Origin of the sequence: Haloarcula sebkhae (assembly GCF_014647415.1) — an archaeon.
GTDB classification, from domain to species: Archaea; Halobacteriota; Halobacteria; order Halobacteriales; family Haloarculaceae; genus Haloarcula; species Haloarcula sebkhae.
Window position 1 is genome coordinate 111,758 of sequence record NZ_BMPD01000003.1, and the last position, 54,004, is coordinate 165,761.

The window sequence follows — 54,004 nt, forward strand, 5'->3', positions numbered from 1 at the left end:
TCAGAGTCGGACTCGGATACGGATCTGGCGACCATCGCGTGCTGCTCCCGATAGGTCTCCAGTAGGTAGTTGTCCCAGACGAGATCGGCGAGAACGTGGGCATACAGCACGACAGCGGTAAACAGGGCCAGCGGCTCGGAGACGAGCTAGAGGCCGAACACGACTACACCGCCGATGAGATGGTGACTGAGGAGCCGCTGGAGCGGCCAGAGGTCTTGCGGGCCGAAGATTTCGTCTTGGTCGAGCACCGCGATCTTCGGATTGCGGAGGCAGCGGCGGAGCGCGGTCCAGTCGCCGGTTTCCAGTCGAGCCACTGCGAAGTGGTCGAAATCGATGACGATACCGACGACGACTGCGTAGCCGACGGCGGCCCACCAGGGAAGCGGGATCGGCAGAACGGCGACGCCGGCGGCCCCGACGGCAGCGGAGACGATAGCGTGGTCTCGAGAATACATATGTGTCACTCTCGACGGGCGTGTGCAAAGACTGTCGAGGTCGGGCGTGCGATGGCGACCGCAGTTACATCCAGAGCAGTTGCGCGTGGCGCGTCTCGCCCAGATCGAGGACGTTCTCCTCGTCGACGAAGCCGTGCTCGACGGCGACGCTGACGGCGTCGTCGCCGACGATGTTGGCGACCGAACACCGGGAAAGACTGTCGACGATTTCGTCTTCGGTAGCCGCCTCGCCGCCGTAGAACTCCTCGTTGACGGTGAGCGAGACGGGTCCGTTCTCGAACGTTTCGCCCATGATGTCGTGGTCACAGACGGAGACGAGCAACCCCTCGTCGGTGTCGCGTTCGTTGAGTATCATTCAAGCAGTTGCTGCTCGGCCTCCTCGCGCATCTCGTCGACTTCCTCGGCCAACTCCTCGGCGCGGTCGAACTCGCCGACCTCCTCGAGAGCGCGGGCCTTCTCTTCGAGCACATCGGCGTTGCGGAAACCGAGGCGGACCGCGTTGTCGAACGCGTCGATAGCTTCGTCAGCTAGCCCGCGTTCGAGTAGGAAGAAGCCGCGGTTGTACCAGCCCTCGCCGAAGCGAGGGTCGATTTCGACGGCGCGCTCGGCGTGTTCGAGCGCCTGTTCGGAGCGGCCGGATTTCCACAGCGCGTATGCGAGGTTCGTCTCGGCCGTAGCGGCGTGGTCGGACTCCTCGTCGAAATTGAGGGCTTCCTTGTACGCGCCGATGGCGGCGTCCCACTCCTCGAGTTCCGCGTGGGCCGCACCCTTGTTTGTCCATGCCTCTTGGAGCAGACGCTCCTCCTCTGTGTGCTGGGCAACGCGCTCGAAGGTTTCGGCGGCCTGTTCGTGGCGGTTGATGTGCATATACTCTAGGCCGACATCGAGTAGCTTCTCCGGTTCCACAGAGTCAGCGGAGATGTTCCGCTGGTCAAGCAGGTCGGTGACGACACGCGAGTCGACGGGGTCGACCTTGTCCGGATCGACTTCGAACTCTGGCGGTTCGAGGTCGAACCCCTCGTAGGGGTCGTCGAACCCCTGCCCTTCCGAAAAGGCGTGATCGTCGTCGTTGTCTGTCATACTACCTGATTGACGGCCAATCCGGTTAAGGGCTACGTCCACGGCTCGCCAGGATTTAGGTGTCCTGCGCCCGGATTTCCGGCCGCTCGGAGCCCGTTATACCGGACGGCCCTCGTCTCCACGGTGTCGCTTGCGGTCGTCCTGAGGAGTTCTGGCTGCGGTGCCCGGTGCTTTCTTGCGAACCGGCCCGCAACCCTCAGCTATGACAAAGCGCCTGTTCGTCAGCGTTGACCTTGACGGGCTGGCCGACGCCGTGGCAGCCGTCCAGAACCGGTTCGACGGGGTGTCGGGCCTTCGACTCACTGACCCCGAGCAAGCTCATGTCACGCTGAAGTTCCTCGGCGACACTGACCCTGACCGGGTTGCCGACATAGTTAGCGCCCTCGAAACCGCGGTCGAAGACAGCGGCGTCGATCCGTTCGAAGCTGAGTTCGGCGGGCTCGGCGTCTTTCCGTCGCTGTCCTACGTCAGCGTCGTCTGGATTGGCGTCCAGGACGGCCAGGGTGATGCGGAACTGACCGTGCTGCACGAAGCCATCGAAGACCGGACCGTCGCGATGGGGTTCGACCCGGAGGACCACGGGTTCACGCCGCACGCGACCATCGCCAGAATGGACCACGCCGGCGGCAAGGAGACTGTACAGCACGTCGTCGAGAACGACGATCCTGGCGTGGGGCGCCTACGGGTCGCGGAAATCAGGCTGAAAGAGAGCGAACTGGGTCCCGACGGACCGACATACCGGACCGTCGACTCGGTGTCGCTGTGAGTGTGTACCGTTACAGCCAGGCGGTTGCTGTCGGTGCGAGTTCTATGCGAACGATGCTGACGGCCATTTAGTGATAGAATTTTGTTAGAAACTGTTTGGTGGTGTCGGGAGTGTCGTAGTTTTGGCTGGGATTCGCACTGAGGGCATGAATTAGGCACCTGTATAACTCCGTGCGGCGTACTGGCAGTCCGTTTAGGCCGACCAAAACAAATCAGGTTAGTGACAATTTTTATCGGTCCGAGCAGCGTAGGACCGATATGGTCGCCGTTGAGAACGTTGCTTTCGTGTTCGTCGCGGGGTTGCTCACGGCACTCGCCACCGGCCTCGGTGCGATACCGTTCTTTCTGGTCGACGAGTTCTCCGACCGATGGAACGTCCTGCTGTGGGGGCTCGCCTCGGGGATCATGGTCGCCGCCTCGTTGTTCGGACTCGTCCGGGAGGGGCTGGCCTACGGATCGCCAGTGCTCATGGTTCCCGGTATTCTGGCTGGGGTCGCGCTCGTCGCTGTAGCACACGAACTGTTAGACGATTTCGACCAGTCGCCCAAGCAGTTCGAACAGGCGGATTTCACCAAGCTGCTGCTGATTCTGGGCATTCTGACTGTCCATAGCTTCCCGGAGGGCGTCGCCGTCGGCGTCTCCTTCGCTGAACTCGGGTTGGAGTCGGCCACGCCCGAATCCGCTGTCGGTATCCTTGGTGTCTCCGTCCCGCTGCTGGCGGTGTTCATGACCATCGCCATCTCCATCCACAACGTCCCTGAGGGGACTGCTATCGCCATCCCGCTTCGCTCGCTGGGTGTCAGCGAGTGGAAGATGGTCTGGTGGGCGGTGTTCTCCTCGCTACCCCAGCCGGTCGGGGCCGTTATCGCGTATTACTTCGTCACGCTGGCGAAGGCGTTTCTCCCGTTCGGCTTTGGCTTTGCCGCCGGGGCGATGGTGTATCTCGTACTCACGGAGTTCGTTCCCGAGGCCTTGGAGTACGGGGACGGCTTGCCGGGTGGAGGCAAACGTGAACTACTCGCAGGGGTCGCTGTCGGCGTGTTGGCGATGGTGCCGCTGGCGTTCGTTTAGAACGGGAGCTTGTTCCGGATGACGGTGAGGTCGACAAAGGCCTTCAGCGGGTCGCCGTAGTCATCAACACGGGTCTCCATCCGGTAGTTCGAGTGGTCGACGGCGAAGAAGTACGGCCCGGGTTCGTTAAGTGACTCTCGCGCGCCGCCGTCGTCCGTCGACGCTTTGTAAATATCTGACCCCTCCGGCTGGACCGCTGTCTGGCTGAACTCGGGGTTCCCCGGCGGTGTCTCGTCGGGCTTCCGACCCTTGATGAACGTGTCGTACTGCTCGAACCGCTCGCGATCAGTGAAAAAGTACGCGCTGAACGGGATGTCCGCTTTGACGATATACCGTAGTTCACCGCCGGGGTCGGATACATCCGGAATTTCCTCCTTGATCCACGCTTCGTGTGGGTTGACTCTGACGTCCTGTTGCACGCTGACGACGACCTCACCGCCCCCACCCATGCAACCGGAGCCGACAGCTGTTGCACCGACACCCATTGTCTGGAGGAATCTCCGGCGCTTCATCCATTGATAATCAGGGCCACAGACTACTTAGTTCTACGTCCGCAGTTATAGCCGCTGATAACGGGCCGTGACCGGCTCGAAAAGGAAGGAATTTAAACCACGGCCCGGAACAAGCACCATACCATGGGTAAGAAATCGAAGGCTACGAAGAAGCGACTGGCCAAACTCGACAACCAGAACAGTCGAGTCCCGGCCTGGGTCATGCTCAAGACGGACCGCGAAGTCCAGCGCAACCACAAACGACGCCACTGGCGGCGCAACGACACTGACGAATAATGAGCGCCAGTGACTTCGAGGAGCGTGTCGTCACCGTCCCGCTCCGAGACGCGCGAGCCGAACCGAACCACAAGCGCGCAGACAAGGCGATGATCCTCATCCGCGAGCACCTCGCCAAACACTTCTCTGTCGACGAGGACGCCGTCCGCCTCGACCCCTCGATCAACGAGGCGGCCTGGGCCCGCGGTCGCGCCAACACGCCGAGCAAGATCCGTGTTCGCGCCGCCCGCTTCGAGGAAGAGGGCGAAGCCATCGTCGAAGCAGAGACCGCAGAGTAACGTTGCTCCGCGCGGCTTTCTCCGGGTCGTCGTACGTGGGTGTGTTCGCCCGTGCGACCGACGACTGCGTGCTGGTTCGCCCAGACTTAGACGAATCGCTGCTCGACGACCTGAGCGACGAACTCGACGTTCCAGCCGTGCCGACCACCGTCGGCCGCTCCGGGACCGTCGGCGCGCTCGCGACCGGCAACGAGAACGGACTGGTCGTCTCCGAACGCGTCCGCGAGACCGAAATCGAACGGATTCAGGATGTCGTCGACGTGCCCGTGACGCGGCTCCCCGGCCGAATCAACGCCGCCGGCAACGTCGTCTGCTGTAACGACTACGGCGCGTACGTCCACCCTGACCTCTCCAGAGACGCCGTGCAGGCCGTCAAAGACGGGCTGGAGGTCCCGGTCGAACGTGGCGTCATCGCCGGTGTCACAACCGTCGGGACCGCCGCCGTCGCCACCAACAAGGGTGTGCTCTGCCATCCGAAGGCCACGGACGGCGAGCTTGACGCACTTGAGGACATCCTCGACGTGCCGGCTGACATCGGGACCATCAACTACGGTGGTCCGCTTGTCGGCTCCGGGCTGGTCGCGAACGACCACGGCTACGTCTGTGGCTCGGACACCTCCGGCCCCGAACTGGGCCGTATCGACCAGGCACTCGGCTACATCGACTGACGCGATTTCTCTTTCACCGCTCAGGATGGATGCTGGTGGCTGAGTTTTTCTGCCACCACGCCCGGAACGGGTAGTCCGCAGTCTCCACACGCCCAAGACCGGCTGGTCCCACCGCGGTCCAGCGTCAGATCCTGCCTGAACCGCAGCGTCGCACCGCACTCACACCGGTAGGTCGTCTCGCTCATGTCTCGACGTACGTGGTGCCCCGGCAAATCTGCCGGGGTGAGTGACCATGACAACTCGTGTCAAAGAATAATATGGTGTGTTCCCAAATATCACACATGGTCCAGCGAACACCGCCCGCGGAAGACCAGAACAGTCTCGTCTGCCGGAAGTGTGACTACTCGACAGGTGTACTCCGCCCGTCCTGCCCGGAGTGTGGCGGCGATATGGTGTACGCACCAGATCCCGGCGAATAGGGGCTGAAGATCTGTTTCTGGGTGGCTCGGATGCCACTGGATCGGTCCGAATAGCGGTGAGTATTGCCCGACTCTGTCGTGGATCGCTGTGTCTCTGGAAAAAGGCCGAAGGGGAAGATACTTCCCTGCCCTGCCCGCACCTGCGTATATGAGCACGTACACTGTTCGCGGTAGTTTCCCGGCCCGAGACGGCCCACAACAGTTCGAGAAGGAGGTCGACGCGCCAAACGAGAACGTCGCTGAGGAGCGCGTTTACAGCGACTTCGGCTCCCAGCACAACCTCAAGCGCACGCAGATCACGATCGAGGAGGTGGCAGCATGATGGGCGGTGGCGGCGGTGGCGGCGGCGGTCAGATGCAGCAAGTCGCACAGGAGATCGAGCAGATGGAGCAGGAAGTCGAGGCCATCGACGAGGAGATCGAACGCCTCCGTGAGAAGCAGACTGACATCGACGAGGCCATCGAGGCCATCGAGACACTCGATTCCGGTTCCACAGTGCAGGTTCCGCTCGGCGGCGACGCCTACATCCGCGCAACGATCGAGGATATCGACGAAGTCGTCGTCTCCCTCGGTGGCGGCTACTCCGCAGAACGCGAGCAGGATGGCGCTGTCAGCACGCTGGAAACCAAGAAGGAGACACTGGACGACCACATTAGCGACCTGCAGGAAGAGAAGGCCGAAGTCGAGACCGAGATGGAGGAGCTCGAACAGCAGGCCCAGCAGATGCAACAGCAGCAGATGCAGCAGATGATGCAACAGCAAGAGCAGGAAGACGAGTAAGGCCGCATGTTCGACGGACTGAAGGACAAACTCAGCGGGTTCACGAGCGACGTCGAAGAGGACGTCGACGAAGAGGCACTCGAAGCGGAGGAAGAACCGGACGCCGACGAGGCGGACGGGGAAGTGCCGGCTGATCAGGCGACTGATTCCGAGCCCGCAACGGACGCGCAGCCGTCCGAAGGCGATACGCAGGCGGCGACGCCAGCAGCTACGGACGATCAGTCCGGGACTGGCTCTGAACCGTCAGCCGCCGACTCCGGGGCGCTAGATGAGTCAGCCACAGCGTCGTCTACGGCAGTCGAAGACGGGGAGGCAGTCCCCGACGCAGATTCACAGTCGGACGATGCTCCGAAGACCGAGGCGGACTCGGCGTCCGAAGCCGATTCGGCGTCCGAAGAGGACGACGGCGGCCGCGGCCTCGCCGCGAAGGCGAAGCTCATGGCCACCGGAAAGACGGTTATCGAGGAAGAGGACCTGCAGAGTCACCTCGATGACCTCGAACTGGCGCTGCTGTCGAGCGACGTGGAGATGAGCGTCGCCAACGAGATTCTTGATGGCGTCAAGGAGAACCTCACGGGCCAGACCCGCCGGCGGCTCTCCAGCACGGGGAACCTCGTCCGGGACGCGCTCCGCGAGTCGCTGTACGACGTCATCAACGTCGGCCAGTTCGACTTCGACGATCGGATCCAGCAGGCGGACAAGCCGGTCACCATCGTATTCACCGGCGTCAACGGCGTCGGGAAGACGACCTCGATTGCGAAACTCGCCCGGTACTTCGAAGAGCGCGGACTCTCGACGGTGCTCGCCAACGGCGACACCTATCGCGCCGGCGCGAACGAGCAATTGGAGAAACACGCCGAGAACCTCGACAAGAAGATCATCACCCACGAGCAAGGATCGGACCCGACGGCGGTCGTCTACGACGCCGTCGAGTACGCCAAGGCCAACGACATCGACGTGGTACTGGGCGATACGGCCGGCCGACTCCACACCTCGGATGACTTGATGGCCCAACTGGAGAAGATCGACCGCAACATCGATCCGGACATGACGCTGTTCGTGGACGAGGCGGTCGCGGGTCAGGACGCCGTCAACCGGGCGCGCGAGTTCAACGACGCCGCCGAGATAGACGGTGCGATCCTGACGAAGGCCGACGCCGATCCGCAGGGCGGCGCGGCGATCTCCGTTGCTCACGTCACGGGGAAGCCGATTCTCTTCCTGGGGACCGGCCAGGACTACGACGACCTCGAACCGTTCGACCCCGAGGAAATCGTCGACAGCCTCATCGGCGAATAAGGCTCGGACTTCGAGGTTATTATTGCCGCAATATCTGGGCTATGAGCAGCTATTGCTGGCCCTTATTGTGGAAAACCCGGCGCAGTCGCGCGCTCTCGACGGGACTGCACTGCGTACGATGCAGCAAATATCACCACATCGGCGGAGGTGTGGTCGTTTTCGCCGACAGGAGCGCGTTGAAGTCGATCGCTGCTCATCACTGATTTACGCAATATTGTAGCGTGACACCAATGCAGACAATTGAACGATGTGACGTTTCCGGCGATATCGTGAACGGGGGAGACAGCGATGCCTGACCGACGCTACCGTCGGCAAGCCGTGCCGGCTGATGTCGCACCTGAACTCCTCGGGCCATCTTCGGATGACCGCCGTCTCCCTACCGACGAGTACAGTTCGTAACTGACGGGAGCGAGTCGATGCCCGGTGTTCTAGGCGACGGTGACGACAGCCGCGGCTGCGGGAGTTCCTGAAGGTATGGAGACTGATGCAGGCACTGACCGTTCACGGGTTATTACGTTGCTAAACTGAGATTGAGCGGGTTTTGACCCCGGAGCGGGTGTCTGACTCACGGCGCAGGGCAGGCTAGTGCAACCTGGGACGCACATACCTATGTACTCGATAACCGCTCGGGAACAGTGTGCATAATTATAACCCGAGTATCGAACCACACCGCGGCACGTCGAAGTTCGGGCGATCGAAGCGTAGAACTACTTGTGAACCGGTCGAAATACTGGATTCGAACTAATCAGGGTCTGAAACCGATTGTTTTGCGAACTAGCACACCTTCGGGTGTGGCTAATCCGCTCTGTCAGACACTTAGCAGGTCATTCATAAATTGCCTTGGTAGTCTTCGGGCAAACGCTATGGGACGACTGACATCTCGACGAAACGTTATCAAGATCGCAGGCGGCGCACTCGTGGCGCTCGCTGGCTGTAGTGACACTGGCGGTAGCGGCGGGAACAGCACTGTGGAGACCGACGGCGGCGGTGCGGAAGCCCCGGACACGCCGACGGCTGAAGAGACTGACGCGATGACGGCCGACGATACAGAACCGGCGATGGAGACTGAGACTGCCTCCGAAACTGAGGCCGAAACCGGAATGGATACCGAGACGGAACTCGGCGAGAACGAAACTGATGCTCCCGGGAACGAGACCGAGATGCCGGATACTGAAACAGATCTACCAGGCAATGAGACTGAAGTACCGGGCAACGAAACTGAAACGCCTGGCAACGAGACAGATACTCCGGGCAACGAAACGGACATATCCAGTAACGAAACCGAAGTACCTAGCAACGAAACTGAACTACCCGGCAATGAGACCGATACGGCCGGGACCGAGACAGGCAACGAAACGACCGCGAACGAAACCGAAGTGTAACCCGCCCGCACCGTACCAGAGCCGTTCCCCACCGATCAGGTGAGATTGTTGCTACTCTCGGGCGGCCTCGACGGCGTCGACGAACGCCGCGGCCTGTTCGCGGACGCCGTCCATGTCGTCGTTCTCGATTGCTTCGTAGTTGACCAGCGCCGAGCCCGCGCCGACGGCGACCGCACCGGCGTCGAAGAACTCGTCGACGTTGTCGGTCGAGACGCCACCAGTCGGCATAATCGGGACGTCGCCGAGCGGACCCTGCAGCGCGCCGATGTGGGCCGGGCCGACCGTTTTCGCTGGGAACATCTTCAGGATGTCCGCGCCCGCTTCCATCGCGTCGGCGGCCTCCGTCGGCGTCATGACGCCCGGGATAGCGAGGACGCCCTCGCGGTTACACACGTCGATGACCTCTTCGTTGAGGTTCGGCGCGAGAACGAACTCCGCGCCAGCCTCGATGACGTTGCGGGCGGCGGCGGCGTCCATGACTGTCCCGGCCCCGATGATGGCGTCTGTGTCGTCGAGCGCTTTGTCGACGGCGGCGATCATGTCCGAGCAGCGCTTCGCGTCGGCCGTCAGCTCCAGCGCCGTGACGCCGCCCTCGTGGACGGCTGTCGCCACGTCGACCATCTTTTCCTCGGGAATCCCGCGCAAGACTGCCGTGACTCCGCTGTCGACCAGTTCCTGTTGTACCGCCTGTTTACTCGTCATAGGCGCAACTGTGACGGGGTGGCTGAAAAGCGTGTCTGAACCTCCGGCCCACTCGCTACGCGTCCGGGTCGTACGGGCGCGCGATGTCGGTCGGCGGCGCGCCGACGCCCAGCACAGTAACCGATTCGTCGGCGTCAGCCGGGTTGTGCGCGCGCTGCGGGCTCTCCGGCTCGGCGACGAACGCCTCGTCGGCCGAGACGACGTACTCCTCGTCGGGCGTTTCGACGTGAAGCGTGCCGTCGAGTACGTAGAATAGTTCCTCGCGCGTCTCGTGGTAGTGATAGGCCCGCGAGAGGTCCTCTCCGGGCGCCATCTTGTAGGTGGCCGCGTGGAGCGCATGGAGTTCGGCGGCGTCGGAGATGCCGCGCCGGTCACAGGGGTAGTCCTCGGTTTCCGACAGGTCCTGCGGATCGATCTGGTGATAGCCCATACCGTCGGTGGGGGCGTCGGCGGGCAAAAGCGTGACCACGGCGGGGCGTCAGGTGAACAGCCAGACGAGGAGCGACAGCGTTCCGATGGAGACCACCGTCGACGTGAAGACATTCAGCGAAGCGAACGCCGCGTCGCCGCCGAGTTCCGTCGTGTAGACGTACGTCGACACCGCCGTTGGCGTGCCGAGCATCACGACTGCCGCACCCAGCGCTGTCGCGTCCATCGACAACGAGGAGTACACCAGCCACGCCAGCGCCGGCATCCACAGTACCTTCAGCCCGACGATGCTGACGGTTTTTTGCAGATCCGACACCGGAAGGTCCGTGTCGAGCGTCGCACCGATACACAGCAGGGCGACCGGCAACGCCAGTTCAGCCGGCGGGCCGAGCGCACCGATGAGTAACTCCGGAACGGACAGCGACAGGACCGAGGCTGTGATGCCAGCCACCAGCGCGATGAGTACCGGGTTCGTCACGAGTTTCTTGCACTCGGTCAGCAGCGAGGCGTCGCTGCCGTTGATACGGACCAGCAGGAACACCGTCACCGGGACGTGGGTCACCGCGCCGATACCGAGGATGACGCTGGCGACGGCTGTCGCTTCGCTGCCCATCGTCGCCGCCACGAGCGGCAGCCCGAGAAACCCCATGTTGCTGTGATACGACTGGACGACGGAGACGCTGCGGCGGTCGGCGGAATCCAGCCGTCGATGGACGAGCCAGCCCAGCGCTATCGTCAGCGCGATGACGGCCCAGAACCCCCCGAGTAGCGCCGGTGAGACGATCTCCTGTAACGGGCGGTCGTACGTGGACCGGAATATGAGCGCCGGCAGCGCGACGGTAAAGACGAGTGTGGTGAGGCTATCCGTCCGCCGCTCGGTCAACAGCCCGAAATGGCCGGCGGCGACGCCGGCCGAGAGAAACGCGACCATGAATCCGAGCTGCCCGAGAACGGCCATGTTGGTCCCCAATCGGTTCGTCTTTTTGACCCTTTCGCCACGGGCAGAAACAGTATCAGTGGAGAAGCTGGAGAGAGTTCACAGAGAATTGGGACTGAATTTGAAGGATCTTTGAAAAATATTCTCAATATCCCTCTCCGTGGTGAACCGTGGAGGCGGAGAAAGCCTCCGAAGCACAATGACTGGAAGCGAACAACCGACACGGCGACAGGTTCTCCGGTCAACAGCAGCCCTCGGCGTCGCAGGTGTTGGGCTGTCTGTGACTGGAGCAACTGCAGCGAACCCTGGAAACGGTGATGAGCGCGGTACGGGGAAAGAGTTCGGTCGTGTCTATGCGAACGACGTACTCTGGCGGACAAACGTTGTGAACGTCCTCGACGAGCGTCCCGACCCGGAGGACAAAATCTACTTCCTCCATGACGGACATAAACCGATCGTGGCTAACGAGAAGGTGAGTGCCGACCAACGCTCACCGTTCGTCTCCGAGTCAGCACCCGGTGACCGGGACTGGAACGGTGGGCAGTGGACGCATTTCTCGGCAGCGGTGACTGACATCCAGGCGTTCAATGACGATGCACCGCTGACAAGCGATAGCGATATCTTAGACAAAGACTACATCAACGTCACTCTCGGTCGTCCCGGCTTCGGCCCACCCGACTTCTTCGTCTGCCCGCTGAACGGTCGCGCATAGCGGCTTCCCTACAACCACTTTCTCTGACTGCTGTCAGCCCGCGGCTCCGGACTTGCAGGGGAGTCGGGCGCATGACAACAAGCCTTTACCCGCACCGTCGCGTATCTCGCGCTAACAATGGTACTCGACGATCTTGGGAGTTCACTCCGGGGGACACTCGACGACCTCCGGGGGAAGTCCCGGCTCTCTGAGGAAGACATCGAGGATATCGTCAAGGAGATTCAGCGGTCGCTGTTGCAGGCTGACGTGGATGTCGGGCTCGTACAGGACCTCTCGGATAGTATTGAGACGCGTGCGCTGGAAGAGGAGCCGCCGGCAGGGACAACTCCGCGGGACTGGGTCCTGCGGATTGTCTACGAGGAACTGGTCGACCTCGTCGGCGAGTCGACCGAACTCCCGCTGGAGGAGCAGACCATCATGCTCGCCGGCCTGTACGGGTCGGGGAAGACGACGACGGCAGCGAAGATGGCGTGGTGGTTCTCGACGAAAGGGCTCCGGCCGGCAATCATCCAGACTGACACGGACCGGCCCGGTGCGTACGACCAGTCCAAGGAGATGGCCGAGCGCGCCGAGGTGGACTTCTACGGCGACCCCGACGAGGACGACCCGGTGAAGATCGCCCGCGACGGGCTGGAAGCGACGGAGAGCGCGGACGTTCGCATCGTCGACACGGCAGGCCGTGACGGCCTGAACGAGGAGCTAATCGAGCAGATCGAACGCATCGAGCAGGAGGTCCAGCCCGACCGGGACCTGCTCGTGCTGGACGCGGCGATGGGCCAGAGTGCCAAGAGCCAGGCCGCCGACTTCGAGGAAGCCATCGGTATCGACGGTGTCGTCATCACGAAGCTCGACGGGACGGCCAAAGGTGGGGGCGCGCTCGCTGCGGTCAACGAGACCGACTCCACCATTGCCTTCCTCGGTTCCGGGGAGACGGTCAAGGACATCGAGCGGTTCGAGCCCTCCGGGTTCATCTCCCGACTGCTCGGCATGGGCGACCTCAAACAGCTCACCGAGCGCGTCGAGCGCGCAATGGAGGAAACGCAGGAAGGCGACGAGGAGGACTGGGACCCCGAGGACATGATGGAGGGGAAGTTCACCCTCAAGGACATGCGCAAGCAGATGCAGACGATGAACAACATGGGGCCGCTGGACCAGGTGATGGACATGATTCCCGGCCTGGGCGGCGGGCTGATGGATCAGCTCCCCGACGACGCGATGGACGTGACTCAGGAGCGGATGCGGGACTTCGATGTCATCATGGACTCGATGACCGAGGAGGAACTGGAGAACCCCCGCGTCGTCGGCCAGTCCCGAACCAGGCGCATCTGCCGCGGCTCGGGCAAGCCCGAGGAACGGGTTCGTGAGCTCCTCCAGCAACACAAGCAGATGGAGCAGATGCTCAAGCAGTTCCAGGGCATGGGTGACGGCGACATGGAGCGGATGATGAAACAGATGCAGCAGGGCGGTGGCGGCGGTGGCGGCATGGGCGGTATGGGTGGCGGCGGTATGGGGCCGTTCGGCGACTAACGCCGCTGCGTCGATCTGCGGGACGTGATACGTGGCGTTATTTTTGATGATCTATGTTCGAAATCCGGGCCAGAACTAAGGGTTGGCCCGTCCTACGGATGAAGCGAGCATGTACGAAATTGTCGCTGGGATAGACAAAAGTGAGGCTCGTGGGACCGCCATCGCGGAAGCGATAACCGAAGTTCCGATGGACGCCAGCCAGGTCCGTGTCACGCTGCTACACGACTTCGAGGAGAACCCCGAAGGCGCGTCCGTCGATCAGGTGGCCTCCGTGCGCCGGGCACGAGAAGTCCTCGAGGACGCTGGCGTTGAGGTGGCGCTGGAAGAGTCAAGCGGCGAACCGGCCGACGCAATCCTCCGGCTGGCTGACGAGCAGGACGCCGATATGATTGTCGTCGCCGGACGAAAGCGGACGCCGACGGGCAAGGTTCTGTTCGGCAGCGTTACACAGAGTGTGATTCTCGGTACGGATCGTTCCGTGCTCGTCTGCAGCGGCGAAGAAGAGTAACGCCGCAGTCAGACGTCGTACACTTCTTCGACTCGTTCCGCGAGCGGCGACGGGTCCGTCCGCCCGGTGATCCGCTCGACGGGTTCGCCGTCCTCGAACAGCACGACGGCGGGGGCCGCGTTGACCCCGACCGACTGACAGAACTCCGGGGACCGCTCGCCGGCGAGGCCACCGACCGGGACGCCGTCCGGGAACGCGGCCAGGACCTCGTCCAACTGCTCTTTCATCGCTTCGCAGGGTTCACAGAACAGTTTCCACACGGTGATGACACACCGGTCGTGGGCGTTGACGAACGCCTCGTAGCTGTCGTCGTCCAGATGCTCGACCGCGTCGGGGACCGGCGTTTCCGGCCCCAGTTCGGTCGCCATCTGTGCCATCGTCGTCAGTTCCACGATGGTGTAAGAATCGTCGACGTTCGACCGCAGGGTCAGGAACGTGGCGAACTCCTCGCGTGAAACGTCGAGTTCGTCGACCCGTTCGGCCGCTTCGGCAGCCGAATCGAGGCCGAACACCTCGGCGACAGACTCGTGGAACTCCGCGTCGCCCATCGTCACGTAGGTGTCGTAGTATACCTCGCGGTCGGCCTCGAACGCCTCTGTCGTGCTGACTTCATCCGTTTCCGCGTCGATGACGACGACACCCTCCGACTGCAGTGCGTCGAGTAGCGCTTCGGGAGATTGAGTTTCCGACATTCAGACACCCAGATATTTGTCGCGTGTTTCTTGATCCTGCTGTAGTTCCTCGGCGGGCCCTTCGAAGACCACTTGCCCGCGGTCCAGCACGTAACACCGGTCGGCGATCTTCATCGCTGCCACGGCGTTTTGCTCCACCAGCAGTATCGTCGTCCCGTCCTCGCTGATTCGCCTGATGGCGTTTTCGACGGACTCGATGATCTGTGGCGCCAGCCCCTCGTACGGTTCATCGAGCATCAACAGGTCGGTGCTCTGGTGGAGCGCGCGGGCGATGGCGAGCATCTGCTGTTCGCCGCCAGAGAGCGTGCCGGCCTTCTGTGACCGCCGTTCGTCGAGTCTCGGGAAGTACTCGTAGATCTCGTTGGCCGACATCCCCTCGTCGCGGAAATCGAGCTTCCGTCGCCAAGTGTTCGACTTGTTGCGGACGGTGTCCGCGAGGTGGAGGTTCTCGGCGACGGTCAGGTCAGTGAACACGCGCCGTTCCTCCGGGACCAGCGAGATGCCGCGGACGGCGATGTCCTCCGGCGGGTCGTTGGTGATGTCCGTCCCGTCGAACTGGATCGCACCGCTCCGGACGTCCGGCGGCGTCGCCCCGGAGATACACCGGAGCGTCGAGGTCTTTCCCGCGCCGTTACGGCCCAGCAGGGCCGTGATTTCGCCGTCGTCGACGCTCATCGACACGTCCTGAATGATGTGGCTCTCGCCGTAGTAGCCGTTGATGTTGTCTACGTCGAGCAGCGTCATTCCTCGACACCTCCGAGATACGCTTCCTGCACAGCGGGGTCGTTCTGTACCTCCGTCGGCGTCCCCTCTGCGATAACTGACCCACGGTTGAGGACGACGATGCGGTCGGAGATGTCGAAGACGATCTCCATGTCGTGTTCGACAAGCAGGAATGTCAGGTCGAGTTCCTCTTTGACCCGCTTGATGAGGTCGACGGTCGATTTCGTCTCGTCGGGTGACATTCCCGCCGTCGGCTCGTCCATCAGTAGCATGTCCGGTTCGGCGGCCAGCGCGATGCCGAGTTCGAGCCGGCGCTTGTTCCCGTAGTCGAGACTATCGGCCTGGTTCTCCCGCTCGTCGTACAGACCGACCGACTCGAGGACCTCGTTCGCCAGTTCGTCGACCGCCGGGTAGCTGTTCTGATTCCGGAAGAAGTTGAACCGGAACGAACCGTGCTCGGCTGCCAGCGCCGCGATGGTCGCGTTCTCCTTGACGGTTAGTTCGGGGAAGATCGAGGCTGTCTGGAAGGACTTGCTCATCCCCCGCTGGACGACCTCGTGTGGGTCCATCCCGATGATGGAATCCCCTTGGAACGCGATCTCGCCGTAGCTCGGTTCGAGCCGTCTGGTGACGAGGTTGATGAACGTCGATTTCCCCGCGCCGTTGGGGCCGATGAGGCTCACACCCTCGCCCTGTTCTATCTCCAGATCCACCTCGTCGACGGCCGTGAGGCCGCCGAACTGCTTTGTGAGCCGTTCCGTCTTGAGGACCGTCATTCGTCCTCACCTCCGACAACCATGTCACGGACGTAGTCGATACCGCCCCAGATGCCGTTGGGGAAGAGGACGACGGCGACGACGAACACGATGCCGAGGATGAGGTGCCAGAACGGGCCGAGCGTCTCGAACCCGCTGACGATGTTCTCGATGTACAGGTACAGGCCGGCGCCGAACAGCGGCCCGAACAGCGACCCGACGCCGCCGAGGACGGTCATGATGACGACGCGGCCGGACTCGGTCCAGTACAGCGACTGCAGTGGCACGTAGTTCCCCTCGATGGTGAACAGGCTCCCGGCGATGCCAGCGAACGCCGCCGAGATGATAAACGCCATCAGCTTGTACCGCCAGACATCCAGCCCGACGAACTCCGCTCGCCGCTCGTTCTCTCGAATCGCGCGAAACACGGTTCCGTACGGCGAGTGCAGGATACGGTTCGCCATCGCGACTGACAGCACCGTCATGACGGCGACGAACACGTACAACATGTTGTCGACCAGCATCGTCAGCGGGAACGGCACCCCACCGTGGATGTCGATAACGCCCAGTAGGCTGCCGATATCTACGGAGGTGAAGCCGTTCTCACCGTTGGTAAGGAAGGCCAGCGGCGACGCCGCCAGGTAGAACGACATCTGGCCGAACGTCAGCGTCAGGATAGCGAAGTAAATCCCGCCACGGCGCAGCGACAGGAAGCCCACGATCCACGCCATCAGCACCGCAAACGCTGTGCCGGCGAGCAACACGAGCAGCGGTGAGCTGCTGACGCTTGCGCTGAAGATGCCCGCGGCGTAGGCCGCGCCGCCGAAGAAGACGGCGTGACCGAACGACAGCAGGCCGGTGTAGCCAAGCAGGATGTCGAAGCCGACGGCGAAGATGCCGTAGATGAGCATCAGCGTCGCCAGCTGCGTGTAGCCGTTGAGGAAATTGTTGAACAGGAACGGGAAGACAGCCACACCAACGACGGTGAGCAGGACTGTCGAGATCTCCCGGTCGCGGAAGCTGGCCCACCGGTCGGCGAAGCCGCCGGTGACCTCCGTGTCCGTGTCGGCTGCCGCCGTGGCAGTCGCGTCGCCCGGTTCGTCGCTCACGAGACATCCACCTCCGAGCCCAGCAGCCCCTGCGGACGCACCAGCAGGATTACGGCCGCAAGCGCGTAGATTCCGACCTGGCTCCAGGCGGCATAGCCGGTCTGGATGAGGAGTACCTGTAGTGTCCCCAGCATCAGCCCGGCTACCACGGCTCCCTCTATTTTCCCGACACCGCCGATGACGACGGTCAAGAACGCTGGCACCAACTGTTCAGTCCCGATGTTGGGGTTGACGTTCGCGAGCGGGCCGCCGACGACGCCGGCCACGCCGGCGAGTGCGGCACCGATGCCGAACACGACGAGGTACGGGCGGCTCAGTTTGATCCCGAGCAGTCGAACCATCTCGCCGTCGAGGGTACCGGCCTGGACGATGAGGCCGAAGTCAGTGTACTCGACGAGTGCGTACACGCCTAGGACGAGGACTGCGGTAATCGCGATGACGCCGAGTCGCCAGCGCGGGAAGTTTCCGACCACGGGCAGCGCGATTGGACCGGATGCCCACGAGGGCTGTGGGAACGGCTGGCTGCTCCCGCCAAGCAGCGCCCGGAGCAGTTCCTGGACGATGATTGCGAGCCCGAACGTCACGAGAATCTGGTCGGTATCGGGGCGGTCATAAAACGCCTGTGCGATGAACCGCTCCATCAGCAGTCCAATAACGAACACGACAATCGGCACGATGACCAGTGCAGCGACGAACCCCAGTCCGATACCGTATGATTGGATTCCCCATTCCGCTAACTGACCGTTGTTCAACGGGACCTGTCCAGTTATGAACAGGCCGAGATACGCGCCGACGAGGTACAGTGCTCCGTGGGCAAAGTTGACGAACTTCAGCGTCCCAAGGATAATCGATAGCCCGACCGCGAGTAGGACGTAGATTGCGCCCTGTTGCAACCCATTCAGTAAGATCGTGAGGATATCTGCGAGTAGCGTCACGTCGGAGTCACCCCACTGCACTCTGCTCGTACTATCTGCGTATTCCTAATCATGCTAGTTTTTGTGTATCAAGTAAGGCAACCTCATGCACTATAAATCATGAGGGGTACGCTCCCCTGTCCGGATTCTGCTCTATTCGTCGCCGTATTCGCCGAGTTCGCACTCCGCGGCCGGTCCGGAGTCACAGCCATAGCCGACGTCGTCCCGGGACGTGATCTCGACAATGTCGATGAAGTTCCCGTCGCCCTGTTCGCTCTCAGGCAGCCCTTGGGCAACCGGAATGTCCCGCTGGGCTTGGTGGTCACAGGCACGCATCGTTTCTTGGCCCATGCCGATGTTGCTGTATTCGTAGTCCTCCAGTTGGCGGATGACCTCCGGCGGGTAGAACGTGCCCGCTCGTTCGGCGGCGGCTGCGTACTGGAGCGTCTGTGCGTATGCGAGCTGAGCCGGTCCGGACGGGACGCGGTCGTACTCGTCTTGGAACGCCTGCGTGAACGCGTTCGACGCCTCGTTGTCGATCTGGGAGTCCCAGGCGATCGTTCCGTAGATACCTTCGATAGAGCCACCGGCGGCCTGTGCCATCGGGCGGTTGTACAGCGGGACGACGAGTTCCATGTCCTCGTCGATACCGGCATCGACGGCCTGTGAGACGGAGTTCGCGCCGTCCAGCCCGTAGTGGTTCAGGACGAGTACATCCGCGCCACTGTTTGCGGCCTCGGAGAGATACGAGGAGAAGTCGCTGGTCCCGAGTGGCGTCGGGACGCTGTCGACTTCCTCCCAGCCGATCTCCGAGAGGAACTGGTTCATCGAGTCCTGCTGGGTCTGGCCCCAGGAGTAGTCGGCGTACAGCTGATAGAACTCGTTGTCCGAGCCGTACTCGTTTTCAAGCACCGGCGCGAGTGCCTGGCCGGTCATGTACGCGTTGAACATCTCTCGGAACCCGTACCGAGCGCAGTCTTTCCCGGTCGTGTCGTTCGAGTGGGTCAGACAGGCCATGAACATGACATTCTCAGTCTGACAGAGGCCCTGCACGGCGATGGCCACTGCACTGGAAGAGCCGCCTGAAATCATCACCACGTCATCCCGGTTTATCATCCGCGAAGCGGCCTGTCGAGCGGTGTCGGCGTCGGTCGCGGTGTCACCGTTCACCGAGTCGACCGTGTACCCGAGGACGCCGTCGCCGCTGAGGCCCTCGAAGCTGTCCACCCAGCCACCCCCATTATTGAGGTGTTTCTGGGCGAGTTCGTATGCCCGGAGTTCGTCCTGCCCCTCTGACGAGTAGGGACCGGATTGTGGAACGTTGAATCCGAACGTGACTGTGTCGCCCTCCACCGGGAAATTTCCGAGTGACGGGTAGTCGTCGCCGCCGTCACCGCCACCGTCGCCACCGCCATCGCCACTGTCGCCGCCACCGCCGTCGCCACCGTCGCCACCGGAACAACCGGCCAGTCCCGTCAGCCCTGCCACACCTGCGACGCCCGTACTCTTCAGCAACTGTCGTCGGTTGACCGATTTGCCATTAGTTGGCATGTTCCATACGGTGTCTGTATATATCATAATAGTTTCGGTAGGTTAATCAACGATTTCACATCTATAGAACGACATATTCCGGATAAATGGCGATCCGTAGACTTATTCCGACCTGATTGGTTTGTTAGAACATGACGAGGAAACTGCGTCGGCAGCTACTCGTCCTCACCATCGTCGTTACCGCTGGCTGTGGCGGGTTCGGGTTCAGCGGCGGTGACGGCTCGCCGACGCCGGTGACGCCTGCGCCGGTACCGACCGACTCTGGGACCACGTATCCTGCTGGTGTTGGGTCGACGGGCGTCACCAGCCCATCCCTCCTCGGGTCCGCTCACGGGGACCGTCTCAACGGAACCGGATACACGCTGACGATGAACCGGACCGTCCGGTATGCAAACGGGTCGTTGCGGTCCCACCTCCGGGTCCATGTCGCGCTGGACGCGAACCGGACGTACCTCACGAACATCTCCGTCCGCGGGCACGCAGCCCCGGTGCTCCTCGGCCGGCCGCCGGCGACTGCGTCGTTCTGGTCCAATGGCGACACGTATCTCCGCCGACTCGTGCGCGACAATCAAACGGTCCACAACGAGTACGACCCGCCGGACAGCTACGCCGGAACGTGGCGATACTGGGTCCACGCCGCCGCGCTGAACGGTCGTCCCGCCGCCGATGTCACTCGGACTGTTGCCCCGTTCCACACCCGGGCCCTGCAGTCCCAGCAGTCAGACGGGACTGTCTGCGTCATCAGGGGCGACCGACTGCGGGAAAACACCACGTCGACAGCGTGGGCGTCCCGGGAGAACGCGACGCTCGTCGCCCACGTCACTCGAGCAGGACTCGTCCGACACTACCGGACCGAGTACACGAGAGTCACGGACGACGGCGACCCAGTCACAGTAACTAGAACGGTCCGGTTTACAGCGGTCGGGAACACGACAGTCGGGCGGCCACCGTGGTACGACAGGGCTCGGTCGACCGCCGGCTGAGTGGGGGCCAGCGCATCAGGGGGCTTTTTTTCGCTCGCCGTCCTTCGCCCTGCAATGACTGTCCGCGAGGTGGCACTCGAAGCCTACCGGGAAGCGCTCCCGGTGCTGGCACTCAGTGCAGTCGGTGGCCTCTTCGCGGGTGTTGTCCTTGGCGGCATGGACGCGGAGTTACAGGATGTCGCCGGACTGCTCGTGCTCGTCCCGGCGCTGCTCGCCACTCGAGGGAACGTCTACGGTTCACTCGGTGCACGTCTGGGCTCGGCGCTCCATCAGGGGCTTATCGACCCGCGGTTCTCCTTCGACGACGACCGCATCAACGCCGCCGTCACGGCGGCACTGGCAAACGGCGTACTCATCAGCGGGGTCGCCGCGGTGATGGCTGTCGCCCTGCTCGCGCTGGTCGGACGACCGTCGGCCCCGCTCACGACCCTCGTCGCCATTGCGCTCATCGCGGGCTTCGTCTCCGGGCTGTTGTTGACTATCGCCGTCGTTTCGGTCGTGTTCGTCGGCTACCGCCGCGGACTCAATCCGGATACGTTGGCCGGCCCGGTCGTGACGACGACGGGCGACGTCGTCGGCATCGCGACGCTGCTGGGCGCGACCCGACTCGTCCTCGCGCTGGGGGGTGGCTGAGTGGCGGAGTTCGCCTCCCAGTGGTCGGTTTCGGGCATCGTCCGGACGATGTTCCCCATTCTGATCGTACTCACCGCTATCGAACTCGGGAGTGGCCTCGTGCTGGATACCTTCGAAGGAACACTGCTGCAGTATCCCTCACTGCTCGTGCTCGTCCCGGTGACCATCGGGATGGCCGGCAACCTCGGTAGTATCCTCGCAGCGCGGTTCTCGACGGCGTTTCACCTCGGCCTCCTGTCGTTTGCGGCAACCGACGACCGGTTGGCCGGCAACGCTATCGCTACGCTTGCGCTCGCGGTGACACTGTTCCCGCTTGTCGGTGCCGGCGCGTGGCTCCTCCAGACGGTCATTGGCGGCACTGCGCTCCCGCTCCGGACGGTCGTGCTGGTCGCGCTCGTCAGCGGCAGCCTGCTGGCACTGTTGGCTATCGTCGTGACGACGGTGACGACCTACGCCGCCTACCGGTTCGAACTGGACCCCGACGACGTGGTCATCCCCGTCGTCACGAACGTCTGTGACGTGCTGGGCGTGGTGGTGCTGTTCGGTGCTGTTCGCGTCCTCGTGTGACAGGTCGGTGTCGGCACTGCGGTAGCCGTCGTCCCGCGCGGCCATCGTGCCCGGCAGTCGTTTCCCCGAAAGCGACCGACGCTATCGATGGGCATTTGCGGCCCAGAGTCGTACGTCTCAGTGTGCAGTCGTTCGTTGCCGCAGTGCTCGGCCACCCGGCGGTCGCTGTCCTCGGAGAGGTCGCTGTCCGGGTTCTCCGGATCACGTTCTTCCTCTCCTTTGGCGTATTTCTCGCGGAACTGGCGGTCGCGTTCGGACTGGTCGAGAAAATCGCCGTCGTCTCACGCTATCTCACATCGCCGGCGAACCTCCCGGACGAGGTCGGCACCGCTATACTGACGACGACAGCGTCGACGACCGCCGGCTACGGCATGCTCGCCGACTTCCGCGAGTCCGGTGTCCTGTCCGACCGCGCGACGATAATCGCCGTCACGATCAACACGTTCTTCGGTTTCGCCCAGCACATCATCACGTTCTACGCGCCGATTCTCATCCCGATTCTGGGCTTTCGGGTCGGGGTGTTGTACGTCGCCACGCGAGGGCTCATCGCGCTGGCGATTACGCTGACCGGCATCGCCGCCGGTGCGGTGCTGCTGGACGCGTCCAACGTCGGCCGGTCGACCGCCGGTGCGGGCCCGACTCCGGACGGCGGGACGGCTGACGACGCGGCCGACGTGTTCGACGACCGTCCGGAGAACCGCCGGGCGGCCGTCAGGACAGCGTTCGACGCGACGGCCGAGAAAGTCCGCGACATCCTGCCGCGGCTAGCGGCGATCTACACCGTCGTCTCGCTACTGCTTGCCTACAGCGATGAACTGCTGGCACTCATCGGTAGCGACGGGGCGTCCGTGACGACTGCCGCCGACGGGTTCGCCGGACTGCTCGGCCTGCCCGGCGCGGCCATCCCCGTCATCGCCGCCTACGCCCTCGATACGACCTCGGGGGCGACGGTCATCGCGCCGCTCATCCGGAACGGGACCTTCTCCGCCCGGACCGCCGTGGCGACGATGCTCGTCGGCGGGATCATCTCGTTTGCCGTTTCGACGTTCAAGCGCTCGATCCCGTTCCAGTACGGCATCTGGGGCCGGGAGTTCGGCTCGAAAGTCATCGTCGTCAACACGGGCCTGAAAATCGTCTGGATCGCGCTGGCGCTGGTCGTCCTACTGTAGTGAAGTCGGTGGCCCGGCGTCAGTCAAACGTATAAGCCATCATCACTTCGTCGACCTGCTCGCCGTCGACGGTGTAGTGGTTCCGGCGGATTCCTTCGGTGTGCCAGCCGTGGTTTTCGAGGAATACCATCGCGTTCTCCGTGATCGCCGGCACGCTGTTGTACAGCTTCCGGTAGCCGTTGGCCTTCGCCCAGTCCAGCCCACGTTCGATAAGCTGGCTCCCGATGCCCTGCCCACGCTGCTCCTCCCTGACGCCGACGGTGAGTTGAGCCGTCTCGCGGAGCTTGTCCAGTTGCGGGATGTCGAGGTGGCACCAGCCGATGACCTCCCCATCGACCGTGGCGACGAAGAACACTCTCGATTCGACCGTGTTGTGCCGCGTGACGGCGTCCTCGTACAGCAACTGCTCGGCGACGCTCTCGGCGACGACGTACGTGCCGTCGCTTGAGACGTTCCGAATGGTCTGGACGAGTCCTTCGAAGTCGTCGTTGTGGGCCGGCCGAATCGTGTATGTCAGCCCGTTTGTGGTGTGTTGCTCGACTGAGCCGACATCGAGCGCCAGCGTCAGGGTTCCGCCGTCGTCCTCGATGTACCCCTTCGACAGGAGATGTGTTAGGGCCTTCTCGAATGCTTCGGGAGAGAGGTCCACCATCTCACGGACCCTGTGCCGTGCCGCCGTCCCGTGTCGTTCGACGTACTGGTACACCTCCATCGCCGCGCTCGTTTCGAATGTCGGCCGTTCGACAGCGTCCATATCGGACATATATACTAGCAGATTATTAACAATTGTTGTTTGGTAACATAAAACATGAAACGCGGTGGGAGTTCTGTGCGAGCAGTCCCTGCCGAACGTGACGAGATGGGCTTGACTGGCAGGTCAGGCCGTATCCGGAATTGGGTCCGAAATGACGACGGCGTCACCTTCGATGACGCAGTTCCCCTCGGAGTCGTCGACGGCCGTAGCCAGCCGGAACCGGTTGTCCTGAATACGCTCGACGACCTCACAGCGGGCCGTGACCTCCTCGCCGATATCGACGGGTCCCTGATAGCTCAGTTCCTGCGAGAGGTAGATCGTCAGCCCGGGGAGTCGCGCCAGGGCCGCACTGATGATACCCGAAACAAGTGTCCCGTGGACGATTCGGCGACCGAACCGCGTCCCGTCCGCGAACGCCGCGTCGAGGTGGAGTCTGTTCGTGTCGCCGCTGGCCTCGGCGAAAGCCTTCACGTCGGCCTGCGATATCGTCTTGCTGAACTGGACGTGGTCTCCGACATCGATCCCGTCGGCGGTCCCGTAGCTCTCGAAGGTCCAGTCCTCGTTCTCGTACAGCGTGTCGGGCCGGGTGAACTGCTTCCGCTGGGACTGGTCATCGAACGCTCTCCTTGCCCGTGAGAGGTGTGGGATGTAGTCCGAGAGGTCGGTCGTCGTGACGATACCGACGAGAGATCCGTCCTCGACGACGGGCAGTTTCTTGATGTTGTTCGTCCGCAACCGATCCACGGCTGTTTCGATGTCCACGTCGGGCGTGACCGTCACCAGCGTCTCGGCCATTACATCGCCGACCGACAGCGCTCTGGTATCCCCCTCGGCTGCGGTGACGGCGACGATATCGCCTTCCGTGATGATGCCGACGCAGCTGCCGTCGTCCTCGACGACGAGTGAGCCGATGTCTTCGTCGCGGAGACGCTGAGCCGCCTCGATGACCGGAGCATCGGGACTGATTGTTTTGACCGGCGTCCGCATGATATCTCTAACTGGTAGCGGGACGAGCATCGTACCGGAATCCAGACATGGCAGACGTATAACAGTCCGCCCGGCGACACCGGCATCCTTGTATCGCCGGCCATCGATATTTCGACAATGTATCGGCTCGCGTTCGGCCTTGTTGTCGTCCTTGTGGTTGCTGCCGGCTGCAGTGGCTTCACCGCGGGACCATCCGGGTCGGCAGGGACCGCCGTCGACGGCCAGCCGGCAGTCGACGTTCCGGCGTCCGCTGTCACGGTGACCGTTACAGCCGTCGTCGACGGCGACACGATACAGGTCGCCTACGAGAACGGGACCGGCGACACGGTCCGGCTCGTCGGGGTCGATACCCCCGAAGTCCACACCGAGAACAAGCCCGCGGAGTTCGAGGGTGTTCCCGAAACCAACGCCGGAGCGTCTTGTCTCCGCGGGGCCGGCACGAACGCGTCGTCGCTCGTCAAGCAGCGGCTCCTCGGCAAGACCGTCGGGCTTGCCTTCGATCCGAATCTGAACCGGCGCGGCTACTACGACCGACTACTGGCCTACGTTGTTCACGACGAAGCGCTGTTCAATTACCGACTCGTCGAGGCTGGCCACGCGCGCGTCTACGACAGCGAATTTACGCGAGCCAACCGATTCTACGCGGCCGAGGACGCTGCCCGCTCCGACCGGCGCGGACTCTGGCGCTGTACGGATTCGGACGCAATGACCCGCACGGCTATCGCCGACGGCGGGTCCGAGAGCGCCAGCGTCGTCGAAATTGCGAACATCCACGCCGATGCGACGGGCAACGACAACGAGAACCTGAACGACGAGTACGTTACGCTCGTGAACACCGGCGATGAGCCGGTCGACCTCTCCGGGTGGGCGGTCAGCGACGAGGTGGACCACCAGTACACGTTCGCGAACCTGACTCTCGACCCGAACGCGTCGGTAACTCTCTACACTGGTAGCGGTACTGACACTGACACGGAACGGTACTGGGGCCGGGACGGAGCGGTCTGGAACAACGACGGCGACACCGTCACGGTCCGCAACGCCAGCGGTGCGACGGTCCTGCGACAGTCGTACTGACGCCGCTGCGCTGTCACGATAGTATAAGCCGCTCCGGTGCTAACCACTGTCATGGACACCCGCCGGCTGACGCCGACATCACGGGCGGTGGACTGGGGGCTGTTCGCGGCGGTGGCGACGCTGCTTACCACCGGTATCGCCACCATCTTTGCAGGCATCCCCAGCAGTGCGTGGATTATCGACGTTCATGCCCTCTCCGGTGTGGTGCTGACGCTCCTGCTGCCGGTGAAGCTTCGCCGTGTCGCCCACCGCCTCACTCTGTCGCGGCTCACCGGGGTCCGCGTTCTCTCGGTCGTTTTGGCCACGGTCGCCCTGGGCGCGCTCGGTACTGGCGTCTGGTGGATATTCGGCGGCACACTCAACCTCGGTCCGTGGGGGCTGTTTCACCTGCACGTCGCGCTCGGACTGCTGATCCCGCCGCTGTTGCTGGTGCATCTCCGCGCCCGGTTTTACTCCCCGGTACAGGCCACCCGCGGCGGCCGCCGGGATGTCCTCCGGTACGCTGGACTGGTGACCGCGGGGGCGCTCCTCTGGCGAGTCCAGGGGCCAGTCAACGACGCCCTCGACACGGCTGGCGTGGACCGAAGGTACACCGGCTCGCGAGAGCAGGGAACCGACGACGGCAACCGGTTCCCTGTCACTAGCTGGGTCGCCGACGATCCGGACCCGATCGACGCGGCCGACTGGTCGCTGTCTGTCGCCGGTCGAGTTGCCAGCGCGGCTAGCTATGCCGCTGGCGACCTCTCGCCGGATGCGACTGAATCGGTGATCCTCGACTGCACGAGCGGCTGGTACTCCGGTCACGAGTGGCAGGGCGTTCGCGTCGGCGATCTGCTCGACGCCGCCGACCCCGACGACGCGGCGGCGTGGGTCCAGTTCCGGTCAGTGACCGGCTACCGGTGGAGCCTCCCGCTGTCGGAGGCTCGCGATGCTATGCTGGCCACCCATGTCGACGGCGAGCGCCTGGCCCACGGTCACGGCTACCCGCTCCGCCTCGTCGCACCGGACCGCCGGGGCTTCCAGTGGGTGAAGTGGGTCGAGTCGGTGCAGGTCAGCAAGCGCCGCGAACTCGGTGAATGGCTTGCGATATTCGTGAGCGGGCTTTGATCCGGTCTACGTACTCTGAGGCAGCGCGGTCGCTGTTCTTCCGGGGCAGTCCCGCGTGGAAAGAGGCGATTACCTGCGGTATATGCCAACTTCGGACGGGACACACCGAGTATTGTCTCTCTACGTTGGCTCAGGGCTCAGTACAGTACTACAGGCCCAGCGGTCGAAAGAGTAGCTTACCGCTGTAGTTATCATTGAAGCTACCACTAACGAAGTAATGTGGAACGGTAGCGGGGGTATGAACTGGCGGCAGCACGCCCGAATCGCCGGTCCGTCGAACACTGCCGTCGCCTTGTGGGCGGTTGCCGTCGCTTTCTTCGGCGTCGGCGACCTCGTCACAACGCTCGTCGGCTACAGCATTACCGGCGTGACAGAACTCAGCCCGGTCGTCAAACTACTGTTGGAACGGCACGCGCTGTTGGTGCTGACTGGGCTGAAAGCCGTCGTGTTCGCTGGCTTTTTTGCCATCTGGAAGTACGTCTCCTGGCCGTACTCCATCGGTGTCCCGCTTGGGCTGGCGCTACTGGGCGTCGCGGTGACGGCGTGGAACACCGGCATCATCCTCACGGCTGTACTGGCCTGAGCGCGGCGGTCGGCCGCTTCCAGTCCCCATGGTGTTCTGTGCCAGCAGTTACGCACGCTACACCAGCGCGTCGATAGAATCCCAGAGATCTGGCCCGCCGTCGTCGCCCGATTCGTAGTGAATCGGCACGAAGCCCGCGTTGCGGGCCCCTTCCACGTCGGTTTCGTACTCGTTGCCGACCATCACGTACTCGTCGGCCGGAAGCTCCTCTCGGACCCGGTCGAACGGAGCGCTGTCGGGCTTGTGTGCGCCGACCTCGTAGGAGGCGACAAAGAGGTCGAACAGGTCGGTCAGCCCGTGGTGGTCGAGCTTGGCGACCTGCCGCTCCCGGACGCCGTTGGTGACAATCGCGAGCTGGTTGTCGGTAGCGAGTGCGGTCAGGCTATCCCGGGCTGCGTCGGGGACGGTTGTCGACGCGAACTCGGTCTCCTTGAGCGTCTCGACCAGCGCATCGAGGTCCGTGTCGGCTCCGGCCGCCTCTACGACGGCAGCCATCGACTGGCGGTACGGCTCCGGCTCAAGTGCCTCGAAGGCCGTGTAGAACGCCTCCTTGCTAACGGCCCGGACCTCGTCCGTGTACTCGATACCGTGGGCCTCGACCGTCCGACGGATGATGTTCTTGTACGGCTCCGGATAGTGGACGACGGTATCGTCGAGGTCGAAGCAGATGGTCGTCGTCATGTGTCCTCGTCGTAGACCGGCTGGCCGTCCTCAGTCGGCGGTGCGACGTAGTCGATGTACTCCTCGGCCGATGGTTCGGTGACGGTCACGTTCACGTGGATGTCGCCCAGTTCCGAGGGGTCACCGACTGCGAAGTTGATCCGCCCCTCGAACGCCGCTTGCTTCTTCACGTCGAACGCGAAGGTATCGCCCTCCAGATTGTCGAAGAAGACCGACCGGGCTGTGTCCAGGATCTCCCGCCGGTGGAGTAGCTCGGAGAACCCGTCCATCGTGTGTACCTCCGCAACGAGTGCGCCCTGCTGGTGGGTCGGGTCGGCCTCCGGGAAGAGGTTCTGGATGGCGTCGGCGACTCTGTCGGTTACTTCGGTGTCGTTGACGGGGGCCTCGATTCGGACGTCGACGGAGTAGACGGCGCTCATTGGTCGAGTGCCTCCGGGCCATCTCGAATCAGTGTGCGGACGGTCCGCTGGAACGCGGCCAGCGTCTCCGTGTTCTCGATAGTCAGGTCGGCCATGTCCATGGCCTCGCCCATCCCGAATCCGAGTTCGCGAGCGTCGCGGTCCTCAAGCGATTCGCCACCGTCTTCGGCTGCGGTGTCCCGTCCGCGGATGTCAAGGCGGTCGGCCCGCAGCTCAAACGGAGCGTCTATCTCGACGAGCAGGAACGTGTCGCCGAACGCCGACTCGAACGCCTCGACTTCTACATCCGACCGGATACCGTCGACAAGGACGGTGTCGTTCGATTCGAGTTCCGTCTCGATCATCGGTAGCGAGCGCTCGGCGATGGCGGCGGGACCGTTCTCTTCCCGGAGCGCCTTCGCGACCGTCCCGTGGTCCGACGCGGGGTCAAGCCCACGGTCACGGCACTCCTCGCGGATGACGTCGCCCATCGTCACGACTGGCACATCCATCTCGGCGGCGACGTTCGCTGCCTCGCTTTTCCCGCTGCCCGGCAGCCCGACGATACCGATAACTGTCATTGCCGGGCGTAATCGAGCAGCGGGCAAAAGCCCTCCCGTTCGGCCTCACCGTTCGCGGACGACGACGAACTCCGCGAGGTCCCGCAGGTACTCCATCGACTGGGACTCCGGGGCGTCGATGGTCGATAGCGACTCCAAGGCGGCGTCGGATTCGGCCCGCGCCCGCTCGTTTGCCTCCTCTGTCGTCAGCTCAGTCACTTCCACCAGCGACGGTCGTTCCATCTCCGCGTCGGTCCCGGCCGGCTTGCCCAGCGTTTCGGCGTCGGCCGTCGCATCGAGCACATCGTCGCGCATCTGGAAGGCCACGCCGACCCGTTCGGCGTACTGGCCGACCGCCTCGACCGTGTACGGGTCCGAGTCGGCGGCAATCGCACCCAGCTCTGCCGCAGCCCGGAACAGCGCCCCGGTCTTCCGGCGGGCCAGTTTCATGTACTCCTCCTCGTTGGATGGCTCCGCGACCAGCTCCATCGCCTCGCCCTCGCCCAGTTCAACCATCGACTCGGAGACGGTCTGCATGGCGCGCTCGTCCGTCGAAAAGAGATTGAACGCTTCGCCGAGCAGGCCGTCGGAAGCGATGATTGCCGGGCCGTGGCCGAAGGCCTCCCAGGCGGCCGGGGACCCCCGCCGGAGTTCTGACTCGTCGATGATATCGTCGATGACTAGCGAAGCGTTGTGGACGAGTTCGATGCCGACCGCGAAATCGACGGCATCGGCCGGCTCCCCGCCCAGCGCCTCACACACCAGCACTGTCACCGTCGGCCGCACCCGCTTCCCCCCGGAAAGCGCCACGTGACGCACTTCGTCTGCGAGTTCCTCCGGCTCCACGCTGTCGAGAACCGCCTCCAGACGCTCCTCGACCCGGTCGCGCCGGCGCTCGAGATACTCCATTACCGCTCCCTTAGGACTACCATAAAAAGTACCTTGTCACCCGCGATTCAGTGTGTGGTGGCTACTGGAACTGCTCGGTGAGTGCCGGGACGACCTCGAACAGGTCGTCCTGGATGCCGTAGTCGGCGATATCGAAGATCGGCGCGTTCGGGTCGGTGTTGATGGCAACAATCGTATCCGAGCCCTTCATCCCGGCGACGTGCTGGACGGCCCCGGAGATGCCGATGGCGATGTACACGTCCGGTGTGACGACCTTGCCGCTCTGGCCGACCTGGCGGTCCTTCGCAAGCCAGCCGTTGTCGATAAGCGGTCGGGAACCCGACACCGTCGCGTCCAGCGCATCAGCGAGGTCGTGGATGATATCCAGGTTCTCCTCCTCCTCGATCCCGCGGCCGACGGACACCAGCACGTCGGCGTCAGTGATGTCGATGTCGCCACCGCCGACCTCTTCGAAGCCCTTCACGGTGGACTTGACGGCGCTTTCGTCGATGGTCGCGTCGAATGCCTCGATTGCGGCATCACCGTCTGCTTCGACTGTCGGCCACTCGGCCGGGCGGATGGTCACGGCCGCTTGGTCGGCGTGGACATCGATTGTCGTTTCGACCTTCGAGCCGTACAGCTCTCTGGTAGCGGTGAGCCCGTCCTCGGCGTCGATGTCGACCACGTCGGTCACGAGCGGTCGGTCCAGCCGGTTAGCGACTGCCGGCGCGTAATCGAGACCGTTGACGCTGTTTGGCATCAGGAGGACGGTCGGGTCCAGCTCCGTGGCCAGCTGGGTGACGACCTGCGTGTACACGTCGTGGTTGAATTCCTCGCCGATATCGACGGTATGAACGGTATCAACTCCCTCTCGATTCAGGTCTGCCCCGAACGCCTCGACATCACCGCCGATGACGGCGGTGTGTAGCTCGCCACCGAGTTCGTCGGCGAGTTCGCGACCGGCTGCTAGCTGTTCTAGGCTCACCGGCCGGAGCTCCCCGCGCCGGTGCTCGGCGATAGCGAGGACCGACATTAGCTGGTCACCCCCTTCTCCGCGAGCAGTTCAGCCAACTCGGTCGCCGTCTCCTCGGGACTCCCTTCGAACACCGTCGCCTCACCTTCGGTTTCAGGTTCGTACAGCGAGGTCTGTTCCAGCGGGCTCTCAATCCCGGCCGCGTCGAGGCCGATATCCGCTAGGCTGTACTCCGCGAGCTCCTTGCTTTGGGCCTGCCGGATGCCTCGAAGACTCGCGTAGCGGGGGTCGTTGATCCCGGTCTGTATCGTCAGTACGGCAGGAATCTCGATGTCGGTGAGTTCCTCGACGCCGCCTTCCAGTTCCCGATGGACGCTGGCGACACCTGCCTCCAGATCGAGGTCGAGGTTGTTGACGACAGCGCCCCACTCCATATCGAGCTTGTCGGCCAGCGTGACACCGGTCGCCCCGAACCCATCGTCGGCGGACTGGACGCCGGTCAGCACCAGATCGGGGTCTTCCTCGGCAGCGACGGCGGCCAGTACCTCTGCCTTCGTCTCGGGGTCTAGCAGGCCAGCATCGTCGAGTGCGTCGTCCCAGACACGGATGGCGCGGTCGGCCCCCTTCGCCAGCGCTTGCCGGATCGTTTCGTCCGTCTCGGACGGGCCGACAGTGGCGGTAACGACCTCGACGTCGTCGTGAGCCTCCTTTATTTGGACGGCCGCTTCGACAGCGTACTCGTCCCACTCGTTGAGGTCGGCTGTGACGTACCGGTCGTCGATAGCGAGTCCGTCGATCTCGAACTCATCGTCGACGGCTGCCACCTCCTTCACCGTGACAAGGATTTTCATGCTGAGATGTCCGACCGGACAGCGAATAAACGTTTTCGAACCAGAAACCACGCCCGGCTCGTTTACAGTCAAATGGTCTGGACAGTTACTCGTCGAAGTCGGTGATATCCTCGTCCGGGAACGAAATGAGGTTCTCCCGACCGATGCGGAGCTTGTCGATGCGACCCTCCTCGTCCATCGTTGAGAGCAACTGCGACACCTTCGCGTTCGACCAGCCGGTCTCGGAGACGATACGGGCCTGCTTCATCCGACCGCCGTTTTCTTCGAGGAGCCGCTCGACGCGTTCCTCGTCGCTCAGCAGTTCGACGTCAACGTCGTCCGAGGTTGTGGTGTCGCTCACTGGGGCTGCCGTCCCAGCACTGTCGTCCCCGTCGTCGCTCCCGGCTGCGACTGATGGCAGCGCGTCAGCGTATCCAGTCTTGAACATGTAACCGACGGCCCCGACGAGCAGAACCATCAGTACGACCCCGCCGATCCAGGTTGAGTCGACGCCGCTGAACATCGATTCCGGGCTTTCTGTTGGTGTCTGGGTGGTCGGTTGTTCGCCAGTGTACACGACGGACAGGTACCCCGGCTCGAACGTCCGTCGCCCCTCGAAAACCAGCTTTCCGTCGTCGACGGCGCTCGGGGCGCTCTCCACCCCGTATTCTGGCGGTGGCGAGATAACGAGTCGTTGGTCCGCAGTTAGCGTCCCGAACCACGTACCGTCTGTGGAATTGAACGCATCTCTGACGACGATGTTTTCACCGGTGACAACTGCGAAGTTCGTCCATGTAAACTCGAGTATCAGTTGACCCCTTCGGTCTGACACCTCGTACCGACGGTCGACATCGGTAATCTCCATCCCGCGACCGGTAACCGTACTGGCCTCGTCTTTTGCTTCACGGAACGCTGACAGCCACGCTGCCCTGTCGTCTCCTTCCACGAACTGCTCACCGGTGTTTCTAAACGACTCAGTATCGTTCTCCTCAAGTGCGTAGGTGTCTGTTATCGTCCACTTGGCGTCGCCGTTCGATTGAATCTGGAGAGCGAACGTCGTATTCTCCGCGACCGGTGCCGGCGTCCCGGTCGTCTGCTGGGCGGGAGGAGTATCAATCGCTGCCGCTGTCGCATGCGGCGGGGTTGCCAACAGGGCAAACAGGACGAGGAGGAGGGCACCTGATACCCGCGGGGTCATTCTCGTTCATCGATGAACGTTCTGGGGGCAAAACCCTTTCCATCCGAGAATAAAACGTCAGCGGGCGCTTTGAAAGGTCTAGTGTCCTCTCAGACGATTATTGAGACATGGAGAATGGGGAGATTTTTGTACGGTGGGTGAGTATTTACCGCTGATGCGTCCCCTCTCTGCAGTCGGTGTGATCCTCCTTATGCTCGTCTCCGTGGCTGCCCCGGTGACTGGGTTCGCCTCGCCGACCCAGACCGCTGACGGCAGCGACCAGCTACCACAGATCACAGCCGTCGCAAATACGACGAACCACCTCGCTATCCCAGCCAGCGACGTCAGGTCGACGACGCACAACCGGTCATCGATCGATGTGGGCGTTGCGGTTGCAGCCGGCTCTAGCGATCTTCGGAGCGATTACGCGACGACGACCTTCGAACAGCAGTTCTTCCAGCGGGACAGCGAAACCGCTCGCGACCGGCTTGTCGACGAGACGCTGACCGATATCGAACGCCAGCGAACGAGTCTGGAACGACGGAATCAGGCCGCAATCCAGCAATACGCCAGCGGTACGATAACCGCCACGGAGTTCCTGCGACAGCGGGCACTGATCGACGCTGAGTCCCGACAACTGACCGACCGTCTTGAACGGGTTCGGACGGCCGCTGGCACTGCACCGGACTACTCGCTGTCACCGAACCAGCGCTTCCGACTGGAAAACAACAGGGGCGTACTCAAGACGTACCGCGGTCCGATAAGCCAGCGTATCAGTGTCGAAACCGCCGGTGAAACTGAGCCGAACGCGGTGTACGTCGAGGTGTCCTCGGAAGGCTATATGCTGTCGACGGTCTCGGACGGCCAGTACACGCGTGAGACGTATCTCGGACAGGACCGCGAACAGACGGCAATCGACCAGTTCGCCCGGACCAACGACTCCCTCGGTGCGGTCAACACGCGGGCGGAGAACCTCTACCCGTGGCTCTACAGCGAGCAGTACCCGTCCGTTCAGGCATACGGTCGGAGTGCGATCTACCAGATTCAGGCTGACCACTCGAACGGACAACTGACTGCGTATCTCGACGGTGGCACGACGAACGTCTTCTACGAGACCCAGCACCTCGAACTGACGACGGTCGACCGGTCGGAAGTCGCGACGAACGTGAACCAGTCAGTTCGCGTCCGGGTCCAGCAGTCCTTCGAGTCCGGTCCGCTGCTCGTCGCGGTCACCGACAACAGCACGGGCTCGATGTCGGATGCGACCGTCAGGATAAACGGTAAACGGATCGGGACGACCGGTACAGACGGCTCCCTCTGGACTGTCGAACCCCGTGGGGAGTACACGGTTACCGCCACCACACAGGACGGCGACCGAGTACGGGTTCCCGTCAGTGGGTCGGCGTAGCGACGCGAGAAGAGCGGTTCTATAGTCGCTGTTACTCTGGTTCTTCTGCAATCGTCGTAATCGCCCGTCGACTCCCTGGTCGGGACTACCAAACACTTTCTCTGGTTCGGGTGACCTTTGGTCACCACTCACCACAAAAACGTGGGAAAAACGACCACCCGCTCCGCTCGTGGCCGGGGTTACTCCGGAACAGTCGCAATCGTCGTAATCGCCCGTGGACTGCCTGATCGGGACTGCTGGATGTGGTGTTCGAACTCCTCGAACCCGGCCTCAGTGAACATCCGGTCGGCCTCCTCCTCATCGTAAAACAGCATGATTGCGTCGGCCATCTTCTGGAAGACGGTCGAGTTCGGGTAGTCCGGACCGACAATGAGGACTTTCCCACCGGGTTTGGTCAGTCGTCGGCACTCAGCGAGCGCGTCGACGGGATTCGGCCAGTACTCGATTGACCCCGAGGACCACACTGCGTCGAAGCTGTTGTCCTTGAACGGGAGCCGCTCGGCGTCACCGAGATGGTAGCGTACGTCGCCGAACTTACCGAACTTCTCGAAAGCTTTCGAGAGCTGGTGGGGGCTCTGATCGAGCCCGTACACCGTATCGACGTGTTCGAGCAGTCCCTCGGTGGCGAAGCCGGTGCCACAGCCGACATCGAGGACCCTGTCGTCGGGCGAAAGGTCGAGCATCGCAATCGCCTCGTCGCGCATCCGTTCGTCCCAGATGAAGGGGTTGATCTGGTCGTACACCTTCGAGAGATACTTGTAGAACGTCCGCGCGCGGGCCTTGTTCTCGAGGACACCCATTACTGCCAGCTTAGGACTTGGCGGTCATAATTCCCCGGATTTCAGCCGATGTATCACACGGGGAAACTTCGCAACTACCAAATAGCCGCTCTGGCAACGCTCACATGATTAGAGAATGCCACGGCCAGAAGTTCTTGACAGGATACAGGAGGCCGAGCAGGAGGCCGACGAGATCGTCGAAGAGGCCGAACAAGACCGCGAAGACCGCATCGCGGAAGCTCGCGAAGAGGCCGAGGAGATACGCGAATCCGCGCGGGAAGAGGCAGAGGCGGCCGCCGAGGATCGTCTCGAAGCGGCTCGCGAAGAGATCGAGGCCGAACGCGAGCAGATCATCGAAGACGGTGAGACCGCTCGCGACGACCTCGAACAGCAGGCCAGTGAACAGATCGACGAGGTAGTCGAATACGTCACAGACCTGTTCGAGGAGGCGGTGCATGCTCAGACCTGAGAAGATGTGCCGCGTCTCGGTGACGGGGTCGAAACGCGCGATGGAGCAGACTATTGAGGCCGTCCACGACCTCGATATGCTCCACGTCACCGAGTATGATGGCTCCTGGGACGGATTCGAACCGGGCAACTCGCTTGCCGGAACCAACGAGGTTTCGGACAAGCTCGTCACGGTTCGCTCGCTACAGTCCATTCTGGACGTCAGTGAGGAGGACGCTGGCCCGACCCGAGTTGTCACCGACGAGGCGATCGAGGAGCAACTCGATGAGGTTCGGACGGCAGTCAACGAACTCGACGACCGGCGCGACGAGGTCCGTGACGAACTCCGGGCCGTCGAGGACCAGATCAACACGATGGCGCCGTTCGTCGCACTCGGCATCGATCTCGACCTGCTCCGTGGCTACGACTCGCTGTCAGTCGTCGTCGGCGAGGGCGACAGTGACGAGATCGAGGCCGTTCTCGCGGACAGCGACATCGAGACGTTCGAGCTGTTCACTGAGGACGGCGTCGTTGCCGTGTTCGCACAGACTGACGAAGACGCCCTGCAGGACGCACTGGTCGGGGCGACGTTCTCCCGGCTCGAAGTGCCGGAGGGCGACGGCGATCCGACATCATATCTCGAAGAGCTTGAACACGAGAAACAACAGCTCGAATCGAAGCTCTCGACTGTTGAGGACGAACTCAACGAACTCCGCCTCGACCACGCCGGATTCCTGCTCGCCGCCGAGGAGAAACTGGCTATCGAGGCCCAGAAGGGCGAAGCGCCACTCACCTTCGCGACGACGGAAAACGCCTTCATCGCCGAGGGCTGGATTCCGAACGAGCGCTACGAGGCGTTCGAGCGGGCCCTTTCGAGTGCTGTCGGCGACGCCGTCGACATCGACCGAATCGAGATTGCCGAGTACGACAGCGAGGGCCACGCGGAGTCCCACGAAGAAGTCGAGCGGGAAGGCGGCAACGGCGGCGAACCGGTCGGCAGCTCCGTCGACGCCCCCGAGCCAGAAAGTGAGAGCCAACCGCAGGAAACCGTCGCTGACGGCGGCGTCATCACCATGGGTGACGACGCACCGCCCGTCATTCAGGACAATCCGAGCGGTGTCCGACCCTTCGAGGACCTCGTCGAGGTCGTCAACCGACCGAAGTACGGCGAGTTCGACCCGACAGTCGCCTTCTTCCTGACGTTCCCGGCCTTCTTCGGGTTCATGATCGGCGACCTCGGCTACGGGCTGCTGTACCTAGCACTGGGCTATGGGCTGTACTCGAAGGTCGACAGTGACGTGCTGAAAAGCCTCGGTGGTGTCGGTATGTGGGCTGGTGGGTTCACCGCGCTGTTCGGTGTGCTGTACGGCGAAGTCTTCGGGCTCCACCAGCTCGGTGAAATCGTCTGGGGCGGTCACCCACCGATGCACAAGGGTCTCCAGCCGTCCTACTCCGGCTACGCGCTGGCCTGGCTGACCATGAGCCTGCTCGCCGGGACGGTTCACCTCGCTGCGGGTTGGATCTTCGACTTCATCGAGAACCTGAGTCACGGCCTCTGGGACGCGATCACCGAGAGCGGGTCTTGGCTCCTGATGCTATTCGGCCTCTGGGCGTGGGTGTTCTCCGGCGCGAACGGCGCAGCACCTGACTTCCTCTACACCGCCGAGGCAGGCGTCTTCGCCGGGAACCCGTATGCGTGGGGCTTCACGGGACTGCCAGCGATAAACCTCTTCACGATTCCGGGACTGGGCGCGCCGTTCTCGGCGTGGCTCGTCCTCTTCTTCGCTGGTCTCGTCCTGCTGGCGCTTGCCGACCCTATCGAGGTCGTCGAGTTCCTCAACGTGCTGGTGAACGTCCTGTCGTACACGCGACTGGCCGCTGTGCTGCTGGCCAAGGCAGGGATGGCTTTCGTTGTCAACCTGCTGTTCTTCGGAGCCTACTCACACCACGGTGAGTTCCATTTCCTCATCGGGCACGGGCCTGAATGGGCAATCTCCGAATACGGCGCAGAAGCGATCATGTTCCCCGGGCTCATCCACTCCGGGATCGCCGCCGCGCTGGTCGGGGTCCTCATCCTCGTGATCGGTCACCTGCTCGTGCTGGTGCTCGGTATCACCAGTGCCGGACTGCAGGGCGTCCGACTCGAGTACGTGGAGTTCTTCGGCAAGTTCTTCGAAGGTGGCGGGAAGCGGTACAACCCGTTCGGCTACGAGCGCAACTACACGACTGAGGACTGATCGCGCGCTTCCTTTCTCTTCGGGCTAATCGTCGTTGTTTACTGCCTGTTTCGCCAATTGCATCGCGGGTGTCGACTGATACACGCTCACAACCGACTACAGCTGAGCCCCTAAACCGCCCGAACAGCACGCTGACGAACCGTTTTGGGAAGCTTTATGAACTACGTGGATTCACATACGCCTGTTCGGACACGAGCAATTCCAGAGACTACACATCCATGATCGAAACCATCGCACTCCTTGTCAACGCAGTACTGCAGGAAGGTACCGCCAGTGCTCCAGCTATTCCGGCTTCAGCCGGCGCAGCGCTCGCAGTCGGACTCGCCGCGCTCGGTTCGGGGTATGCGGAACGTGGGATCGGGGCCGCCGCCGTCGGCGCAATCGCAGAAGACGAGAGCATGTTCGGCCGCGGACTCATCCTGACAGTCCTGCCGGAAACGCTCGTCATTCTCGCGCTTGTCGTCGTCTTCGTCGTCTAACAACACTCCGTCTTTTCCAATAATGAGCCTTCAAACAGTCGTAGAGGACATCCGCGACGAGGCCCGCGCGCGTGCTCAGGAGATTAGCGACGCGGCCGACGAACGTGCCGAGGAGATTATCGCCGACGCCGAGGCTGACGCCGAGCAGATCCACGAGGAACGCGAGGCCGAGGTCGAGCGGACCATCGAGCAAGAGCGGGAGCAGCGACTCTCCTCCGCGAAGCTCGAGGCCAAACAGGCTCGACTTAACGCCCGGCGAGACATCCTCGAAGACGTTCACGGCGACGTCGAGGACGCGCTTGCGGCCCTCGAAGGGGACCGACGAGAGGAACTGACACGCGCACTGCTTGACGCCGCCGTCGATGAATTCGACGACAGCGACGAGCTATCGGTGTACGGCCGTGCGTCGGACCAGTCGCTTCTCGAGGATGTACTCGATGACTACGACGGCGCGACGTACGCCGGTGAGCGAGACTGCCTCGGTGGCGTCGTCGTCGAGAGCAGCGAGTCACGAGTCCGTGTGAACAACACGTTCGATTCCATTCTTGAGGACGTCTGGGAGGACAATCTGAAAGCAATCAGCGACCGCCTGTTCGAAGACCAATGAGTTCGCGAACGGGAACGAGCGGCCAGGGAAGCAACTACGAGTACGTCATCGCACGGGTTCGTGCCCGCAGCGCATCCCTGTTCGACGATGACGACTACCGGAAGCTGGTCCGCATGGGGACGGGCGAAATCGCCCGCTTCATGGAGGAAACCGAGTACGAGACCGAGATGAACGCGCTCGGCTCCCGGTACGACGGCGTCGACCTCGTCGAGTACGCGCTGAACCGAAATCTCGCGAAACACTTCGACGACCTGCTTCGCTGGTCCGAGGGGGCGCTGTACGACTACATCGCCCGTTACCTGCGGAAGTTCGACGTGTGGAACGTCAAAACTGTCATCCGCGGGCTCTACTCGGACGCGGAGCGGACCGAGGTCGAGGACGATCTCATCAGGGCCGGCGAGTTCAGCGACCGCCGTATCGAGGACCTGCTGAACGCCGGTTCTATCGAGGAGGTCGTCGAGCAACTCGACGACACCATCTTCGGCGAGTCGCTAGCCGAAGCGTTCGACGTGTACGAGGAAAGCGGCGTTCTCGTGCCGCTGGAGAACGCGCTCGACCGCGCCTTCTACGAAACACTGCTGTCCGGATTGCCGGACAACCCGGAGATTGACAGCCCGACCGGGCTGTACGTCGAGTTCCTAGAGACGGAAGTCGACTTCCGCAACCTCCGGAATGCACTCCGACTGGCCCGTAGCGGCGCGGACATCGACCCCTCGGAGTACTTCATCGAGGGCGGCCAGTTGTTCGACGAACAGGAGGTCGCGCAGTTGTCGACGAACCTCGATCAGTTGGTCAGCGCCGTTCGCGAAAGCAAGTACGGCGAGGACCTCGATCAGGCGCTGTCGGCGCTTGAGGAGGCCGACAACCTCATCGACTTCGAGCGGGCGCTGGACGCAGCACTGCTCGAATACGCCGACCGGCTCTCGAACCGCTACCCGCTGTCGGTTTGTCCGGTGTTGTCCTACGTCCTCAAAAAGGAACGCGAGGTCGACAACATCCGGGCCATCGCCCGCGGTCGCGAGGCCGGCCTCGGCCCCGACGAGATCGAACAGGAGCTGGTGATACTATGAGCCAGGAGATCGCTGTCATCGGAAGCCCGGAGTTCACGACGGGCTTTCGGCTAGCTGGCGTCCGCAAGTTCGCGGACGTGCCTTCCGACGAGAAAGACGAGCAGCTCGACGACGCCGTCGAGGAGATGCTCAACGACGACGACGTCGGCATCGTCGTGATGCACGACGACGACCTGTCGCATCTCTCACGCGGTGTCAGGCAGGACGCGGAGACGAGTGTCGAGCCGGTGATGGTCACGCTCGGCGGCGGCACTGGGAGCGGCGGACTGCGTGAACAGATCAAGCGAGCCATCGGTATCGACCTGATGGACGAGGACTAACCATGAGTCAAGCAACAGACACAGACGTCCGCGAGGACGGCATTATCGAAAGCGTCTCGGGACCGGTCGTAACGGCTCGGGACCTCGACGCCCGGATGAACGACGTCGTTTACGTCGGCTCGGAAGGGCTGATGGGCGAGGTCATCGAGATCGAAGGAAACATCACCACGATTCAGGTGTACGAGGAGACCTCCGGTGTCTCCCCCGGCGAACCCGTCGAAGGGACGGGCTCGCCCCTCTCCGTGGACCTCGGGCCGGGTATGCTCGACGCCATTTACGATGGTGTCCAGCGCCCGCTCGATGTGCTCGAAGAGAAGATGGGGTCGGCGTTCCTCGACCGCGGTGTCGACGCGCCGGGCATCGACCTGGAGAAGACCTGGGAGTTCACCCCTGAAGTCGATGAAGGCGACGAGGTCGAGGCCGGCGACATCGTCGGCACCGTCCCCGAAACGCCGAGTATCGACCACAAGGTGATGGTCCCGCCCGACTCCGAGGGTGGCGAGGTCGTCGCCATCGAATCGGGCAACTTCAACGTCGAAGAGACCGTCGTCGAACTGGACAACGGCGAAGAAATCCAGATGCACCAGGAGTGGCCGGTGCGCCAGCAGCGGCCGACCGTCGAGAAAGAGACGCCGACGGAACCGCTCATTTCAGGCCAGCGCGTGCTCGACGGCCTGTTCCCGATTGCGAAGGGCGGAACGGCCGCCATTCCTGGTCCGTTCGGGTCCGGGAAGACGGTCACGCAGCACCAGCTCGCCAAGTGGGCTGACGCGGACATCGTCGTCTACGTCGGCTGTGGCGAGCGTGGCAACGAGATGACTGAGGTCATCGAGGACTTCCCGGAACTCGAGGACCCGACCACCGGCAACGCGCTGATGGACCGGACCTGCCTCATCGCCAACACGTCGAATATGCCCGTCGCGGCACGCGAATCCTGCGTGTACACGGGGATCACCATCGCGGAGTACTTCCGCGACATGGGGTACGACGTGGCGCTGATGGCCGACTCCACCTCCCGGTGGGCCGAGGCCATGCGTGAGATTTCGTCCCGACTCGAAGAGATGCCGGGCGAGGAGGGGTACCCCGCGTACCTCTCCGCTCGCCTGAGCGAGTTCTACGAACGTGCCGGGTACTTCGAGAACATCAATGGCACCGAGGGCTCTGTCTCAGTCATCGGGGCCGTCTCGCCGCCGGGCGGGGACTTCTCCGAGCCGGTCACCCAGAACACGCTGCGTATCGTCAAGACGTTCTGGGCGCTGGACGCGGATCTAGCCGAACGCCGGCACTTCCCCTCTATCAACTGGAACGAGTCGTACTCGCTGTATCGCGACCAGCTCGACCCGTGGTTCGAGGACAACGTCCGGGCCGACTGGCCGGAGACACGCCAGTGGGCTATCGACACGCTGGACGAGGAAGCGGAACTGCAGGAGATTGTCCAGCTCGTCGGGAAGGATGCACTGCCGGAGGACCAGCAGCTGACGCTCGAGATCGCCCGCTACCTGCGCGAGGCGTGGCTTCAGCAGAACGCCTTCCACGACGTGGACACGTTCTGTGAGCCCGAGAAGACCTACCGCATCATGGACGCCGCCAAGACGTACAACGATGCGGCCTTCGAGGCGCTGGATGCCGGTGTCCCCGTCGAGGAGATCACCGACATCGACGCCGCGCCGCGGCTCAACCGTATCGGCGTGCAGGAAGACTACAACGAGTACATCGACGACCTCGAAGACGACATCGAGTCTCAACTGCGGGAGCTGTACTAACAATGAAAGAGTATCAGACAATCACGGAGATCAGCGGACCGCTGGTGTTCGTCGAGACCGACGAACCGGTCGGCTACGACGACATCGTCGAAATCGAGCTCAGCGACGGCGAGACCCGCCGTGGCCAGGTGCTCGAATCCGCGAGCGACTACGTCGCCATTCAGGTGTTCGAGGGCACCGAAGGTATCGACCGCGATGCCTCGGTTCGCTTCCTCGGCGAGACGATGAAGATGCCCGTCACTGAGGACCTCCTCGGACGGGTCATGGACGGAACCGGCCAGCCGATCGACGGCGGCCCGGAAATCGTCCCCGACGAACGCCGTGACATCGTCGGTGAGGCAATCAACCCGTTCTCCCGGGAGTACCCTGAGGAGTTCATCCAGACGGGCGTCTCGGCCATCGACGGCATGAACACGCTCGTCCGCGGGCAGAAGCTGCCGATCTTCTCCGCCTCCGGCCTGCCACACAACGATCTGGCGCTCCAGATCGCGCGACAGGCGACGGTGCCGGAAGAGGAGGAGGAAGGCGACGACGACGAAGGGTCAGAGTTCGCCGTCATCTTCGGCGCAATGGGTATCACGGCCGAAGAGGCAAACGAGTTCATGGACGACTTCGAGCGCACCGGCGCGCTGGAACGCTCCGTCGTCTTCATGAACCTCGCAGACGACCCGGCCGTCGAGCGGACGATTACGCCGCGGCTGGCGCTGACCACTGCCGAGTACCTCGCCTTCGAGAAGGACTACCACGTGCTGGTCATCCTGACGGACATGACCAACTACTGTGAGGCACTGCGCGAGATTGGTGCCGCGCGTGAGGAGGTCCCGGGCCGGCGTGGCTACCCCGGATATATGTACACCGACCTGGCACAGCTCTACGAGCGTGCCGGTCGGATCGAGGGCCGTGAGGGCTCCGTGACCCAGCTCCCGATCCTGACGATGCCGGGCGACGACGACACGCACCCGATTCCGGACCTGACCGGGTACATTACTGAGGGCCAGATCTACATCGACCGCGACCTCAACAGCCAGGGCATCCAGCCGCCGATCAACGTCCTGCCCAGCCTGTCGCGGCTGATGGACGACGGTATCGGCGAGGGCCTGACCCGCGCCGACCACGCCGACGTGAAAGACCAGATCTTCGCCGCGTACGCGGAAGGTGAAGACCTGCGTGACCTCGTGAACATTGTCGGCCGCGAGGCGCTGTCGGAACTGGACAACAAGTATCTGGACTTCGCTGACCGCTTCGAGGAGGAGTTCGTCGATCAGGGGACCGACACGGCCCGCAGCATCGACGAGACGCTCGAACTCGGCTGGGACCTGCTCTCGATGCTCCCGAAAGATGCGCTGAACCGCATCGACGAGGACCTCATCGAGGAGCACTACCGCGAGGACGAGACCGCCGAAACCGTCGAAGCCGAAGCCTGACAACGGCCCTATATCTCACGGCCGCTCGCAATTTTTACCATATATTTTGGGTATGCGACTGTTTAGCGTTGCCCTCCTACACTAGAACGCACTATGCCAGAACCAGGGAGTGAAGCGATATGGCTGTGGTTAGGTACAGCGGGCATGTTCCTCGGCATGCTCTACTTCATCGCGCGCGGCTGGGGTGAGACCGACAGTAGGCGTCAAAAGTTCTACATCGCGACAATACTCATCACGGCAATCGCGTTCGTGAATTACCTCGCGATGGCGCTTGGCTTCGGGTTGACGATTGTCGAGTTCGCCGGCGAAGAGCACCCCATCTACTGGGCCCGATACAGTGACTGGTTGTTCACGACGCCGTTGCTGTTGTACGACCTCGGGTTGCTTGCCGGGGCAGACCGTAACACTATCAGCTCGCTCGTCAGCCTCGACGTGCTGATGATCGGGACCGGGCTGGTCGCGACGCTGAGCGCAGGAAGCGGCGTGCTGTCGGCCGGTGCGGAACGGCTGGTCTGGTGGGGCATCAGTACCGCCTTCCTGCTGGTCCTGCTGTACTTCCTGTTCAGCTCGCTGTCCGGTCGGGTCGCAGACTTGCCCAGTGACACGCGTAGCACCTTCAAGACGCTACGAAACCTCGTGACCGTCGTGTGGTTGGTGTACCCGGTGTGGTGGCTCATCGGGACCGAGGGGATCGGCCTTGTCGGGATCGGTATCGAGACGGCCGGCTTCATGGTCATCGACCTGACCGCCAAGGTCGGCTTCGGTATCATCCTGCTCCGGAGCCACGGCGTGCTTGACGGCGCGGCCGAGTCGACCGGTGCCGGCGCGACGGCCACGGCCGACTAACAACCGACTGCCGTTCGACGACCCCGTTTTTTGCTGCCAGCCCGATAGCGGCGGTGCGCGGACCGTAATAACTGGAAACCGTTAACTGCCTACGTCGAAAAGGGACCCGTAATGGCTAAGGACGTCAAACCCACGCGCAAGAATCTGATGCAGATCGAGGACCGCATTGAGCTGTCCGAGCGTGGGCACGACACGCTGGAGAAGAAGCGTGACGGCCTCATCATGGAGTTCATGGACATTCTGGACCAGGCGCAAGACGTCCGTGAGGACCTCGACGATTCCTACGATCGGGCCCAGCGCGCGATCAATATGGCCCGGGCGATGGAGGGTGACGTGGCCGTCCGTGGGGCCGCCGCAGCACTGAAAGAACACCCCGAACTGACGACCCAGTCCAAGAACATCATGGGTGTTGTCGTCCCACAGATCGAGTCCAGTAAGGTCCGGAAATCGCTGGACGAGCGTGGGTACGGTGTCATGGGGACTTCGGCCCGCATCGACGAGGCTGCCGAGGCCTACGAAGAACTCCTCGAAAACATCATCCTCGCCGCCGAAGTCGAAACAGCGATGAAGAAGATGCTTGAGGAGATCGAGACCACGAAGCGCCGTGTCAACGCCCTCGAATTCAAACTCCTGCCCGATCTCTACGACAATCAGGAGTACATCGAGCAGAAACTCGAAGAGCAGGAGCGCGAAGAGATCTTCCGCATGAAGAAGATCAAAGCCAAGAAGGAAGAAGAAGAGGACGCGCTCGCAGCCGAAGAGGAAGCAGAAGAAGAGCCTGAAGCGGTCACTGCTGGCGACTGAACAGGGGGCCGTCCTGACCGGTATCGTTTTTGCGCTTTCCCGTTCCTGTTGAGTATGGCCTGTCCCGACTGCGGTGGCGACCTCGTTTCGTTCCCAGTCCCGTCTGACCTCCAGCAATATCTCCCCGGAGACGCACCGGGGGCCAGCGTTTGCCGGTCCTGTCTGGCGCTTCACCCGGAGACGGAGCCGCCCACTGATTTCCCGGACTTCACGGATCTTGACGGGGCGATTCCCGATGCCGACGGCACGGCGGTCCCGCTGCTGTTACTCGTCGGGTTGCTCGATTCGCTTGCGATGCACCGCGACGAGATCACTGCGCTGCTGGAGCGAATCGAGCGCGAGGGCGTCGACCCACTCTTGGCCTTGGACCGACTCGACGCCAGCTACGGCGAGGCGGCCCACGTCGACCTCGGCCGTCGCCGTCGGCAACTCGAACAGTTGCTGTGAATCGGCAGCCCAATCACTTCTTGAATTGCAGTAGAGGGAATTGACCGAACGTACTTCGGTGGTAATGATCGTGACGCCGCCTTCGTCGAAGACGGACCAGAAGTAAGAGAACGGGCGCGTTAGACGCCGGTCGAGTAGCGCAGCAGGCCAGCGACGCCGCCGAACGCGGTCAGTAGCTGTTCGCCTTTTTCGAAGTCAGTCGAGATGAACACCGTCTCGGTGCCCCGCTGGTCGGCCAGTTCCATCAGGTGGTCGATGGCGTCTTCGCGCTCGCCGTCCTCGGCGTCGACGGTGGCCCCACAGCGGGAGCACTCGTGGTCGTCGGTCCCGGCGCTACTGTTGATGAGTTCGTACTCATCGTGGCCGTTCTCGCAGGTGTAAGCGACCACGTCTTTCCGGAGGTCTTCGGAGATGAGCAGCTGTTCGACCGCGCCCATGTTGAGGTTCTGGCGCGTCTGGTCGAACCCGTAGGTGGCCTTGTCACCGTTGTGGAGCTGCTTGAAGAAGTCCTCCATGAGCTCCTTGTCCCGGAGCATCTCGTGTTCGGCCAGTACGTCATCGGCCGCGTCTACGAGGTCGTACAGCCCTGACTCGTCGGTGTAGGCCACGTCGAACTTCCCCAGCACCATGTCCTGTAGCTCGTGGTGGAGGTAGTCGCCGTCGAGGAACTCGTCTTTCGTCGGTGAGGGGCCGCCGACGAGGATCCCGTCAAGTTCGTGGCGGTCGGCGACGAACAGGTCGTTCGCCATGCCGGCGACCTCCTGATAGAAGTTGTCGATGGCTTCCAGCCGGAGGCGGGCGAAACGCTGGGCGGACTGGCCACCTTTCCGCTGTTTGCCCGGGACCAGTGAGGAGGCAGACTTGACGGGTTCGACGCGCTTGCCCTTCAGCCAGCCGACGTTGGCCTCGCGCCGGTCGAGCACGATGAGGCCGAACAGGCCTTTGTCGGCCAGCATGTGCTCTAGTGGCTCGGTGAGGAACTCCGAGTCACAGTGATAGCGGAACGACTCGATGGGGTCCGGTGGTGATTCGAGGACCTTCGTCACCATGTCGGTTCGGCCGCCGCCGGTGTCGAACGCGCCCGAGAACACGACCAGTCCGTTGTCGGGTGGCCGAACGTCGTAGTACCGGAGTCGGTCCTTGATAGAAGTGAGTGCGTCCTGCACCGCTGTCCGCGTGTCCTTCGACTTGATGTTCGAAGCCTCTGAGTGCTCTTGCGTGACGTGGGCGACGACGTCGCTGATCAGCTTGTCCTCGGGGATGTAGATAGAGACGAGTTGGGTGCCCGAACCCTGGTACCCCTTGAGTTCCTCGATGACCTTCCGGAACTCGTATTTCTGCTTGTCAGATTGTTCCTGTTCCTGCTGCTCGCTCATTACTCTATGTTGGCCGAGGTGGCGTAAGAACCTGTTGACAGGGAGCGAAGGGCGTGCGAGCAGCGAGGGGCGCGAACGAAGTGAGCGGTCCTCGTGTCGGAACGGCGACCGACGGGAGCCGTGGAGGAAGTGAGAAGCGCGGCCTTCGGATGAGACGAGCGGGGGAGGGACGACCCGTGAGTAGCGAAGGGCGCGAACAAAGTGAGCGGTCCTCGTGCCGGAACGGCGACCGATGGGAGCTGTGGTGAACGGGAGCGAAACGAAGCGTTCCGGCACAACTGGGAGAGGAGATGGGGCGGTCGATATGGCAGACGTACCCTTCTGCTGATCTGAGTGGCCGTACCCGACTCATCCCGGGGGATCAGTCACGTAGCGGTTCGACAAATGACAGTCGCATTTATATGACTGCCTGCATTGTACCCAAGCAATCAGACTATGGCGGGGTATGTGTGTACGATTGCGGGCGGCAAGGGCGGCGTCGGAAAGACGACGACCGCGGTCAATCTCGGAGCCGTCCTGCAGGAGATGGACTACGATGTGGCTGTCGTCGACGCCGATCTGGGGATGGCGAATCTCGGCTCGATGCTCTCCGTGGAGCCCGAAAAGAGCCTCCACGAGATCCTGGCTGGCGAGGCTGCCGTGAGTGAGGCCCTGACCGATGCACCGGGCGGGCTCACGGTGATTCCGGGCGAACAGTCGCTGGAGGCGTTCGCGGACGCTGACCCCGCAAAGCTTCGGAAAGTAATCAAGACGCTCCGAAATGCCTACGACGTGGTGCTGATAGACACCGGGGCCGGACTGAGCCACGAAGTCGCCGTGCCGCTCGGGCTGGCCGATGGAATCGTCCTCGTCACGACTCCCGATGACGTTGCGGTGGGTGATACGGTCAAAACAGCCCAGCTAGCGAACCGTATCGATGGGACCGTTCTCGGCGCGATCATCAACCGTGCGACCCGCCACACTGACGTCGCGTCCATCGCCGAGCAGATGGAGTTCCCGCTGCTTGCGGTCATCCCGGACGACCCGCAAGCGACGACCGAGGAACCGCTCGTGCTCAACGCCCCCGAGAGCACGGCTGCAGACGCCTATCAGCGGCTGACCGAGGCGCTTGAGGGTGTGTTCTTCCACGGCGAGAGTCCCGAAGTGGATATGGAGACGATACTCGACGACGAGTGGTTCCGTGACGATACCGAGGACCACTCCGATGTCGACGACGACGAGGACTCAGGCGGCGTGTTCGGGCTCTTTAACTGACCTCTCCGCGCCCGCTTGCTGTTCCGGCCTCAGCCCGCTGCTCCGCCGGCGTTTCACTGTTTCTGGGTTTCCGGAAGCGGCGGCCACAGCGTTGCGACCGTTTCCTGAATGAGCTGGGTCTGTGCCCGGCTCAGTCGCTCGGAGAGCGACGACGCAGAGATGTCCAGTTCCTTTGCCACGGCATCCAGTGATGCACGTCGCGGGATTTCGAAATGCCCCATTTCGTACGCCGTCCGTAGCGCTTCGAGTTGTCGGTCGGTGAGCCCGTTCCCGGGCGGCTTCGGCTCCGCATCCCGGGTCAGTCGCTCCAGGCTGAACTCAGCGTTCTGTTGCCAGAACGAGGAAAACTCGGTGAACGCCGTTCGGTCGGCGAACCAGCCCATTTGCTCCCACCCGTCAGCAGTCACGGTTATCTGTTCGATGATGGCGTCTGCCGTAGCAAGTGCTTCGAGTCCGTCCAGGTCGTCGATTTGGTCGCCGAGTTGCTCCTCGAAACTCAGTGCCGGCACTGCCTGATATCGTCGAGTGTCGCCGGCCGTCCCGATGCGCGTCCACTCCTGCACGTCGTAGGCGTTAGTGAGTGCCCGCTCGACAGCCTGCTTGGAACCGCCGGTCACGGTTACAATGAACAGCGGACGACGGCCGTGGTTGTACTGGAGGGAAAGGGTAATCGACGTCTCTGGGACCGTCTCTGCAACCGACACGAGCGGCAACGCATCGCAGTATATCTGAAACTCTGCAATGATCCCCATACGAACTCGCTCTACGTCGATGCTGAAGCGCCTGTCGGAACAGTGTGTCTGCCCCTGCTACACCCGCTCGTTTTAAAGGGCCCAATCACTGAGAGAACGGCTTAGCCCGACGGCGCGCGACCGTGTTGTTGTATGCAGCCAACACAACCGACAGATGAGATTGAAGTCGAATTCGAGCGCTACAGTGACGGCCAGCCACTCGTTCTCTTACACGGTGGGATGGCCCCTACGGAGTACTGGGGACCGGTCGTACCGGCGTTCGAGGGATATGGCGCTGTCGTTCCCCAGCGGCCGGGGTTCGGCACCTGTCTCGACTCCGCCACGGAAACGAGCGCCGACGAGGTACTGGACCGCGAGGTCAGGTACGTTCAGGCGCTTGTCGACGCTGTCGACGGAGACCCTATCCTGTTTGGCCACTCCTACGGCGCACTCACCGCTATCGAGGCCGCGACGGCTACGTCGGTTGAGGCGGTCATCGCGTATGAACCGGCGGTGCTCCCCGGTGACTACCGGGCCGACGCCGATCTCGCCGACCGAATGGCGTCGCTCATTCAGGACGGAAAGCGAGCGGAAGCAGTGAAACGCTACATCGAACAGGTTCTCCACCCCGACGGTATCGAGGACCTCGACGCCTGGCTTGCGGAGTGGCCCGTCTGGCCTGACTGTGTGGCCCTCGCCGAGGAGGTCGTCCGGATGAACCGCTCTGTCGAACAGTACCGGCTCCCGGATCGTCTCGATGTCGACGCGCCCACGCTCGTTCTCTCCGGAACCGACGGGCCGGATTTCCTCCGGCAGAGCGCGCGAAACGTGCACGACGCACTGCCACGGAGCCGATTCGTCGAGTTCGACGGCGTCAGCCACAGCGGTCCCGGCGAGGCACCCGATCTGATCGCAGCGGAAGTCGACGCGTTCCTCGAAAAATAGCTCGGTCAGCCGGACTGATTCGCCGCTTATCGCTTCTCACATCGGATATTCGACGTGGGCCGGACCTACATCGAGGTCGGCGCTTCAACGCCCAGCGCGTCCAGCGCGTTCGCAATCGCCGTTCGGGTCCCGTCGACGAGCGCGAGCCGCGCGGCGCGGGTTTCTGGGTCGGCATCGAGTACCGGACACTCCCGGTAGAAGGCGTTGAACGTCTCGGCGAGGTCGCGGGTGTAGGTGGCGACGGTGTGGGGCGTCAGGTCGTCCGCGGCTGCCTCGATGACGGCGGGGAACCGAGCCAGTTCGCGAAGCAGATCGCGTTCTTCCGGCTCCGACAGCGGGTCGAGATCCGGCTCGTCGGGGATGTCGGTCTCCACGTCGCCCAGAATGCCACAGCACCGCGCGTGGACGTACTGCACGTAGGGCGCGGACTGGGCCTCGAAGTCCAGCGCACGGTCCCATTCGAAGGTGATGCCCTTGGTCGGCTGTTTCGAGACGATGTCGTAGCGCACCGCGCCGATACCGACCTGACGAGCGATCCGGTCGATGTCGTCCTCGTCGAGGTCGCCGCGGGTCCGGTCGTCGAGTCTCGACTCGACCTCTTCGCGTGCACGGTCAACGGCTTCATCGAGCAGGTCGTCAAGGTCGATACCGGTTCCCTCGCGCGTACTCATTCCGCCTTCCGGGAGGTTCACCCAGGAGTAAAACACCTGCCGGAGTTGGTCGGTATCGTTTTCGAGCAGTTCCAGCGCCGCCGAGAGCTGATCGGCCTGCAGCTTGTGGTCCTCGCCGAGCACCGTGACGGCGCGGTCGTAGGTGTCGAACTTCCACTCGTGGTGGGCCAGGTCCCGAGTGGTGTACAGCGAGGTCCCGTCGGAGCGCAGGAACACGAGGTTCTTTTCGAAGTCGGGCAGGTCAAGCTGCCAGGCGTCTTCCTCGTAGACGGCGCAATCGAGCGCTTTCAGGCGGTCGACCAGCTCGTCCGTGTCGCCGTTGCGCATGAACTGCGTCTCCTTGACGAACTCGTCGAACTCCGCCGGGAGGCGACCGAGTGTGTTCTGCATCCCGCCCAGCACCGTATCCACTACCTCGGCGACGCGCTCGTAGGTCTCTTCGTTGCCCTCTTCGAGGCCCTGCAGAATCGACTGTATCTCGGTCTCTGCTTCCTCGACCTCCTCGGGGTCGCCGTCTTCGAGGACGGTGTTGCCCTTGCGGTAGTACCGGACCATCTCGTACTCCGGGGACTCCCGTTCGGGTTCGGGCAGGTCGTCTTCATCGAAGGTCTCGTAGGCCCAGGTGAACACCGCGATCTGCCGGCCTGCGTCGTTGACGTAGTAGTGGCGGTCGACGTCGTAACCAGCGTAGTCGAGGACGCGAGCGACGGCATCGCCGATGATAGGGTTGCGCGCTCGCCCGACGTGGACCGGGCCGGTCGGATTCGCGGACGTGTGCTCGACGACGACGCTGGTGTCGCGGTCGGGAAGCCGCCCGAACTCGCTCTCTGTGACCGACTGCAGAGTTTCAGCGAAGTACGCTTCACTCGGAAGGAAATTGACGTACGGCCCCTGTGTCGTCACGTCGCTGACGTAGGTGGGGTCGTCGGCGTCGATCGCGTCGGCGATGTCGCCGGCGACGTTTGGCGGCGCAGTACCGACCTCGCCGGCCAGCCGGAAGGCGACGCTCGATGCTAATACGGCGTCAACGTCCTCCGGGGGTTCCTCGATACCGAGGTCCTCGGCCGGCAGGTCGAGGGTTGTGAGTGCGTCGGCGAGAGCGTCCTCGACCTCCGCACGGAGCTGCAGGAACATACGCCCGGCTTTCGCGGCGGGGAGTAAATGGGTAACGAAACCCCGACCGTGTTAGACGGGCTGGTAGACTTCGAATCCACAGCAACCGCCAATAGTCAGCCGAGCGTCGAGAGAAACAGGGACAGCCGCCCGTCTCAGGTCAGGAGCCGCGGACCGAACACCATCAACAGGAGGCCGCTGATCATCGACACTGTGATTGCTATCGAGACGGCCGTCGTCACTCGCCGCCCATCAGAGACGGGCAGCCGCGAGACGAACGATTCGGTTGATGCCCGCAGGATGTGGCCGCCATCGAGCGGGAACGTCGGGATGAGGTTGAACTGGCCGATGACGAGGTTGATCCAGCCGGTCCAGAAGAGGACGTTCGCGAGCAGGAACACCGGTGTCGTCCCGAGCGCCCCGAGCGGGCCCTGAACGGTGTAGAAGTTCGTCGCGATTCCGGTAAAGCCGGCGAAGTTGTAGCCGAAGCCGCCAGCGACGCCGATGAACGGAAGCAAGAGCGTGCTGAAGATCCGCTGGGCGAACGAGAACTCGGAGACTGACGTGGGTGTGTCCGGGGAACCGCCGATGAATTCGAGGAACGCCGCCGCGGGGTAGGCGTCGATGCCGAAGTCACTGACCTGAATACCGCTGATCCCCTGCTGGATACTGACACCGATGATGCCGTTGTCGACCTGTTCGCTCTCGGCCATCGTTACCTCATACGTCTCGCGTTCACCGTCGACGTAGCCGGTGATCGTCACCTGATCACCGGGTTCGCCGCCCTCAAGGGCCTGCATCAGCGCCGCCCCGCTGTGTGTTCGTTCCCCGTTGACCGCGGTGATAATCATGCCTTCGCCGCTTGGCGCTCCTTCTCCGGCCAGCGGGCCGTCTTCAGCGACCAGCACGTACGCACCGAGCGGGGTCGTGACCGTCTCCCCGGACTCAGTTTCGACCGTTGCGACGGGATGGTTTCGAGCCGCCTGTTCGAACTCACTGCGGGTCGCTACTGCGGTCCCGTTGACAGCGACGATCGTCTCACCAGTCCCGAGTGGCGCGCTCTGGAGGGCCGCAGAGACGACGACAGACCGCTCAACGCTGACGGTTTCGGCGTCTTTGCGGGCCACTTCGACAGTCTGTGCGCCGCTTTCAGCGAGCACCGATTCGAGTTCCTGCTGGTTCTCGACCGACTGGCCGTTGACCGCCGTAATGACGTCACCCGACTCGATACCCGCATCGGCGGCGGGGGTTCCGTTGATCGGACTTCCGACCGGCACGCCGTCGACGACGGCGACAGCACCGGCGACCGGTCCGAACAGCAACAGAAGCGTGATGATCGCGAGCGCAAAGTTGTTGGTCACACCGGCCGTGTACATCCGAGTCTGCGAGCCGCGGTCGGTGCGGAGGAGTTCGTCTTCGTCGGGTTCGACGAACGCCCCGATCGGGATAATCGCCAGCAGGGCAAGCCCCATCGACTCGATGTCGATGTCCTCGACGCGACAGAACAGTCCGTGGCCACCCTCGTGGACGACGAGGCCAAGCAACAACCCGAGCACGATTTCCGGTGCGACTGACAGCGGGAGGAAGTCGTTCACGCCGGGAATCGCCAGCGCGTTCCGCGGTTCGTTCAGTGCGGATGGCTGTGGGTTGACGAGCGCCTGATAGGCTCCGAGCGCAACGAGGAGGAACGAGCCGACCATCACGACGAGTCCGAACCCGACGCCGAGGTTCCCCCAGGCGCGCCAGAACCGCTTTGGCCGTGCAAGCCAGTCGAGGACTGCCTTGCCCTTCTGTGTGTGAATTGTCGTAATCGGGCCGCTAAAACGAATATATTCGGGGACAACGCCGCGGGTCCGTAGCGCCATCGCGAGGAGGGTGTAGGCGACAAGGCCCGCGAGGACCCACGTCAGCGTACTCACCATTTGTCAGAAAATAGGTTTAGCCAAGCAAGAGGGTTTGGTTTGGGACACACTGCTGGCACATAGCGGCCAACGGTCAAGTGACTCTGTGGTAAACAACCACACAATGTACGACCACGTGCTCATTCCCGTCGACGGGAGCGACGAATCCACGGCAGCCACACGGCGTGGCCTTGCACTGGCCAGGGACTTCGACGCGACTGCCGAGGTGGTTCACGTCGTTGACCAGCGAGCACGCAGGCTCACGCGAACGGACCGCGAGAGCGGGCGTCTCCGGGAACACGGCGAGTCGGTCCTCACGGAGATCGAATCGCTCGCCGCTGACGCCGGCCAGCCCGTCACGACGGAACTGCTTGAGGGAAAACCGAGTGTGCAGATTGACGAGTACGCTCGCGAAACCGACGCAGGGGTCATTGTCCTCGGCCGACAGGGAATGACCGGTCTCGGGAAGCGACTCCT

The 54,004-nt window shown here is 62.9% G+C and carries 60 protein-coding genes and 1 pseudogene (2 of these 61 cut by a window edge); 34 read left to right on the top strand and 27 right to left on the bottom strand.

Features of this window, described 5'->3' with window-relative positions:
- The 3 genes and pseudogenes from IEY38_RS10265 to IEY38_RS10275 form a co-directional block, all read right to left on the bottom strand.
- Positions 1-455: pseudogene (locus IEY38_RS10265) on the bottom strand (hypothetical protein) (it extends 10 nt beyond the left edge of the window).
- Between the two features lie 64 nt (positions 456-519).
- Positions 520-810, bottom strand: a complete 291-nt coding sequence (locus IEY38_RS10270) for a DUF424 domain-containing protein (RefSeq protein ID WP_188977557.1) — start codon at positions 808-810, stop codon at positions 520-522.
- On the bottom strand, positions 807-1,535 hold the full coding sequence (locus IEY38_RS10275; protein WP_170097644.1) for a tetratricopeptide repeat protein: 729 nt from the start codon (positions 1,533-1,535) through the stop codon (positions 807-809). Before IEY38_RS10275 ends, IEY38_RS10270 begins: the two co-directional genes overlap by 4 nt.
- Before the next feature lie 202 nt (positions 1,536-1,737).
- Here IEY38_RS10275 and thpR point away from each other — a divergent pair, with 202 nt between their 5' ends.
- A complete protein-coding gene (gene thpR / locus IEY38_RS10280) occupies positions 1,738-2,301 on the top strand; it encodes an RNA 2',3'-cyclic phosphodiesterase (RefSeq protein WP_188977559.1) in 564 nt (187 codons plus the stop codon).
- A gap of 257 nt (positions 2,302-2,558) precedes the next feature.
- Complete coding sequence (locus IEY38_RS10285) at positions 2,559-3,371, top strand: ZIP family metal transporter (RefSeq protein ID WP_170097642.1); 813 nt, start codon at positions 2,559-2,561, stop codon at positions 3,369-3,371.
- Here the strand turns inward: IEY38_RS10285 and IEY38_RS10290 are convergent.
- Complete coding sequence (locus IEY38_RS10290) at positions 3,368-3,820, bottom strand: hypothetical protein (RefSeq protein ID WP_188978220.1); 453 nt, start codon at positions 3,818-3,820, stop codon at positions 3,368-3,370. The genes IEY38_RS10285 and IEY38_RS10290 overlap by 4 nt on opposite strands.
- A 186-nt stretch (positions 3,821-4,006) precedes the next feature.
- On the opposite strand from IEY38_RS10290, the gene IEY38_RS10295 reads away from it, so the two are divergent.
- From IEY38_RS10295 to IEY38_RS10335, 7 genes are all read left to right on the top strand, one after another.
- Positions 4,007-4,159: a 50S ribosomal protein L39e gene (locus IEY38_RS10295; RefSeq protein ID WP_004518346.1), complete on the top strand. Its 153-nt coding sequence runs from the start codon at positions 4,007-4,009 to the stop codon at positions 4,157-4,159.
- Entirely contained in the window at positions 4,159-4,437 is a 279-nt protein-coding gene (locus tag IEY38_RS10300) for a 50S ribosomal protein L31e (RefSeq protein WP_004518347.1), read from the top strand. The genes IEY38_RS10295 and IEY38_RS10300 overlap by 1 nt, the downstream gene beginning before the upstream one ends.
- Positions 4,438-4,439: 2 nt before the next feature.
- Positions 4,440-5,105 (top strand): translation initiation factor IF-6, encoded by a 666-nt coding sequence (locus IEY38_RS10305; protein WP_188977561.1) that lies wholly within the window; start codon positions 4,440-4,442, stop codon positions 5,103-5,105.
- Positions 5,106-5,672: 567 nt separating this feature from the next.
- Complete coding sequence (gene rpl18a, locus IEY38_RS10315) at positions 5,673-5,846, top strand: 50S ribosomal protein L18Ae (RefSeq protein ID WP_004594032.1); 174 nt, start codon at positions 5,673-5,675, stop codon at positions 5,844-5,846.
- Positions 5,843-6,304 carry a prefoldin subunit alpha gene (gene pfdA, locus IEY38_RS10320; protein ID WP_188852004.1) on the top strand — a complete coding sequence of 154 codons (462 nt, stop codon included), beginning with the start codon at positions 5,843-5,845 and terminating at the stop codon, positions 6,302-6,304. The genes rpl18a and pfdA overlap by 4 nt, the downstream gene beginning before the upstream one ends.
- Before the next feature lie 6 nt (positions 6,305-6,310).
- The gene (gene ftsY, locus IEY38_RS10325) at positions 6,311-7,600 is read left to right on the top strand and encodes a signal recognition particle-docking protein FtsY (protein ID WP_188977563.1); all 1,290 of its coding nucleotides are present in this window, start codon (positions 6,311-6,313) and stop codon (positions 7,598-7,600) included.
- An 863-nt stretch (positions 7,601-8,463) separates the two neighbouring features.
- Positions 8,464-8,982 carry a cell wall anchor protein gene (locus IEY38_RS10335; protein ID WP_188977564.1) on the top strand — a complete coding sequence of 173 codons (519 nt, stop codon included), beginning with the start codon at positions 8,464-8,466 and terminating at the stop codon, positions 8,980-8,982.
- Positions 8,983-9,033: 51 nt separating this feature from the next.
- Here the strand turns inward: IEY38_RS10335 and IEY38_RS10340 are convergent, their stop codons facing one another.
- From IEY38_RS10340 to IEY38_RS10350, 3 genes are read right to left on the bottom strand one after another with little or no spacing between them, the layout of a single operon-like run.
- Positions 9,034-9,684, bottom strand: coding sequence for a bifunctional 4-hydroxy-2-oxoglutarate aldolase/2-dehydro-3-deoxy-phosphogluconate aldolase (locus tag IEY38_RS10340; RefSeq protein ID WP_188977565.1), 651 nt, complete (start codon positions 9,682-9,684; stop codon positions 9,034-9,036).
- 55 nt (positions 9,685-9,739) lie between these two features.
- A complete protein-coding gene (locus tag IEY38_RS10345; RefSeq protein ID WP_188977566.1) occupies positions 9,740-10,114 on the bottom strand; it encodes a cupin domain-containing protein in 375 nt (124 codons plus the stop codon).
- A 48-nt stretch (positions 10,115-10,162) separates the two neighbouring features.
- Positions 10,163-11,071 (bottom strand): AEC family transporter, encoded by a 909-nt coding sequence (locus IEY38_RS10350; protein ID WP_188977567.1) that lies wholly within the window; start codon positions 11,069-11,071, stop codon positions 10,163-10,165.
- A gap of 178 nt (positions 11,072-11,249) precedes the next feature.
- Here IEY38_RS10350 and IEY38_RS10355 point away from each other — a divergent pair, with 178 nt between their 5' ends.
- The 3 genes from IEY38_RS10355 (at position 11,250) to IEY38_RS10365 (ending at position 13,797) form a co-directional block, all read left to right on the top strand.
- Positions 11,250-11,762 (top strand): hypothetical protein, encoded by a 513-nt coding sequence (locus tag IEY38_RS10355; RefSeq protein WP_188977568.1) that lies wholly within the window; start codon positions 11,250-11,252, stop codon positions 11,760-11,762.
- A 117-nt stretch (positions 11,763-11,879) separates the two neighbouring features.
- Positions 11,880-13,289: a signal recognition particle protein Srp54 gene (locus IEY38_RS10360; RefSeq protein ID WP_188977569.1), complete on the top strand. Its 1,410-nt coding sequence runs from the start codon at positions 11,880-11,882 to the stop codon at positions 13,287-13,289.
- Between the two features lie 109 nt (positions 13,290-13,398).
- On the top strand, positions 13,399-13,797 hold the full coding sequence (locus IEY38_RS10365; RefSeq protein ID WP_004594022.1) for a universal stress protein: 399 nt from the start codon (positions 13,399-13,401) through the stop codon (positions 13,795-13,797).
- A gap of 8 nt (positions 13,798-13,805) precedes the next feature.
- On the opposite strand, the gene IEY38_RS10370 is transcribed toward IEY38_RS10365, so the two are convergent.
- The 6 genes from IEY38_RS10370 to IEY38_RS10395 all read right to left on the bottom strand — a co-directional run bounded on the left by IEY38_RS10370 (position 13,806) and on the right by IEY38_RS10395 (position 19,541).
- Complete coding sequence (locus IEY38_RS10370) at positions 13,806-14,489, bottom strand: thioredoxin family protein (protein ID WP_188977570.1); 684 nt, start codon at positions 14,487-14,489, stop codon at positions 13,806-13,808.
- Positions 14,490-15,233, bottom strand: a complete 744-nt coding sequence (locus IEY38_RS10375; RefSeq protein ID WP_188977572.1) for an ABC transporter ATP-binding protein — start codon at positions 15,231-15,233, stop codon at positions 14,490-14,492. It abuts the gene before it with no gap.
- The gene (locus tag IEY38_RS10380; protein ID WP_188977575.1) at positions 15,230-15,988 is read right to left on the bottom strand and encodes an ABC transporter ATP-binding protein; all 759 of its coding nucleotides are present in this window, start codon (positions 15,986-15,988) and stop codon (positions 15,230-15,232) included. Before IEY38_RS10380 ends, IEY38_RS10375 begins: the two co-directional genes overlap by 4 nt.
- On the bottom strand, positions 15,985-17,076 hold the full coding sequence (locus IEY38_RS10385; protein ID WP_188977577.1) for a branched-chain amino acid ABC transporter permease: 1,092 nt from the start codon (positions 17,074-17,076) through the stop codon (positions 15,985-15,987). Before IEY38_RS10385 ends, IEY38_RS10380 begins: the two co-directional genes overlap by 4 nt.
- Positions 17,073-18,011 (bottom strand): branched-chain amino acid ABC transporter permease, encoded by a 939-nt coding sequence (locus tag IEY38_RS10390; RefSeq protein ID WP_188978222.1) that lies wholly within the window; start codon positions 18,009-18,011, stop codon positions 17,073-17,075. Before IEY38_RS10390 ends, IEY38_RS10385 begins: the two co-directional genes overlap by 4 nt.
- Positions 18,012-18,143: 132 nt before the next feature.
- Complete coding sequence (locus IEY38_RS10395; RefSeq protein ID WP_188977579.1) at positions 18,144-19,541, bottom strand: substrate-binding protein; 1,398 nt, start codon at positions 19,539-19,541, stop codon at positions 18,144-18,146.
- A gap of 131 nt (positions 19,542-19,672) precedes the next feature.
- Here IEY38_RS10395 and IEY38_RS10400 point away from each other — a divergent pair, with 131 nt between their 5' ends.
- From IEY38_RS10400 to IEY38_RS10415, 4 genes are all read left to right on the top strand, one after another.
- On the top strand, positions 19,673-20,524 hold the full coding sequence (locus tag IEY38_RS10400; RefSeq protein ID WP_188977581.1) for a hypothetical protein: 852 nt from the start codon (positions 19,673-19,675) through the stop codon (positions 20,522-20,524).
- A gap of 54 nt (positions 20,525-20,578) precedes the next feature.
- Positions 20,579-21,157: a magnesium transporter gene (locus IEY38_RS10405; RefSeq protein ID WP_188977583.1), complete on the top strand. Its 579-nt coding sequence runs from the start codon at positions 20,579-20,581 to the stop codon at positions 21,155-21,157.
- Positions 21,158-21,724 (top strand): magnesium transporter, encoded by a 567-nt coding sequence (locus tag IEY38_RS10410; RefSeq protein ID WP_188977586.1) that lies wholly within the window; start codon positions 21,158-21,160, stop codon positions 21,722-21,724. It begins immediately after the preceding gene.
- Between the two features lie 122 nt (positions 21,725-21,846).
- A complete protein-coding gene (locus tag IEY38_RS10415; protein ID WP_188977588.1) occupies positions 21,847-22,893 on the top strand; it encodes a nucleoside recognition protein in 1,047 nt (348 codons plus the stop codon).
- Positions 22,894-22,912: 19 nt separating this feature from the next.
- On the opposite strand, the gene IEY38_RS10420 is transcribed toward IEY38_RS10415, so the two are convergent.
- Together IEY38_RS10420 and IEY38_RS10425 are read right to left on the bottom strand one after the other, a co-directional pair.
- Positions 22,913-23,647: a GNAT family N-acetyltransferase gene (locus IEY38_RS10420; RefSeq protein ID WP_188977590.1), complete on the bottom strand. Its 735-nt coding sequence runs from the start codon at positions 23,645-23,647 to the stop codon at positions 22,913-22,915.
- Positions 23,648-23,770: 123 nt separating this feature from the next.
- Positions 23,771-24,664 carry a CBS domain-containing protein gene (locus IEY38_RS10425; RefSeq protein ID WP_188977598.1) on the bottom strand — a complete coding sequence of 298 codons (894 nt, stop codon included), beginning with the start codon at positions 24,662-24,664 and terminating at the stop codon, positions 23,771-23,773.
- 87 nt (positions 24,665-24,751) lie between these two features.
- Between IEY38_RS10425 and IEY38_RS10430 the strand changes: the two genes are divergently transcribed.
- From IEY38_RS10430 to IEY38_RS10440, 3 genes are all read left to right on the top strand, one after another.
- Entirely contained in the window at positions 24,752-25,708 is a 957-nt protein-coding gene (locus IEY38_RS10430; RefSeq protein WP_188977600.1) for a lamin tail domain-containing protein, read from the top strand.
- Positions 25,709-25,759: 51 nt separating this feature from the next.
- Positions 25,760-26,815, top strand: coding sequence for a molybdopterin-dependent oxidoreductase (locus tag IEY38_RS10435; protein ID WP_188977602.1), 1,056 nt, complete (start codon positions 25,760-25,762; stop codon positions 26,813-26,815).
- Positions 26,816-27,053: 238 nt separating this feature from the next.
- The gene (locus IEY38_RS10440; protein WP_188977604.1) at positions 27,054-27,398 is read left to right on the top strand and encodes a hypothetical protein; all 345 of its coding nucleotides are present in this window, start codon (positions 27,054-27,056) and stop codon (positions 27,396-27,398) included.
- Positions 27,399-27,455: 57 nt separating this feature from the next.
- Here the strand turns inward: IEY38_RS10440 and IEY38_RS10445 are convergent, their stop codons facing one another.
- The 7 genes from IEY38_RS10445 to IEY38_RS10475 all read right to left on the bottom strand — a co-directional run bounded on the left by IEY38_RS10445 (position 27,456) and on the right by IEY38_RS10475 (position 32,926).
- Positions 27,456-28,079, bottom strand: coding sequence for an HAD family hydrolase (locus tag IEY38_RS10445; RefSeq protein WP_188977606.1), 624 nt, complete (start codon positions 28,077-28,079; stop codon positions 27,456-27,458).
- On the bottom strand, positions 28,076-28,498 hold the full coding sequence (locus IEY38_RS10450) for an RNA-binding domain-containing protein (RefSeq protein WP_188977608.1): 423 nt from the start codon (positions 28,496-28,498) through the stop codon (positions 28,076-28,078). Before IEY38_RS10450 ends, IEY38_RS10445 begins: the two co-directional genes overlap by 4 nt.
- Complete coding sequence (locus IEY38_RS10455; RefSeq protein WP_188977610.1) at positions 28,495-29,058, bottom strand: AAA family ATPase; 564 nt, start codon at positions 29,056-29,058, stop codon at positions 28,495-28,497. Before IEY38_RS10455 ends, IEY38_RS10450 begins: the two co-directional genes overlap by 4 nt.
- Before the next feature lie 45 nt (positions 29,059-29,103).
- Positions 29,104-29,946 carry a polyprenyl synthetase family protein gene (locus tag IEY38_RS10460; protein ID WP_005536231.1) on the bottom strand — a complete coding sequence of 281 codons (843 nt, stop codon included), beginning with the start codon at positions 29,944-29,946 and terminating at the stop codon, positions 29,104-29,106.
- Between the two features lie 61 nt (positions 29,947-30,007).
- Positions 30,008-30,958, bottom strand: a complete 951-nt coding sequence (locus IEY38_RS10465; RefSeq protein ID WP_188977612.1) for an electron transfer flavoprotein subunit alpha/FixB family protein — start codon at positions 30,956-30,958, stop codon at positions 30,008-30,010.
- Entirely contained in the window at positions 30,958-31,749 is a 792-nt protein-coding gene (locus IEY38_RS10470) for an electron transfer flavoprotein subunit beta/FixA family protein (RefSeq protein WP_188977614.1), read from the bottom strand. Before IEY38_RS10470 ends, IEY38_RS10465 begins: the two co-directional genes overlap by 1 nt.
- Positions 31,750-31,834: 85 nt before the next feature.
- Positions 31,835-32,926 carry a helix-turn-helix transcriptional regulator gene (locus tag IEY38_RS10475; RefSeq protein ID WP_188977616.1) on the bottom strand — a complete coding sequence of 364 codons (1,092 nt, stop codon included), beginning with the start codon at positions 32,924-32,926 and terminating at the stop codon, positions 31,835-31,837.
- 154 nt (positions 32,927-33,080) lie between these two features.
- Between IEY38_RS10475 and IEY38_RS10480 the strand changes: the two genes are divergently transcribed.
- On the top strand, positions 33,081-34,313 hold the full coding sequence (locus tag IEY38_RS10480) for a DUF7096 domain-containing protein (RefSeq protein ID WP_188977618.1): 1,233 nt from the start codon (positions 33,081-33,083) through the stop codon (positions 34,311-34,313).
- A 179-nt stretch (positions 34,314-34,492) separates the two neighbouring features.
- Here the strand turns inward: IEY38_RS10480 and IEY38_RS10485 are convergent, their stop codons facing one another.
- Positions 34,493-35,113, bottom strand: a complete 621-nt coding sequence (locus tag IEY38_RS10485) for a methyltransferase domain-containing protein (protein WP_188977620.1) — start codon at positions 35,111-35,113, stop codon at positions 34,493-34,495.
- Between the two features lie 115 nt (positions 35,114-35,228).
- Here IEY38_RS10485 and ahaH point away from each other — a divergent pair, with 115 nt between their 5' ends.
- The 11 genes from ahaH to IEY38_RS10540 all read left to right on the top strand — a co-directional run bounded on the left by ahaH (position 35,229) and on the right by IEY38_RS10540 (position 45,536).
- On the top strand, positions 35,229-35,561 hold the full coding sequence (gene ahaH, locus IEY38_RS10490; RefSeq protein WP_005536224.1) for an ATP synthase archaeal subunit H: 333 nt from the start codon (positions 35,229-35,231) through the stop codon (positions 35,559-35,561).
- Positions 35,548-37,776: a V-type ATP synthase subunit I gene (locus IEY38_RS10495; protein ID WP_188977622.1), complete on the top strand. Its 2,229-nt coding sequence runs from the start codon at positions 35,548-35,550 to the stop codon at positions 37,774-37,776. The genes ahaH and IEY38_RS10495 overlap by 14 nt, the downstream gene beginning before the upstream one ends.
- 218 nt (positions 37,777-37,994) lie before the next feature.
- Positions 37,995-38,255: a F0F1 ATP synthase subunit C gene (locus tag IEY38_RS10500; RefSeq protein ID WP_004518385.1), complete on the top strand. Its 261-nt coding sequence runs from the start codon at positions 37,995-37,997 to the stop codon at positions 38,253-38,255.
- A 22-nt stretch (positions 38,256-38,277) separates the two neighbouring features.
- Positions 38,278-38,862 (top strand): V-type ATP synthase subunit E, encoded by a 585-nt coding sequence (locus IEY38_RS10505; protein WP_005536220.1) that lies wholly within the window; start codon positions 38,278-38,280, stop codon positions 38,860-38,862.
- The gene (locus IEY38_RS10510; protein ID WP_170097609.1) at positions 38,859-39,932 is read left to right on the top strand and encodes a V-type ATP synthase subunit C; all 1,074 of its coding nucleotides are present in this window, start codon (positions 38,859-38,861) and stop codon (positions 39,930-39,932) included. The genes IEY38_RS10505 and IEY38_RS10510 overlap by 4 nt, the downstream gene beginning before the upstream one ends.
- Positions 39,929-40,252, top strand: coding sequence for a V-type ATP synthase subunit F (locus IEY38_RS10515; RefSeq protein ID WP_004593990.1), 324 nt, complete (start codon positions 39,929-39,931; stop codon positions 40,250-40,252). Before IEY38_RS10510 ends, IEY38_RS10515 begins: the two co-directional genes overlap by 4 nt.
- Positions 40,253-40,254: 2 nt before the next feature.
- Positions 40,255-42,015 (top strand): ATP synthase subunit A, encoded by a 1,761-nt coding sequence (locus tag IEY38_RS10520; protein ID WP_188977624.1) that lies wholly within the window; start codon positions 40,255-40,257, stop codon positions 42,013-42,015.
- Between the two features lie 2 nt (positions 42,016-42,017).
- Positions 42,018-43,439: an ATP synthase subunit B gene (locus tag IEY38_RS10525; protein WP_005536214.1), complete on the top strand. Its 1,422-nt coding sequence runs from the start codon at positions 42,018-42,020 to the stop codon at positions 43,437-43,439.
- Between the two features lie 93 nt (positions 43,440-43,532).
- Positions 43,533-44,285, top strand: coding sequence for a cruxrhodopsin Cop3 (gene cop3, locus IEY38_RS10530; protein ID WP_188977626.1), 753 nt, complete (start codon positions 43,533-43,535; stop codon positions 44,283-44,285).
- A gap of 111 nt (positions 44,286-44,396) precedes the next feature.
- Entirely contained in the window at positions 44,397-45,089 is a 693-nt protein-coding gene (locus IEY38_RS10535) for a V-type ATP synthase subunit D (RefSeq protein WP_188977629.1), read from the top strand.
- Positions 45,090-45,143: 54 nt separating this feature from the next.
- Positions 45,144-45,536 (top strand): DUF6276 family protein, encoded by a 393-nt coding sequence (locus IEY38_RS10540; protein ID WP_188977631.1) that lies wholly within the window; start codon positions 45,144-45,146, stop codon positions 45,534-45,536.
- 119 nt (positions 45,537-45,655) lie between these two features.
- Here IEY38_RS10540 and prf1 read toward each other — a convergent pair whose 3' ends face one another.
- On the bottom strand, positions 45,656-46,912 hold the full coding sequence (gene prf1 / locus IEY38_RS10545) for a peptide chain release factor aRF-1 (protein ID WP_188977633.1): 1,257 nt from the start codon (positions 46,910-46,912) through the stop codon (positions 45,656-45,658).
- A 435-nt stretch (positions 46,913-47,347) separates the two neighbouring features.
- Here prf1 and IEY38_RS10550 point away from each other — a divergent pair, with 435 nt between their 5' ends.
- Complete coding sequence (locus IEY38_RS10550; RefSeq protein WP_170097603.1) at positions 47,348-48,166, top strand: MinD/ParA family ATP-binding protein; 819 nt, start codon at positions 47,348-47,350, stop codon at positions 48,164-48,166.
- Positions 48,167-48,219: 53 nt separating this feature from the next.
- Here the strand turns inward: IEY38_RS10550 and IEY38_RS10555 are convergent, their stop codons facing one another.
- The gene (locus IEY38_RS10555) at positions 48,220-48,918 is read right to left on the bottom strand and encodes a helix-turn-helix domain-containing protein (protein ID WP_188977636.1); all 699 of its coding nucleotides are present in this window, start codon (positions 48,916-48,918) and stop codon (positions 48,220-48,222) included.
- Between the two features lie 132 nt (positions 48,919-49,050).
- Between IEY38_RS10555 and IEY38_RS10560 the strand changes: the two genes are divergently transcribed.
- Complete coding sequence (locus IEY38_RS10560; RefSeq protein WP_188977638.1) at positions 49,051-49,842, top strand: alpha/beta fold hydrolase; 792 nt, start codon at positions 49,051-49,053, stop codon at positions 49,840-49,842.
- Positions 49,843-49,907: 65 nt separating this feature from the next.
- On the opposite strand, the gene argS is transcribed toward IEY38_RS10560, so the two are convergent.
- Positions 49,908-51,647, bottom strand: coding sequence for an arginine--tRNA ligase (argS, locus tag IEY38_RS10565; RefSeq protein WP_188977640.1), 1,740 nt, complete (start codon positions 51,645-51,647; stop codon positions 49,908-49,910).
- 134 nt (positions 51,648-51,781) lie between these two features.
- A complete protein-coding gene (locus IEY38_RS10570; RefSeq protein ID WP_188977642.1) occupies positions 51,782-53,548 on the bottom strand; it encodes a site-2 protease family protein in 1,767 nt (588 codons plus the stop codon).
- Positions 53,549-53,651: 103 nt separating this feature from the next.
- On the opposite strand from IEY38_RS10570, the gene IEY38_RS10575 reads away from it, so the two are divergent.
- Positions 53,652-54,004, top strand: partial view of a universal stress protein gene (locus IEY38_RS10575; protein ID WP_188977644.1) — the 5' portion only. Its footprint extends 544 nt past the window's final position; the window shows 353 of its 897 coding nt (coding positions 1-353); its start codon is at positions 53,652-53,654; its stop codon lies off the right edge, out of view.

Excerpts from the sequence above, each read along its gene's own strand:
- IEY38_RS10270 (WP_188977557.1), bottom strand. The coding sequence starts at position 810 with ATGATACTCAACGAACGCGACACCGACGAGGGGTTGCTCGTCTCCGTC.
- IEY38_RS10275 (WP_170097644.1), bottom strand. The coding sequence starts at position 1,535 with ATGACAGACAACGACGACGATCACGCCTTTTCGGAAGGGCAGGGGTTC.
- thpR (WP_188977559.1), top strand. The coding sequence starts at position 1,738 with ATGACAAAGCGCCTGTTCGTCAGCGTTGACCTTGACGGGCTGGCCGAC.
- IEY38_RS10285 (WP_170097642.1), top strand. The coding sequence starts at position 2,559 with ATGGTCGCCGTTGAGAACGTTGCTTTCGTGTTCGTCGCGGGGTTGCTC.
- IEY38_RS10290 (WP_188978220.1), bottom strand. The coding sequence starts at position 3,820 with ATGGGTGGGGGCGGTGAGGTCGTCGTCAGCGTGCAACAGGACGTCAGA.
- IEY38_RS10295 (WP_004518346.1), top strand. The coding sequence starts at position 4,007 with ATGGGTAAGAAATCGAAGGCTACGAAGAAGCGACTGGCCAAACTCGAC.
- IEY38_RS10300 (WP_004518347.1), top strand. The coding sequence starts at position 4,159 with ATGAGCGCCAGTGACTTCGAGGAGCGTGTCGTCACCGTCCCGCTCCGA.
- rpl18a (WP_004594032.1), top strand. The coding sequence starts at position 5,673 with ATGAGCACGTACACTGTTCGCGGTAGTTTCCCGGCCCGAGACGGCCCA.
- pfdA (WP_188852004.1), top strand. The coding sequence starts at position 5,843 with ATGATGGGCGGTGGCGGCGGTGGCGGCGGCGGTCAGATGCAGCAAGTC.
- ftsY (WP_188977563.1), top strand. The coding sequence starts at position 6,311 with ATGTTCGACGGACTGAAGGACAAACTCAGCGGGTTCACGAGCGACGTC.
- IEY38_RS10335 (WP_188977564.1), top strand. The coding sequence starts at position 8,464 with ATGGGACGACTGACATCTCGACGAAACGTTATCAAGATCGCAGGCGGC.
- IEY38_RS10340 (WP_188977565.1), bottom strand. The coding sequence starts at position 9,684 with ATGACGAGTAAACAGGCGGTACAACAGGAACTGGTCGACAGCGGAGTC.
- IEY38_RS10345 (WP_188977566.1), bottom strand. The coding sequence starts at position 10,114 with ATGGGCTATCACCAGATCGATCCGCAGGACCTGTCGGAAACCGAGGAC.
- IEY38_RS10350 (WP_188977567.1), bottom strand. The coding sequence starts at position 11,071 with ATGGCCGTTCTCGGGCAGCTCGGATTCATGGTCGCGTTTCTCTCGGCC.
- IEY38_RS10355 (WP_188977568.1), top strand. The coding sequence starts at position 11,250 with ATGACTGGAAGCGAACAACCGACACGGCGACAGGTTCTCCGGTCAACA.
- IEY38_RS10360 (WP_188977569.1), top strand. The coding sequence starts at position 11,880 with ATGGTACTCGACGATCTTGGGAGTTCACTCCGGGGGACACTCGACGAC.
- IEY38_RS10365 (WP_004594022.1), top strand. The coding sequence starts at position 13,399 with ATGTACGAAATTGTCGCTGGGATAGACAAAAGTGAGGCTCGTGGGACC.
- IEY38_RS10370 (WP_188977570.1), bottom strand. The coding sequence starts at position 14,489 with ATGTCGGAAACTCAATCTCCCGAAGCGCTACTCGACGCACTGCAGTCG.
- IEY38_RS10375 (WP_188977572.1), bottom strand. The coding sequence starts at position 15,233 with ATGACGCTGCTCGACGTAGACAACATCAACGGCTACTACGGCGAGAGC.
- IEY38_RS10380 (WP_188977575.1), bottom strand. The coding sequence starts at position 15,988 with ATGACGGTCCTCAAGACGGAACGGCTCACAAAGCAGTTCGGCGGCCTC.
- IEY38_RS10395 (WP_188977579.1), bottom strand. The coding sequence starts at position 19,541 with ATGCCAACTAATGGCAAATCGGTCAACCGACGACAGTTGCTGAAGAGT.
- IEY38_RS10400 (WP_188977581.1), top strand. The coding sequence starts at position 19,673 with ATGACGAGGAAACTGCGTCGGCAGCTACTCGTCCTCACCATCGTCGTT.
- IEY38_RS10405 (WP_188977583.1), top strand. The coding sequence starts at position 20,579 with ATGACTGTCCGCGAGGTGGCACTCGAAGCCTACCGGGAAGCGCTCCCG.
- IEY38_RS10420 (WP_188977590.1), bottom strand. The coding sequence starts at position 23,647 with ATGGACGCTGTCGAACGGCCGACATTCGAAACGAGCGCGGCGATGGAG.
- IEY38_RS10425 (WP_188977598.1), bottom strand. The coding sequence starts at position 24,664 with ATGCTCGTCCCGCTACCAGTTAGAGATATCATGCGGACGCCGGTCAAA.
- IEY38_RS10430 (WP_188977600.1), top strand. The coding sequence starts at position 24,752 with ATGTATCGGCTCGCGTTCGGCCTTGTTGTCGTCCTTGTGGTTGCTGCC.
- IEY38_RS10435 (WP_188977602.1), top strand. The coding sequence starts at position 25,760 with ATGGACACCCGCCGGCTGACGCCGACATCACGGGCGGTGGACTGGGGG.
- IEY38_RS10440 (WP_188977604.1), top strand. The coding sequence starts at position 27,054 with ATGAACTGGCGGCAGCACGCCCGAATCGCCGGTCCGTCGAACACTGCC.
- IEY38_RS10445 (WP_188977606.1), bottom strand. The coding sequence starts at position 28,079 with ATGACGACGACCATCTGCTTCGACCTCGACGATACCGTCGTCCACTAT.
- IEY38_RS10450 (WP_188977608.1), bottom strand. The coding sequence starts at position 28,498 with ATGAGCGCCGTCTACTCCGTCGACGTCCGAATCGAGGCCCCCGTCAAC.
- IEY38_RS10455 (WP_188977610.1), bottom strand. The coding sequence starts at position 29,058 with ATGACAGTTATCGGTATCGTCGGGCTGCCGGGCAGCGGGAAAAGCGAG.
- IEY38_RS10460 (WP_005536231.1), bottom strand. The coding sequence starts at position 29,946 with ATGGAGTATCTCGAGCGCCGGCGCGACCGGGTCGAGGAGCGTCTGGAG.
- IEY38_RS10465 (WP_188977612.1), bottom strand. The coding sequence starts at position 30,958 with ATGTCGGTCCTCGCTATCGCCGAGCACCGGCGCGGGGAGCTCCGGCCG.
- IEY38_RS10470 (WP_188977614.1), bottom strand. The coding sequence starts at position 31,749 with ATGAAAATCCTTGTCACGGTGAAGGAGGTGGCAGCCGTCGACGATGAG.
- IEY38_RS10475 (WP_188977616.1), bottom strand. The coding sequence starts at position 32,926 with ATGACCCCGCGGGTATCAGGTGCCCTCCTCCTCGTCCTGTTTGCCCTG.
- IEY38_RS10480 (WP_188977618.1), top strand. The coding sequence starts at position 33,081 with ATGCGTCCCCTCTCTGCAGTCGGTGTGATCCTCCTTATGCTCGTCTCC.
- IEY38_RS10485 (WP_188977620.1), bottom strand. The coding sequence starts at position 35,113 with ATGGGTGTCCTCGAGAACAAGGCCCGCGCGCGGACGTTCTACAAGTAT.
- ahaH (WP_005536224.1), top strand. The coding sequence starts at position 35,229 with ATGCCACGGCCAGAAGTTCTTGACAGGATACAGGAGGCCGAGCAGGAG.
- IEY38_RS10495 (WP_188977622.1), top strand. The coding sequence starts at position 35,548 with ATGCTCAGACCTGAGAAGATGTGCCGCGTCTCGGTGACGGGGTCGAAA.
- IEY38_RS10500 (WP_004518385.1), top strand. The coding sequence starts at position 37,995 with ATGATCGAAACCATCGCACTCCTTGTCAACGCAGTACTGCAGGAAGGT.
- IEY38_RS10505 (WP_005536220.1), top strand. The coding sequence starts at position 38,278 with ATGAGCCTTCAAACAGTCGTAGAGGACATCCGCGACGAGGCCCGCGCG.
- IEY38_RS10510 (WP_170097609.1), top strand. The coding sequence starts at position 38,859 with ATGAGTTCGCGAACGGGAACGAGCGGCCAGGGAAGCAACTACGAGTAC.
- IEY38_RS10515 (WP_004593990.1), top strand. The coding sequence starts at position 39,929 with ATGAGCCAGGAGATCGCTGTCATCGGAAGCCCGGAGTTCACGACGGGC.
- IEY38_RS10520 (WP_188977624.1), top strand. The coding sequence starts at position 40,255 with ATGAGTCAAGCAACAGACACAGACGTCCGCGAGGACGGCATTATCGAA.
- IEY38_RS10525 (WP_005536214.1), top strand. The coding sequence starts at position 42,018 with ATGAAAGAGTATCAGACAATCACGGAGATCAGCGGACCGCTGGTGTTC.
- cop3 (WP_188977626.1), top strand. The coding sequence starts at position 43,533 with ATGCCAGAACCAGGGAGTGAAGCGATATGGCTGTGGTTAGGTACAGCG.
- IEY38_RS10535 (WP_188977629.1), top strand. The coding sequence starts at position 44,397 with ATGGCTAAGGACGTCAAACCCACGCGCAAGAATCTGATGCAGATCGAG.
- IEY38_RS10540 (WP_188977631.1), top strand. The coding sequence starts at position 45,144 with ATGGCCTGTCCCGACTGCGGTGGCGACCTCGTTTCGTTCCCAGTCCCG.
- prf1 (WP_188977633.1), bottom strand. The coding sequence starts at position 46,912 with ATGAGCGAGCAGCAGGAACAGGAACAATCTGACAAGCAGAAATACGAG.
- IEY38_RS10550 (WP_170097603.1), top strand. The coding sequence starts at position 47,348 with ATGGCGGGGTATGTGTGTACGATTGCGGGCGGCAAGGGCGGCGTCGGA.
- IEY38_RS10555 (WP_188977636.1), bottom strand. The coding sequence starts at position 48,918 with ATGGGGATCATTGCAGAGTTTCAGATATACTGCGATGCGTTGCCGCTC.
- IEY38_RS10560 (WP_188977638.1), top strand. The coding sequence starts at position 49,051 with ATGCAGCCAACACAACCGACAGATGAGATTGAAGTCGAATTCGAGCGC.
- argS (WP_188977640.1), bottom strand. The coding sequence starts at position 51,647 with ATGTTCCTGCAGCTCCGTGCGGAGGTCGAGGACGCTCTCGCCGACGCA.
- IEY38_RS10570 (WP_188977642.1), bottom strand. The coding sequence starts at position 53,548 with ATGGTGAGTACGCTGACGTGGGTCCTCGCGGGCCTTGTCGCCTACACC.